This is a genomic window from Leisingera sp. ABD4_442 (genome assembly GCF_056160905.1).
Map to the genome: position 1 here is coordinate 1 of NZ_JBSWYB010000015.1, position 56,223 is coordinate 56,223.

Here is a 56,223-nt window from a genome sequence, read left to right on the forward strand (position 1 = left end):
GCACATCCGCATACCAAGGCGCCTCGGCCGGCCAGGGGTTCAGATTGGCCAGGCTATCGCCCGGATAGGCCTCCGCAAAGTTCTTCTTGTAGACATCGCCGGAGAAGCCGTCGGCGCCCAGAACCGGCGAGTTGTAGCCGTGGCTGTCAATCGCTTTGCCTGCGGGCTCCTGCTCGTAAGCATAAGAAATGAATGCATAAACCTGCTCTTCATTCTGTGCGCCCACTGGCATTGAGATGCCGTCAACCCAGGCCATCGCGCCCTCAACCGGCGCCTGGTAATGCACCGGCTCGCCTGCGGACTTCAGCGCCAGCGGCGGGCCGTCCCAGGTCTGGCCAACCACGACGCCTTCGTTCAGCAGGCCGTTTTTCTGGGTGTCCGCATCGTTCCAGATCAGTTTGATGCGGGACTTTCGCGCCACGCACCAGTCGGTGACCTGCCCCCAGACCTTGCGCATGGTCTCTTCGTCGTCATAGGCAGCCCAGATCGAACCCGGCTCCATCTCGCCCGAGGCTTCCATGTAAAGGCCTGCACCCAGCATCATGGAATGTGCGCGGCCCATGGTCTTGCCTGCGTTCTCTTCCGACCAGACGTCACCGTAGGACGGTGCGTCCCCTGCCGGCAGCCACAGGTCGGTCCGGTAGGCGATGCCCTCGGTGCCCCAGATATGCGGCAGCCAATGAACGCCGCCGCCGCCGAAGTTCCAGGCATCGGTGCCAATCTTGGCCATTGCCGGGTTCACCGCGTCGATGTTGACCTTGCTCATATCGAAGGGTTTCAGCAGTTCCAGCGGGCCCCACTGCAACGAGCGATTGTTAGTCGGCGAGACGATATCGAAGCCCTGGCCCTTGGTGGCCTTCATCTTGTTGATGATTTCCTCGTTGGAGCCGATACCGGTGTAGTTCACCTTGATGCCAGTCTTGGCTTCAAAGCCCGCGATAAATTCCGGTGGCAGGTAGTCCGACCACATCAGGATGTTGATTTCACCCGAAGACGCCAGCGCGCTTTTCGAGTAGAGCGGCGCTGCCAAGGCAGCAGCCCCGGCACCCTTCAGCACTCCGCGCCGCGAAATCGATGTTTTTACAGCCATTTGATTTGTTCTCCCTTTGGACTGTTTTCGTTGTTTTTGTTGTTTCAACTGTCAAACCTTGCGAAGGCTTGAATGTCTCCTACAGTGACAGTTTTAAAAACTGATAAGGCCAGATCACCCGGCAAGCCGCCTGGCATGGTGCCAGTTCACGCTGTGCTCTCAGTCCACCGGCAGCCTATTCTATTGCGCTTAAAAACAATCACCGTGCCTGCAGTGTGCGCCCGCCAGCGCGGGGCGTCAACGATCAAGCGTTTGCAATATGGGAAGAAATCATAGTCCGATTGCGGGAACCGCATGACGCGGTGCTGATTTTGTGGAAGATAGGCGGCATGGCGCACCATTCTTCCCGCAAAGATCTGAGCCTCAGAGCACTGGAACTTTTCCAGGCCGCGGCGCGGAAAAATTCCCTTCAGGAGGTCGCGGCCGAAACCGGTCTGTCCATCAGCACAGTCTCGCACCACTTGCGCAATCTCGAAGAGCATCTCGGCACGGAGCTGTTCGACCACAGCCGCAGGCCCATGGTGCTGACGCCAAGAGGGCAGATTTTTCTGCGCAATATCAACGAGGCGTTGCAAGCCATCCGCAAGGCCAAAGCAGAAGTCTCAGCCGGGAATATTACAGAGGCAGTCCAGCTGCGGCTCGGCTCGATCGAGGATTTCGACAGCGACATCCTGCCCGGACTGGCAGTTTTTCTCGCCCGCCACATGCCGCGCTGCGATTTCCTATACCAGACGGAGTCCAGCCACGCGGTCATTGCTATGCTGCACGACCGCAAGCTTGACCTTGGCATCACAACCACCCCGGCAGAGCCGCTGCGCGACCTGCAGGATACGCCGCTGCTCAGCGATCCATTCACCGTTGTGCTGCCGAAAACCTGCGATGTGCCGGCTCAGGACCTCTTTGAAGGCCGCGGCGAACTGCCGTTTCTGCGCTACTCCGCAGCCCAGATGATGTCCCGTCAGATCGATTCGCACTTGCGGCGCAACGGTTTCGCCCTGCCGTACCGGTTTGAATGCGCCAGCAACCAGACCCTGCTGGCGATGGTGGCCGCCGGTGCCGGCTGGGCGGTCACAACACCGCTGCATTACGCACGCGCCCGCCGGTTCCAACCGCAACTCCGGCTTGAAGCCTTCCCGGGAAAGAGCTTCGCGCGCACCCTGTCGATCCTGTCTACGCCTGACTGCGCGGCCTCTGTTAGGGAATTGGTGCACAGCAGGATGCGCAGCCTGATCAGCAGCCATGCACTTCAGCCGCTGCACGAAGCCTACCCCTGGCTGACCAGCCGTTTCACGCTGCTGCCCTGATCACGGGACCAGGTGTCTGGCCCAGGGATATTGGGAAAACCCTGGACTAAAATTCCGATTTTTTCTGATCAAAGCCGTGCAGGATTGCCCTGCACCACAACTGCGCGCTTACTCCGGGGCAGTGTTCAGCGGAGGCCATTCATGAAATCGCGCACCAAGGTTGTTGTGATCGGCGGCGGCATCGCCGGCTGCTCCACCCTCTACCACCTCACCCAGGAAGGCTGGAGCGATGTCGTTCTGGTCGAACGCAACGAACTGACCAGCGGCACCACCTGGCATTCGGCGGCGCAGGTGACCAACTTCGGCATGAATCAGACCATGGTCGGGCTGAAGACCCACTCGATCAACCTGTACAAGAAACTGGCCGAAGATCCAGAATACCCGATCAACTACCACCACGGCGACGGCGGCATCCGTATGGCCAATACCGAGGCGCAGATGCAGGGCTACCGCCATTTCGCCTCGATGGCGCGCGGCATGGGCGTGCATTTCGAAGTGATCGACGCCGAAGAATGCGCCCGCCGCCACCCGCTGATTTCCACCGACAACCTGATTGGCGGGCTATGGGACCCGCTGGACGGCGACATAGACCCGGCGCAGCTGTGCCAGGCGCTGGCCTATCACGCCCGCAAGGCCGGCGCCGAGGTCTACCGCCACACGCCGGTGACCGCCCTCACTCAGCACAAGGACAACACCTGGACCGTGCATACCGAGCACGGCGACATCGACTGCGATATCGTGGTCAATGCCTGCGGCTACCGGGTGAACGAGGTCGGCGCGATGATGGGCGTGCACCACCCCGTCGCCTCGATGGAGCACCAGTATTTCCTGACCGAGGACATTCCCGGCATCGTCGAGGCGGGCCACCGGATGCCTCTGATCCGCTGCCCGATCTCGGACTACTACTGCCGCCAGGAAAAGAACGGGTTGCTGATCGGTTTCTACGAGCACGACTGCAAGACCTGGGGCATGGACGGCATCGATCCGAACTTCGTCAACGCTCTCTGCCCCGACGACCTGGAGCGGGTGATGGACGTGCTGGAGGGCGCGTTCGAGCGGATGCCTGCATTGCGCGAGACCGGCATCCGCTCCATCGTGAACGGTCCGATCACATATACCATCGACGGTGCGCCGCTGATCGGCCCGATCCCGGGCAAACGCAACGCCTTCTGCGCCATCGGTCTGCGTGCGGGCCTTGGCGAAGGCGGCGGCCACGGCTGGCTGCTGGCGCAGATGATCGTGCACGGCGAAGCCTGCTATGACACCTGGTGTCTGGACCCGCGCCGCTTCTCCGGCCATGCCAACTTTGAACTGACTGCCCTCAAAGCGATCGAAGACTACCAGAACGAATTTCGCTTCCACTTCCCGCATGAGCACCGCCCCGCAGGCCGCCCGGCGAAGACCACACCGCTCACCCCAGTCATGGCCGCCGAGGGCGCCGAATTCACCGTGGTGAACGGCTGGGAGCGGGTGGAGTACATCAAGCCTTCGCCGGACTTCCATCCTTCGCTCAGCTTCAATTTCGACGAAGCCTTCGATGTGGTCGCCGCGGAAGTGAAGAATGTGCAGGAGAACGTCGGCCTCGCCGAGGTCAACGGTTTCAACCGGTTCGAGATCACCGGTGCAGATCGCCACAGCTTCCTCGACCGCATGTTCTGCGGCGCCGTCACCAAACGCGCGGGCCGTGCCGGGCTGGGGTACCTCCTGAACCACCAAGGCATGATCAAGGGCGAGGCCACCGTCGCCAACCTCCCCGCCTCGGACCGCGGGCCCGAACGCGTTTGGTACGGCTCTGCCGCTGCCAGCGAATTCCATGACATGGACTGGCTTACCCAGCACATCCGCGGGGGCGAGGACGTGCAGATCCGCTCCCTCACCAATGACCAGACCATCCTGGTCCTGGCCGGCCCCCGGGCAAGGGACGTACTCTCAGCCTGCGCCCGGGGTGACTGGTCGGTTGAGGCCTTCCCTTGGCTGTCGGTGCGCGAATGCTTCATCGGCTTTGCCCCGGCCACGGTGATGGGCGTCAGTTTCTCGGGCGAGCTGGCCTATGAAGTCCACGTCCCCAACGCCTCGCTTTACGCTGCCTATCTGGCACTGCGGAAAGCGGGTGAGAAACACGAGCTGAAACTCTTCGGCGCCCGCGCGCTGGAATCGATGCGGATGGAGAAAGGCTTTCTGCATTGGAAAGCCGATCTGATCACCGAGTTCGATCCTTTCGAGACCGGGCTGGACCGGTTTGTCAAATTGGACAAATGCGATTTCATCGGCCGTGACGCCCTGGAGAGACGTCAGACCGAAGGCGCCTGCAAAAAGCTGGTCACGTTGCAGATCGGTACCACCCACGCCCCGGCCCACGGCGGCGCCTCGTTGATGCAGGAGGATAGGGTTGTAGGCACCGTGACCTCCGGCGACTGGGGCCACCGGGTGGGGATGAACCTGGCCTATGCCTTTGTCGAGCCAGAGCTGGCGTCAGAGGGCAGCACCATGCAGCTCGACCTCTGCGGCGATCTGGTTGGCGCAACAGTCATCGCACCTTCCCCTTATGACCCGGAATTCACACGGATCCGTGGATAACATTCTGCCCGGCCGAGAGGCCGGGCCGCGCCGACCCGCCCCCATGGGGCGGCGCGATGCGCCACCCCGCGGGTCTTTGCGGCCCTTAGCAGCTAGAACGGACACCGCTTATTAAGAAAACGCCCAGGAAGTTCCGGGCGTTTTCGTTTGCGTGACAGCGGCAGAAATCAGCTGCGGCCTTTCCACGGCACCAGCCAGTTCTCGGCCTTGCGCATAAGGATATCGATGCCATAGCCGATGATGCCGATCAGCACGATGCCCATGATCACGATATCGGTCAGCTGGAACTTCGACGCAGCGATGATCATCATGCCAGCCCCTTTTTGCGCAGCCACCAGTTCGGCGGCCACAACCGTGCCCCAGCAGACACCCATCGCCACCCGCGCGCCAGTAAAGATTTCCGGCAGCGAGTTCGGCACGATCACATGCCGCATGATCTGCCACTTGGAGGCGCCCAGCGAATAGGCCGCGTGGATCTTGGAGATATTTACCCCGGAAACCCCGGCCCGCGCCGCAATTGTCATGATCCAGAGAGCGGCGAGGAACAAGAGAACGATCTTGCCGGTCTCCCAGATGCCGAACCAGATGATCACCAGCGGGATCAGTGCCAAGGGCGGCACCGGCCGCATGAACTCGACAATCGGATCGAACCAGCCGCGGAACCAGCCGCTTAGACCCATGGCATAGCCTAGCGGAATGCCCACGATCGCCCCAGTTACAAACCCCGCGATCACCCGTGTCAGCGACCAGCCCAGATGCTGCCACAGCGAGAAGTTCTGATAGCCGTCCGAGGCGATTTCAAAGAACCGGGAAACTACGGTTTCCGGTGCCGGCAGCCAGATCGGATTCATCTGCATCCCCTGATGCGGGGTAAAGCTGATCGCCCCCTTGCCGGTCAACGTCACGGTGCCGTCGCCGGTATCCACCGCGCCATCCGCACCAATCGCCTCGCCGTTGATGGCAACAATCCTGGCGCCCGCCTTGCGCTTGGCCTCGTCGTTCTTGTCGAACAGCAGCGTGGTCGAGCGCCCGGCCTGCGCCGCCAGCGCGTCATTGCTGGCAAAGCCGCCCCCGGCTTCGACTTCGAACTTCTCGACATCTTCGCCAAAGCCAAAGACCCGCACAGTCACCTCGGCATCGTCCGTCGCGCCTTCGGCGTTTTCCAGCGTGTAGGTAAAGGTGGTTTCACCGGTAAACGGCCCCGGCACATGGATCGGGATCAGTTTTGAGCCGGTGAAGGCTCCCCAGATGATAAAGATCACCAAAACCGAAATAATCGAGGCCGCCCGGTCCGGCGTCACAGCGCTTTCATCGCCGAAAGTCACCGTCTTCAGGCTGGTGAAATCCTGCCGGGACTGCATGCCGCGGCGGATCAGGTGGACCAAAAAGAAGGCGCCGGCAAACAGCGCAACATAGAAAAGAAGGACTGTCATGCAACCTGCTCCGTCCGGCCCATGATCTCCTCTTCCATCTCCCAGATCATTGAGAGGATCTCATCCCGCGTCTCGGCAAAGCCTTCGGATTTCTTCACGTCGCGCAGGTCGGCATTCACGCCGCGCTCGGCAAACGGCAGCTGGTATTCGCGGTGGATACGCCCAGGACGCGGCGCCATCACGATCAGGCGCTCCCCCAGCAGCAGCGCCTCCTCCACCGAGTGGGTGATCAGGATGATGGTCTTGCCGGTCTCTTTCCAGAGCTTCAGCACCAAACCTTGCATCTTCTCCCGCGTCAGCGCGTCCAGCGCGCCCAGCGGTTCATCCATCAGGATCACATCCGGCTCATTGGCCAGGCAGCGGGCCAGCGCCACCCGCTGCTGCATACCGCCCGACAGTTCATAAACCGCTTTTTCCTTGAAGTCCTGCAGGCCGACGATTTCCAATAGGTGGTCCGAGATCTTCTCCCGCTCGGCCCTGGCCATGCCCTTCATCCGGGGGCCGAATTCCACGTTGTCGCGCACGTTCATCCACTCGAACAAGGCGCCTTTCTGGAACACCATGCCGCGTTCGGCATCGGGGCCTGTTACCACATGGCCGTTCAGCTCTACCGCACCTTCGGTGGGGGCCAGAAAGCCCGCCAGAATATTCAGCAGCGTGGTCTTGCCGCAGCCTGACGGACCCAATACCGACAGCAGTTCCCCCGCCTGCAAATTCAATGAAACGTCTTTCAGCGCCTGAACCGAGCTGCCATTGGGCAGATCAAAACGCATGGAGACACTCTTGATATCCAGTCCCGACATCTCTTCCCCTTCCTGTTAGGGTCGGCAAACACCGCCCTTAAACCGCAGACGCGGACGGCCCGGGATCCGGGCCGTCCGACTTGACCGGTGTGCCCCGGTTCAGTTTACCGCGGCCTCCAGCGGCCCGCTGTCGACGGCGCCGTCATAGGATTCCAGCGCAGCCTCAATGCTGCCCGCGTTCACGAACACATCGGCAACGCCCTTCATGAAGCTCTGCGCGCCGCCGCCCAGCCATTTGCCGGACAGCTGATCCTCAGCCGAGGGAAAGCTAAAGGTCGCAATGGTGGCCTCGGCATCCGCCAGGTCCATACCTGCATCCTTGGCGATCACCGGCAGCATCTCATCCTTGCTGCCGCCCGCGTTCCACATCGCATTGGCATCTGCGGTCACCTTCAGGAACTTGCTCAGAAGTGCGCCTTCTTCGGCGATAAAGCCCGCCGGCGCGCTGGTCACGTCAAACACCAGAATGCCCAGCTCTTCCTTCTCGGCACCAGTCAGCAGAACGTTGCCGTGTTCCAGCATCCGCCGCAGCGCACCGCCCCAGCCGCAGACCATGTCCAGGTTGCCTTGGGCAAAGGCCGCCGCGCCGTCCGCGGGCGCCATGTCGACGATTTCCATCGAGCCGATATCCACACCGAAGTGCGCCATTTGCGACAGGAAACCGTAATGCGCGGCAGTGCCGATCGGCACTCCCACCTTCTTGCCGTTCAGCTCGCCCGCGTTGGATTTGTCGATTTCCAGCGCTTCGGCCACCACGCAGTTGTCGTTGTCGGAATAGCTGACGGCCACATCCACGGTCTGGATGTCCTGCCCTGCCGAGGTGGCCACCACAAACGGCGGAACGCCCTGGCTCACGGCAATCTGCACGTCGCCTGATGCCATCGCCGCCGACATTGCGGTGCCGGTGTCAAAGGAGACCCAGTTGATCTTGACGCCCATCTCTTCTTCATAGGTGCCATTGGCCTTGGCGAACTGGAACGGCATCGGCCACTCCAGGAAATAGGCAACTGTGATTTCGTCCAGCGCCGAGGCAGAAGTGGCCGAAACCGCGGCCGCAGCTGCACAGGCTGTTGAAAGCAGATACTTTTTGATCATATTGTTAGTCCTCCCAGTTGACACGCCGGACCCGTTCACTGCAGGTCTTGAGGCTTGGATTTTTGCACGGCAAACCATATCCGGGAAGCAATTTCACTGTAGAACAAAATTACCCTTGCGGCTAAAGTAAAACTTAGTTTCGATTTTTACGGAACATTTTGCGCTAATCAAAGGACAGCATATGCAGACTGCAAGGGAGGACGGCATATGCACAAGACACTGAGCCTGCGCTGGCTGGAGGTGTTCCAGCTGATTTCCAAGTCGGGATCGATCCAAAAGGCGGCTGCGGAAACCGGCCTGTCGATCAGCACCGTATCCAACCACCTGCGCAGCCTGGAAAGCGCGCTTGGGGTGGAACTGGTGGACCACACCCGCCGCCCGATGGGGCTGACCCCAGCAGGCGTGGTTTTTGCGCGCTATGTCTATGATGGGCTAATGACCCTAAAACGCGGCGAGGCGGAAATCCGCTCCGGCAGCTGGCAGCATGCCACCGACCTGCGGATGGCGCTGCTGGATGACTTCGACAATGAAGTCGGCCCCGAGTTGTTCCAGTTCCTGTCCACCGCCCTGCCCCGCTGCAGCTTCCGCCACTACACCCGCCCCAGCCACGAAATCATCGAAAAGCTGCAGGAGCAAAAGCTGGATGCAGGCGTCGCGACCCGCCCGTCCGGATTGCTGCCCGACCTGATAGAATATCCGCTGATGCGCGACCCATTCATCCTGGTGGTCCCGGCAGCCTATGCCGGCAGCGTCGAGGACCTGACCAAAGCTGACGCGCCGCTCCCGTTCCTGCGCTACTCCCGTGACCACACCATCGGCAAGCAAATCGAAACTCAGCTGACCCGTCTCAAGATCGCGCTGCCCAACCGGTTCGAGCTGGAATGCAACCAGTCAATCATCGGCCTGGTCTCGGAGGGCAGCGGCTGGACGGTCACCACCGCCGCCAGCTACCATCGTGCAGCGCGCTTTCATGACAAGGTCAAAGTGGTGCGGTTTCCCGGCAAAAGCTTTGCCCGCACGGTGTCGCTGTTCACCACCAACGTCTACCCGGCCGCCACCTCGCAGCTGATCCACGAGGCGCTGCAAAAGTCCCTGCGCCACCACTTCACAGATCCGATCAGCATCCGTTTTCCCTGGCTGGCCGAAGAGTTCAGAACTTTGCCCGCGCAAGAGGCATAGGATCAGGCTGCAATTCGAAACAAACATTCGTGTTTCTCGAAACCAATGCGCCGCCGCTTGACCGCCCGGCCCGCCGGACGCTGTCTTAGGCGCACTCCGCATCCTGTGTCTTTCTGCGCAACCGGCGGTTTTTCGAGGAACATAAGCCCATGGCAATCACCCATCTAAAGCAAGCCCAAGCACGCCCCAACACCGAAAGCCGCGATATCCGCGACACAGTTGCTGTCATGCTGGCCAACATCCGGCGCGAGGGTGAAGACGCGGTGCGCCACTATGCGGAAAAACTGGATGGCTGGACCGGGCCCATCGTGGTGACTGACGCCCAGCGCCGCGCGGCCTGCAACCGGGTTTCGCAGCAAACCAAGGACGACATCCAATTCGCCCACGCCAATATCCGCCGCTTTGCCGAGGCGCAAAAGGCCACTATGGGCGAATGCGAGGTCGAGGTGATCCCCGGCCTGATCGCAGGCCAGAAACAGATCCCGGTTTCCAGCGCCGGCTGCTATGTGCCAGGCGGGCGCTACAGCCATATCGCCAGTGCGCTGATGACGATCACCACCGCCAAGGTGGCTGGCGTGCCGCACATCACGGCAGTATCCCCCCCGCGCCCGGGCAGCGGCATTCCCGACGCCATCATCTATGCGATGGACCTGTGCGGCGCCGACCTGATCCTGAACCTCGGCGGAGTGCAGGGCATCGCTGCCATGGCCCAGGGCCTGTTCGGCGCCCAGCCCGCCGACATCCTGGTTGGCCCCGGCAATTCCTATGTGGCAGAGGCCAAACGGATGCTGTTCGGCGAAGTCGGCATCGACATGTTTGCCGGACCGACGGACTCGCTGGTGATTGCCGACCACACCGCCGAAGTGGAAACCGTCGCCTGGGACCTGGTCAGCCAGGCGGAACACGGTGCCGACAGCCCGGTCTGGCTGATCACCACCAGCGAGAGCCTGGCCAAGGGCGTGATGGCCCGTGTACAGGGCTTGATCGACAAGCTGCCCGAACCCAACCTCTCCGCCGCCCACCGCGCCTGGCACGAACGGGCCGAGGTGGTCCTATGCGGCAGCCGTGAAGAGGCCGCTCAGGTCGCCGACCGCTACGCGCCCGAGCATCTGCAGGTACAGGCTGAGAACCTTGACTGGTGGCTGGACCGCCTCTCCGCCTATGGCTCGCTGTTCCTGGGCAAGGAGACCACGGTGTCCTTCGGCGACAAGACTTCCGGCCCCAACCACGTGCTGCCGACCAGCGGTGCGGCGCGCTATACCGGCGGGCTATCGGTACACAAGTTCACCAAGACCGTGACCTGGCAGCGCTGCAACACCGCCGCCTCGCATGAACTGGCCCAGCGCACCGCCCGCATCAGCAGGATGGAAGGCATGGAGGGCCACGCCATCGCCGCCGAACTGCGGCTGATGCCCGAGACCGCCTAAGACCTTACCGGAACACTGCCCTCAGGACGGCGTCTCCAGCTGCTGGTCCAGATCAACCGGCCCCAGCACGGCATCGTCAGGTATACCGTCGAACCCGGCGACAGTCCCGCCATAGCGTCGCGCAAACCGCGCTGCCGCCTCTGGCGAGGCAAACGGCACCACCTCAGGCGCGCCCATGCCGCCTGCGACGTTGGAGCCGACCACAAAATGCGCGCCATTGGCATCAATCCAGTTATTGGTGCCGGGATGCTCCCAGTTCGCCGCCGCGCCCATGTCGCTCACATAGATCGCGGTGATCTCCGCATCCCGTTCGGGACTTTTCACATAGGCCGCCAGATCGCGCACCTGGGCAAAGAACAGCGGTGCAGGGAAACCGTCCAGATGGATCTGCCCCTTCGGTCCGCCATGTTCGGCCACATTCATCTGGCAGAAATAGCTCAGCGCAGCCTCGGTCAGCTCCACGGGCGCGGGCGGCGCTTTGGCTTCTTCTTCCCGGCACGCGGCCAGAACCAATGCGGCGGCAAGGAACAGGCGTTTCATGGCTCTACCCTCCGGAACGCAGCGCAAGCCAGAGCAAAGCCCAGCGCGGGCCACAGCGAGAGCGACAGCGGTGCCGCCCAGCCGGGCAAGGCGCTGGCCGCACCCGCCATGCCGCTGGACAGGGCCACGCTTTCCGAGGCCGCCACGTTCCACAGCCGGAACGCGTCCGCCGGGTTGGCGACCATCACCCAGGGGAAGATCTTCTGAGTAAAGACCCCGCCGCTGTCCATCACCACCGCACCCAGCAGACCCAGGTCATAGAGCACCACAAATACCAGCCACACGCCCGCAGACAGGCCCGCCGCGGCTGTTGCACCGCTGCTGAGCGCTGACAAGGCATAGCCCAACACCAGGAAAACGGCCCCCAACAGGATCGAGGTCAGCACCAGCCGCCCCAATGCCACCAGGCTCTCAGCGCCGGCGCCGCCGAACCAGGCAGCAATGGCCCCCGCTGCGCCAAAGCCGATGCACATGGCAACCGCCAGGGCAGCCAGATGGGCCATCAGCTTGCCCAGCAGGATCTCAGCCCGTCCCGCCGGATAGGCCAGTAACAGGGCAAGGCTGCCCCGGTCGCGGTCGCCTGCCACCGCATCGAACCCCATCATCAGCGCCAAGAGCGGCGCCAGGTAGACCGACAGGGTGGTCATTGAGGCCACCGAGACGGTCAGCATGTCCACCCCCAACGTTCCCGTCGGCGCCGATCCAGCAAAGGACAAGGCCAGCGCAAAGGCGAGCATGATCAGCGTGGCCATGAACAGCCAGCGGTTGCGGCGCAGGATCAGCATCTCGGCACGGGCAATGGCAAAGGCACGTCTCATTTGCGGTCCTCCCCGGAGTAATGGCGATACAGGTCTTCCAGCCTCGGCGGCACCATGTCGATATCGGCCACCGCATCGCCCATGGCGGCGATTTTGCGCAGCTCGGCCATCTTGTCCTGCGGTGAACACAGGATCTCGACCGAGGCACCGTTGATCCGCCGCCCGCCAGTCTCCACCGCAATCCGGTCGGCGTGCGCGCCGCTGACCTGCACCCGCAGCTTCACCGGCAGCCCGGCCTGGGCCGACAGGCCCGCCAGAGTGTCATCCGCCACCTTTGCGCCCTTGCGCAGAATGGCGATACGGTCAGTGCGCGCCTCCACCTCGGTCAGCGCGTGGGAGGCGATCAGCACCGCCGCGCCCTGCTCTGCCAGTTCATTGATAATGGCATAGAGGTCCTGGCGCGAGATCGGGTCCAGCCCGCTGGTGGGTTCATCCAGCAGCGCCAGCTTGGGGCGGCCCAGCAGCACCTGCGCCAAGCCCAGCCGCTGCCGCATCCCCTTGGAATAGGCGCCGATGCGGCGATGCATGGCCTCGCCCAGGCCAACCCGTTCCAGCAGGCCCTCGATGTCAGCGCGTTCACCGGCAAGGCGGGCAAACAGCGCCAGCTGTTCATGCCCGGTCAGCGCCGGGTGAAAACTGACCGCCTCTGGCAGAAAGGCCGTGGCCGCCCGCGCCGCAGCACTGCCGGGCGCCGCGCCGCAGATGCGGATACTGCCGCCCTCATGCCGGATCAGGCCCAGCACTGCCTTGATCAATGTCGACTTGCCCGCACCGTTGTGGCCCAAGAGCGCCAGCCGCTCACCCGGCGCGATGTCCAGATCGATGCCATGCAGCACCTGCGCCTTGCCGCGGAACTTGTCCAGCGCGCGGATTTGCAGAGGAACCTTATCCATCCTGTTCAACCTTTCTGGCAGCCTCGGGCCGCTCGGGGACCATCAGCGGGTGGCTGTCGATCACCCCGCCGGGCAGCAGCGCTGGAAACGCCGACTGCGACCAGCGCACCAGCTGCACCGCGGGCGAACCCATCAAGAGTTTCGCCGCCGGCTGGGTCCACAGCACATGGTCCATGCTGTCGTTGGGACGGTACGGCGCATCGGCGATGCCATCCCCGTCCACATCAAAACCTGCGAAGTCGGACCAGTAGTTGCCCCGGCCCTCCTCGCTCCATTCCACCCATTTGGTGGAGACGAATTTCACTTGGTGCCGGTTGCCGACAAAGGCGTTCCCAACCATCCGGTTGCCGTCACTGCCGGCGGTGAAGTGGATGCCGATACCGCAGCCCTCGAACCAGTTGCCGGAGAAGTCATTCTTGTGGGCGTTATAAAGGAAGGTGCATTTGTCCTTGGCCCCCTTCACATAGTTGCCGCGCACCTCGCCCTGGTTGGCGTAGTTCAGCATCACCCCGTGGTCGCGGTCATTCAGCGAGACATTCCCGGTCACCTTGACCCGTTTGGAGAACATCACCGCATAGCCCAAGTGATTGCCGATCGAGACATTGCCCGAGACCTCGGAATTGTCGGCATACATGTAATGCACGGCAAACCGCAGATCGCGAAACACGTTGTTGGTGAAGGCATTCTTCTTGGAACTGTTCACAAAGATCCCGTCGCGGCCAAATCGGATCTCGTTGCCGTCCACCACAGCGCCCGGCGCGTTCCAGACATAGACCCCGTTGCCGCGGGCATTCATGTGCCGGTCGAGACGCCCCTCGATCCGGTTGCCCTGCACCAGGCTGTCCCGGGCGCCGTGAATATCCACGCCGTAAAGGTTGCCTAGCAGCACATTGTTCAGAATCTGCGGCGCCTTAGCGGTCTTGGTAAGTTTGATGCCGCTGTCGATCTCCTGATGCGAGGAGCCGGAGCCGACAACGGTTAGATTCTGAACGGTCACGCCCGGCCCGGTCACGGTGATCACCGATCCCTTGCCCTGCCCGTCCAATGTGGCCTTGCCCTGCCCGTCCAGAATGACAGGCCGGTCCAGCACCAGGGTTTCGGCGTATTCGCCGGGGGCGAGGCGGAGGGTGTCGCCATCCGCCGCCAGCGCCAGTGTTTCAGCGATGGCCCCTGCCCGGTTGGGCACGTCCCAAGTGGCCGCCCAGGCGGGTGCCAGACAGGTCAAAGCCGCAACCAAGGATATAGGCAGGAGCCGTTTCATGGCTTACGCGCTCCGCGGCTCAACCAGCATCCGGCCACGCATCTCCATGTGCAGCGCGTGGCAGAACCACTGGCAGTAGTACCAATGCACGCCGGGACGCTCAGCCACAAAGGTAACCGAGGCAGTGGCCATCGGCCCCACTTCCATTGCGATGCCGAAGTTCGACAGGCAGAAGCCGTGGGTCAGGTCGTCGATATCATCCAGGTTGGTGACATAGACGGTGACCTCATCCCCCTGCTTGACGGTGAACTTCTCCAGGCTGAAGTTTGGCGCCTGGCTGGACATATAGACCCGCACCTTGTTGCCGTCGTGCACGATGGTGTCCTGCCAGTCGTCCAGGTCCACACCGTCGGCCTCGGCCTGGGCGCGCGCCTCCGACCACATCGGGTCGTTGCGGTCCCAGATGCTGGCCGGGTTCACCTTGGAGCGGTGCACGATGATCGAGTCATGCGGCTCAGCAAAGGTCGGCCCGTCGTGCACCACCTTCATCTTGTCGCCGGAGATGTCGATCAGCTGCTCGTTCTCGGGCTTCAGCGGACCGACGTTCAGGAACCGGTCCTTGGAGAACTTGTTCATGGAAATCAGCCATTTGCCGTCCGCCTCGGCGGTCTCGCCCATGGAGGTGGAGTTGTGGCCCGGCTGGTACTGCACATCAACCTTGTCCATAATCGGGTCCACATCGGCGCCCGCATAGGCCTCGATCGCCTTGGCGATATCCCATTTCACCACCTGGCTGTCCAGGAACAGAGTGGTGTAGGCATAGCCGCGGTTGTCAAAGGCAGTGTGAAGCGGGCCAAGGCCCAGCTGCGGTTCCGCCACGATGGCCGAGCGCGGGTCGGCATCGCCGTCAAACAGCGCGTCCAGCTTCTCGACGTCGATCACCGAAACAGTCGGCGACAGCTTGCCGTTGACGCAAACGTGCTTCTTGTCCGGTGCGGTGTTGATGCCGTGCGGTGAGTTCGGGATCGGGATGTAACGCGTCAGTTTGCCCGGCGCGCCTTTGCGCCCGTCAACAACCTTGGCGCCGTTCAGCTCCTGATAGTCGCCCGCCTCGATGGCGGCTTCGATCGCCGCAATGTTGAAGACAACCACGTGGTCCAGCTCGTTCTCGGTCATCTCGGCCAGGGTCATCCCCATTTCCGAGTTGTAGGAGGTCGAGTAGGCGTATTTGCCCTGGTAATCGCAGTCGGTGTTGTCCAGGTTGCCCGAGACGATCACCTGCCAGGCAACTTCCATGGTGTCGCCGTCGATGGCGGAGAAGATGTTCACGTATTGCGACGGGTCATCCAGGATCTGGCCGTCGTTGATCAGCGGCGCCTCGTGCTCGCCGTTGGCAAAGACATAGCCGGTGCGCGGGAACTTCTGCGGGCGCAACCCGTGGATGTCCTTGGCGTTGGGGATCTCGATGATCTTGTCGCATTTCATCACATCGCAGCGCACCCGGGCAACGCGGGTGTTGGCCTTGTCGTTCATGAAGATGTAGCGGCCGTCATAGGTGCCATCAGTGAACGACATATGCGGGTGGTGCAGGTCGCCGTTGTCATAGGTTTCCTTGCCGTTGGCAGCCAGGAATTCCTTGGTCTCAGGCAGCAGGCCCTCGGTCAGGATCTTCTTAGACTCGTTGGTCTGGCCCCAGCCGGTGGCAGAGCAGCGGTTGAAAACCGGGATCCGCATCAGTTCGCGCATGGACGGAACGCCCAGAATGCGCAGCTCGCCGGTCTGGCCCGAGGACCAGAAGCCATAGTATTCATCCAGTTCGCCCGGCTCCAGGTTGACGCCTGCCGCCTGTGCAGGCTTGGCGCCCAGCAGCGCGGAGCCGGCACCGGTGGCCGCCAGAACGGCGCCGGAGGCAGTGGCCCCCAGAAGGCCGCGGCGGGTGACGGGCAGTTTGTTTTTCAGGTCTTCAGACATGATGTCCTCCTTCAGGAAACTTTGATCCTGTTCGCGTTGGGGTGATTGGCCGGCGGCCGGCCGAGAGCAACGTCCGGTCCGGGTGCACCAGTTTTGGCCCGGCGTTTCAGCTGTTTGATCACAACCGGGCATTTGGCTTCGGATTGGTACAGAACCTGGCAATGCAGGCAGTTCACACATTCGTTCGGGTTGATCTCACCGGTCGGGTGAATGGCTTGAACGGGGCACTCGTTTGAACAGGTCTGACAGGGGTGTCCGCATTCGTGGTAGCGCTTCAGCCAATCGAACATGCGCACCCGCGCCGGGATCGCCAGCGCCGCGCCCAGCGGGCACAGGTAGCGGCAGTAGAAACGCTCTATAAACAGACCCAGTCCCAGCAGCACCAGCGCAAAGACTACAAACGGCCAGTCGCGCACGAACTTCAGGATGATCGCGGTCTTGAACGGCTCCACCTCTGCATATGTCTCGGCCAGCGGGATCGACACCATCGAGATGCCGAACAGCCCAAGAAAGATCATGTATTTCGCAGGCCAAAGCCGCTCATGCAGGCCCCACGGCAGGGTGATCTGCGGCACTTTCAGAGCGCGGGCAATCTTGTTGGTCAGCTCCTGCAGCGCACCGAACGGGCACAGCCAGCCGCAATAGGCGCCGCGGCCCCAGAACAGCAGTGCTGCAGCAACCGCAAACCACTGGATAAACACCAGCGGGTCCAGCAGGAAAGCATCCCAGGAAAACCCGCTGCGCAAGGAACCCGCCAGCGCCATCAGGTTCACCACGCTCAGCTGCGCATTGGCGTACCAGCCCAGGAACACCAGCGTGACGGTCAGATAGCCGATGCGGAACCAGTAGAAAGTGCGCGCATTCACGGTCGCCTGGAACTGGAAGAAGAACACCCCCGTCAGCACCAAGAGCATCACGCCCAAGACACCGATCTCGACGGTGCGGTCCTTCCAGATCCGCTGCCACAGCGCCGCCTTGGCGGCGGCTTCATCCGTGGCATCCTCCACCACTTTGGGCGCAGGCGCGGCGGGCAGCAGATACTGCTCTGGCAGTTTGTAGCCGAGGTCAAAGGTCAGGAACGACCGCTCCAGCGCACCCACCGCCCGCTGTACCAGCAGCTGCAGCCGGAACGGCTCAGCAGGGTCGAACTCCGCATCGGCCGGGATCTTGAACAGGTCCAGCTCGGTGAAACTTGGGCTATCGTCCGTGGCCAGCGCGCCCAGCCGCTTGTGCTGCTTATCAAAGAACCGCACTGAGGCATCGCCTTGGATCAGCTGGATCCGGTCGAAGATGCCGCCGCGCACATAGCCAGAGCCCTTGAAGCTGTAGCTGCCGCGCCCCAGCACCAGAATGGCCTGCTCACCCTCTTTCAGCCAGCTCTGCAGGTTCTTGTACTCGGCCTCGCCCAGCAGCGACTTGCCGATTGACGGCACCGAGACCAACGCCACATGCATGTCGATGAAAGTATCCCCGGGCTCGCCCGCCTCGGGCCGCTTGATCGCGCGTTCGTCGCCGGTCGCCTCAAAGGCCGCATTGATCTGGCCCACGTCCAGCGTCATCCGCCGCACAGAACCGTCCCCTGCCAGCGTAGTCCAGTCCGACACCTCCCCACGGGCCATATCGACTTCACGCTTCGGCCCGTCCGGCTGCACCGGCGACAGACCGCCCAAACCCAGCGCGCGGGCCACCTTGATCCCGGCGCGCACCAGGCTGTCGTCGATCACCATGATGGTGACCGTCGCGCCCGAGATGATGTCCAGGTCATGCGCATCGCCGCCCGCCGCCGCCTCGGCCTTCAGATCCAGCCCGGCATAACCTTCGGTCAGCTTGACCATTTTCGAGTTCGGGATGCCGATCAGCACAATCGGCTCAGAGTGCTTCACCAGCTTCACACCGGTCAGCACCGCATCGGTGTCAATCGCCGCCACCACATGGATCGGCTTGCCGCTGTAGCCGGTGGTGCCGACAAAATCGGAGGTCAGGAAAGCATAGGCGACGGTCTCGCCGCCCTTCAGAACAGGTGCCACCGGCACATCGCTGCGCACCGGGCCAAAACCCTCGGCGCCGGGCACCAGGTCGGCAGGTGTCAATTCTGTCAGGAAGGAGTCGAGGCTGTCTGCCTCAGCCGCCGCTGCAAAAAGGGCGGCAATTGTCATCACAAGGGCTGTCAGCCAGCCCCGGAAGGCGCGTGTCAGGACCATGGCGCCTCTCCTTTTTCTTGAGTGGCTGCCACGGACGCGCGCAGGGCGCGTTCGGATTCTATCTCTTTCACTAGCGGAGGCCCGCGGCCCTCATGCCAGTATTGTGCCGGGTTCGGCTGCACCGCGGTGCCCGCAGGCAGCAGCACGGCGCAATCCGCCGCCCGGCTGATCCCTGATGTTTGAAGGAATGCCGTAGCGGCCCCGGTCTCAGCCGCGCAAAGGGCGCAAGTGCTGCATTTGGGGCAATCCTGCCTGTCTTCGCTGTCCTCGGCAGCGACCTGGATCTGCTGCACGCCGAACTCGCCGCAGATCTCAATCCATTCGCCGCTGGCTGCGGCCTGCCCCGCTCCAGGGAAGGCCACCTGCAGCACCAGCATGAAGACCGCACAGATCCCCGCCAGCCGCCGGAACAGCCCGGCGCGGCAAGCAGTGGATATGAAAGGAGTGCGCGGCATCTGTTACAAGATTCTCTTGCTGCATTTGCCGCTGACACTACTGGGAACAGCAGAGCCGCAATTTGATGTATGTCAGATTAACTTGATTTTTTCAGCCGGTCTCAAACCGCGGTCAGAATGGGCTAATTCCCTGTCGCATCAGCCTTTCTCAAACCGCCGGAAAGCCAGTGCAATCACGCCCGCAATTGCCATGTAGACCAGCGCCAGCAGCAGCAGCGGTTCATAGACAATAAACGTATCCGCCCGGACGCGCGAGGAAACCGCATAGATCTCCACCACCGTGATCGTCGCCACCAGCGGCGTCGCCTTCAGCTGCAGGATGGTTTCGCCACCCAAGGTGGGCAGCACGTTGCGCACCGCCTGCGGCAGCCAGATCCGGCGGAACATGGTGAAACGCGGCATGCCAAAGGACTTCGCGGCCTCCAGCTGCCCCTTGGCGACGCCGGAAAACGCGCCCCGCATCACTTCGCCTTCATAGCCCGCATAAGACAGCGTCAGCGCCAGCACAGCATAGGGCCAGGCCTGCCGCAGATACGGCCACAGCTCCGACGAGCGGATCCATGGAAACTGCGGAAACAGCGACCCCAGCCCATAATACAAAAGCCAGATCTGCAGCAGCAGCGGCGTGCCGCGGATGATGGTGCAGAAAGTGCGCGCAGGGATCGACAGATACCAGGGCCCCACCGCCTGCGCCAATCCCAGCGGCACCGCCAGCATGAACCCCAGGAAGGTCGAAACCGCCAGGATCCACACCGTGGCCCACAGCCCCTCCAGCGCCAAGGGTGCATATTTCGGGATCCAGTCCCAGCGCAGCGAAACGGCGCACCAGATCACGATGCCAGCAAAGACCAGCATCATCACGATGCGGTGCGGCTGCATCAGCTCTTTCACGGGGATCATGCCGTGCCCCCCTTCAGCGAAGGCTGGCCGCGGCGTGCCCATTTCTCAACCCGGGCAAAGACCGCGCCGGAACACAGGGTCACCATCAGGTACAGAAACCCCGCAGCCAGGAAGAAGGTGAAGTAAGCCCGCGTGCTGCTTGCCGCCTGCCGGGTTTCCAGCGTCAGCTCATTAAAGCCGACCACCGCCAGCAGTGCCGTGTCCTTGGTGGCGATCAGCCACAGGTTCGCCAGCCCCGGCACCGCAAAGCTCATCATCGCCGGGATCGTCACCCGCCGCATGATCATGAAGGCGGGCATGCCGTATGATTTTGCCGCCTCGATCTGCCCCACAGGCACTGCCTTGATGGCGCCGCGCAGCACTTCGGTGGCATAGGCCCCCTGCACCACGCCCAGAACCCAGATGCCGGCCGCAACGCCGTTGATCTCAACCCGGCCGCCGCCCATCGCGGCAGAGATCTTGTTGATGATATCGCTGCCCACGTAATAGAGGATCAGGATCAGCACCAGCTCAGGCACCGCCCGGATCACCGTAGTGTAGATGGCGAGAAGATCACGCGTGACCTTCCCGCCATACAGTTTGCCATAGGCCCCGAACAGCCCGATCACCAGCCCCAGCCCAAAGGCGCCAAAGGCGATTTGCAGCGAGTTGGCAAGCCCACGCAGCAGGTTGCCTCCCCAGCCCGACAGCGACAGCAGCTCCGCGCTGGCGCCGAGGCCCAGTAATTCAAGCAGTCCGGTCACGGCAGCACCTTAGTAGATGCTGGTGGTGAAGTATTTGGCGGTGATCTTCTCATGGGTGCCATCCGCCAGGATCGCCGCGATACCCTTGTTCAGCGCCTCGCGCAGCGTGTCGTCACCCTTGCGCACGCCGGCACCCACACCACGGCCCAGGATCGCCGGGTCGTCCGCAACTGCACCCTTGATCTCGCAGCAGCTGCCGGTGTCGGAATTCACGAAATCCGCCATCGCGATGCTGTCCGCTTGGGTGGCGTCAATGCGGCCCGCAAACAGATCCTGGTTGGCCTCGTCCTGGGTTTGATAGACCTTCAGTTCAGCGCCGGTGAAATGCGCCTGCGCATAGGCCTGGTGGGTGGTCGAGGCCTGAATGCCAAGGATCTTGCCCGCCAGCGAGTCCGGCGTCGGCTCGATATCCATCGACTTGTCCGCAACGATCACCGCCGGGGTGTTGTAATAGGCATCAGAGAAGTCGATGGTTTTCAGCCGCTCTTCCGTGATCGACATGGAGGCCATGATGGCGTCGATCTGCTGGCCGGTCAGCGACGGAATGATGCCGTCCCAGGCCACCGGCGTGATCACGCAGTCCAGCTCAGCCGCGGCGCAGACCGCATTGATCACTTCGATCTCCCAGCCGGCCCAGTTGCCCGAGCTGTCGAGCGAGGAAAACGGCGGGTAAGGCTCGGCCGCGATGCCGATCTTGACCTGTTCAGCGGCAGCGGCGCCAGCAGTCAGGGCGGCAGCTGCGGTTGCCGCAGCAAGCAATGTTTTCAGTTTCATGAGGTTCTCTCCCTGTTGATTTTATTGGGCTCTTCTTGTGTCAGGCAACTGAGCTCAGGAATTGCTTCAGCCGTTCTGATTGCGGATTGCCAAAGACCTCGGCAGGCGGTCCCTGCTCTTCGATGCGGCCCTGGTAAAGGTAGACAACATGGTTCGCGACCTCGCGCGCGAACTTCATTTCATGGGTGACCAGCAGCATGGTGCGCCCCTCGGCGGCAAGATCGCGGATCACCGTCAGCACCTCGCCCACCAGCTCCGGGTCCAGCGCTGAGGTCGGCTCGTCAAACAGCATCGCCGAGGGATCCACCGCCAAGGCGCGCGCAATCGCTGCCCGCTGCTGCTGCCCGCCCGAGAGATAGGCCGGAAAGGTATCCTCCTTGCCGCCCAGCCCGACCCGCTCCAGCAATTTGCGGGCGCGCTCGACGGCTTCAGCCTTTGGCACCTTCAGCACATGGACCGGCACCTCGATCACGTTTTCCAGCAGCGTCCGGTGGGTCCACAGGTTAAACTGCTGAAACACCATCGCCAGCTTGGTGCGGATACGTTCGATCTGCTTCTGATTGGCCGGGCTGCCGTCGCCCCGCATCGCAACTTCCTCGCCGCCGATCACGATTTTCCCTGAGCTCGGCGTCTCCAGAAAGTTGATGCAGCGCAGCATGGTCGACTTGCCCGACCCCGAGCCGCCGATGATCGCAACCACATCGCCCTGATGTGCAGTCAGGTCCACGCCTTTCAGCACCTCCAGATTGCCAAAGGACTTGTGCAGCCCCTCCACCCGGATCGCCTCCCGGCGCGCTTCCGGCTCCTGAACTGATGCGGCGGCTGCGGCTGTGTCCATTGTTGCGTCACCTCGAATTTTCCGATTGCAGTAAGCCGCGATCCCAGTAATTATGCAAGTGTATAATTTCTCCGCCCGGCAAAAAGGGAGCTAAGGTGAGCGAGGAGCGCAAAAAATTCAAACGCGAGTCGGCCGAATCCCGGCAGGAAGCGCTGATTCTCGCCACGCTCGAACTGGTGGCCGAGAAAGGCGTGCGCGGTGCCACGGTGCGGGGAATCGCCGAACGCGCCGATGTGACCCAGGGTCTGATCCGCCACTATTTCAGCTCCAAGGAAGATCTGATCACCGCCGCCTACGAGCACCACATGAACCAGATGACGGACGACACCTTTGCTCCCGGCGCGGCAGAGGGCACCGCCCGCGCACGGCTCAGGGCCTTTGTCGACGGCTCATTGACGCCGCCGGTGGTCGATCCGCGGTCGCTGGCACTCTGGGCCAGCTTTCTGAACAAGGTGCAGAATGATGCGCAGATGAAGGCGACGCACGAGCGCACCTACGCCTATTTCCGCGACCAGCTTGAGGGCCTGATCAAGGCCGCGCTGGAGGAAGCCGGCCGCCCTGCCCCCCCTGCCCGCCTGCGGCAGCTGGCGATTGCCTGCAACGCGGTGATCGACGGGCTGTGGCTGGAAGGCGGCGCCCTGCCGGACGCTTTTGCGCCCGGCGAACTGGTTGAAATCGGACGGCAATCCGTTGCCGCCATCGTTGAATTGGATCTAACGCAGGAGGCTGAAACCTGATGAGGCTGACAGCAATCACCGAACGCCTGACCGGATTGGGCGGCGGCAAATGGGAAGTGCACTTGAAGGCGCGCGAACTGGCCGAAAGTGGCGCCGACCTGGTCGAGATGACCATCGGCGAGCCCGACGTGCCCGCCCCGCAGGAGCTGCTCGACGCAGCAACGCAGGCCCTGCAATCAGGCCGCACCTGCTATTCCAACGGCCGCGGCGAGGCCGGGCTGTGCGCCGCCCTGGCCGAGTCCTACACCGCCAGCCGCGGCCGCCCGTTCACCCCGGAAAACATCCTCTGCTTCCCGGGCACCCAGACCGCACTCTATGCCGTCATGCAAGGCGTCGCCGAGGCAGGCACCGAGGTGCTGGTGGGCGATCCGATGTATGCCACATACGAGGGCGTGATCCGCGCTGCCGGAGCAAATCCCGCGCCGGTTCCGCTGCGCCCCGAGGCCGGTTTCCGCTTGCAGGCTGCCGATATTGCCGAGCGCATCACCCCGCGCAGCCGTGCCATCCTGCTGACCACTCCGCACAACCCCACCGGCGCCATTCTGACTGCCGAAGACCTGCGCGCAATCGGCGAGCTGGCCATCAAGCACGACCTCTGGATCATCTCAGATGAAGTCTATGAGCATCTGGTGTTCGAAGGCGCCAAGTTTGTCTCGCCGCTGTCCGACCCTGCCTTGGCCGACCGGGTGATTGCGGTCTCCTCAATCTCCAAGTCCCACGCCGCCCCGGGCTTCCGCAGCGGCTGGTGCGTCGGTCCCGCAGAGTTCTGCACCGCACTGCTGCCGGTCTCGGAAACCATGCTGTTCGGCAACCAGCCTTTCATCGCCGACATGACCGAAAAGGCCGTGCGCGAGGGCTCCTCGGTCGCCGCCGGCATGGCCGCCCGCTTCTCCGCCCGCGCGGCCCTGCTGGAACAGCGGCTGCACGGCGAGACCGGGCTGACCGTGCACCGCCCCGATGCCGGCATGTTTGCCCTCGTGAATGTCGCCGCCACCGGCATGGACGGCGACGCTTACGCCTGGGACTTGCTGGAGCATGGCGTCTCCGTCATGCCGGGCTCCGCCTTTGGCGCCAGCCTGCGCGACTGGGTGCGGGTCGCACTCACCATCGACGACAGCAAATTCGCCACTGCACTCGACCGCATTGTGGCCCACGCAAACCGCACGAAACGGAGCGTTGCATGACCAAGCAAACAGTTGGTGAGGCGCTGGTCGCCAGTCTCAAGGAACGCGGTGTCTCCTGCGTCTTCGGCATTCCCGGCGTTCACACGGTAGAGCTTTACCGCGGCCTCGCCGCCTCCGGCATCCGCCATGTCACCCCCCGCCACGAGCAGGGCGCGGGCTTCATGGCCGACGGCTATGCCCGGTCCTCCGGCAAACCCGGCGTTGCCTTCGTGATCACCGGCCCAGGCCTCACCAACACGCTGACCCCGATGGCCCAGGCGCGGGCGGATTCGGTGCCGATGCTGGTGCTCTCCGGTGTCAACGCCAGCGGCACGCTTGGCAAGGGCCACGGACACCTGCATGAGCTGCCGGATCAGCACGCGCTCGCCAAAACCGTAGCGCTGGTCTCAGAGCATGTCTCTCAGCCGGAGGAGCTGAGCACCGCCCTCGACCACGCCTTTGCGCCCTTCTCCGCTGGCCGCCCCGGCCCCACCCACATCCAGATCCCGCTGGACGTGGCAGGCACCGCAGCAAACGGCGGCCTGACCGCAGAAGACACCGCCAAACCGGCGCTGGACCCGGCCCAAATCGCGCAAGCCGCAGACCGGCTCTCCACAGCCAAACACGTGGTGATCCTGGCCGGCGGCGGCGCGAAAACCGCGGGCGCAGACCTGCAAGCCCTGGCCGAACGCCTCGACGCGCCGGTGGTGCAGACCGTCAACGCGCGCGGGTTGATGCACGGCCATGCGCTCACCGTCCCGGCCAGCCCCAGTCTGCAAGCCGTCCGCACCCTGATCGAGGACGCCGATTGCGTTCTGGCACTGGGAACCGAACTCGGCCCCACCGACTACGACATGTATGCCACCGGCAGCATGGCGGCGATGGAAGGTCTGATCCGGGTCGACATCTGCCCCGGGCAGCTGGCCCGCCACAACACCGCGCTCGCCATCCAGGGCCGCGCTGACGAGGCGGTCTCCGGCCTGCTCGCAGCCCTGCCCGGCAAGTCGAACCAAAGCGAGGGTGCTGCCCGCGCCGAGCAAGCCCGCGCTGCGGCCTTTGAGGAAATCGGCCCGGATTACCGCGCCCAGGTCGAGGTGCTGAACGCCATGCGCGCAGCGGTTCCGGAGGCGCTGATGGTGGGCGACTCCACCCAGCCGATCTATGCCGGCAACCTCTATTACGACCACGACCGCCCCGGCGGCTGGTTCAACGCCGCCACCGGCTACGGCGCACTAGGCTATGGCATCCCCGCCGCCATCGGCGCCGCTATCGCTTCACCCGAAACCCCGGTGATCTGCATCGCAGGCGACGGCGGCGCCCAGTTCTCGCTGCCTGAGGTCATGGCCGCCGTCGATGAAAACCTGCCCATCACCTTCGTGCTGTGGAACAACCGCGGCTATGGCGAGATCGCCTCCTCTATGGAGGCCGTCGACGTCGAGGTGGTCGGCTGCGACCCCACCCCGCCGGAATTTGCCGCCACCGCCGCCTCCTTCGGCATCCCCTTCACCCGCGTGCCCCAAGACCCGCAGGCCATCGCCGCTGCACTGATCGAAGCGCAAGCGCGCAATGCGCCGTCCATCGTGGAAATCGAAATCACCGGCCCCGCGCCGGAGCAGGAGTAACCCATGCGCAACCCCACCTTTGAGTTCACCCACGCCATCACCCGCCGCCCGGCCTCGACCATCGCCGCGGGTCTGCGCGCCGAGGACATTGGCAACCCCAGCCTTGACAGCATGCTGGCCGCCCATGCGGCCTATGTGGACGCCCTGCGCAGCACCGGCGCCGAGGTGATCGAGCTGGAGCCGCTTGAGGCATTCCCCGACGCCCAATTTGTCGAGGACACCGCACTGTGCCTGCCCCAGGGCGCCATCCTGATGCGCCCCGGCGCGCCCTCACGCCTCGGCGAGGTAGCGGAAATGGCCCCCACTTTGCGCGCTTGCTATGACACCATCCACGAAATCAAAGGCCCGGGCCATATCGAGGGCGGAGACATTCTGGTGACGGAGAAGGAAATCCTGGTCGGCCGCTCCGACCGCACCGATGCCGCAGGCGTTGCCGAACTGGCGGAGATTGCCGCCGAGTGGGGCCACAGCTTGCGCGAGGTCTTTACTCCCGAAGGCGTGCTGCATTTCAAGACCGACTGCTCGCTGATGGACGGTGAGACCATCCTGTCAACCAAACGCCTGGATGCCTCGGGCTGCTTCGACGGCTACCGGGTGCTGCATGTCCCCGAGGGCGAGGAGGCCGCTGCCAACGCCATCCGCTTCAACAATCTGGTGCTGATGGCCGCAGGCTTCCCGCGCACGGCTGAAATGCTGGACAAGGCGGGCTTTGAGGTCGTCCAGATCGACAATACCGACTGCGCCAAGCTGGACGGCGGCATGTCCTGCCTTTCGCTGCGGTTCTAATCCACCAGCTGGCGCAATCCGGGCTGGCCTTTACCAGGCTCGCCTCTTTTTCCTGCCCGTTCCTGTCTCCCCGGCGGGCTGCCGCAGACCCGGCTGCCCGCCACTGGCACACATCGACGCCAACGCCCGCGCCGCACCTCTGATCTACGGGTTGCAAACCCTGAAACTAGGGCTGGGCTGTACCGGCCTCTTCGACAATCCAATCCCGGAAGGCCTTCAGTTGCGGCTGATCCATGGCATCCGGCGGGTAGACCAGATGATAGGACCGGGACGGCGTGAAATCCTCTCCGAAAGGCCGGACAAGATCCCCGGACTGCAGCTCACTTTCAATGAGCGGCAGCAGGCCAAGCGAAACCCCTTGCCCGGACAGAACCGCCCTGAGAAGAACGCTGGAATCATCAATCACAACGCCGGTCAGGAAACCGCCAGTCTCAACTTTCATGGCATCAAACCACTCCAGCCAGTCGAATTGATCTTTCCAATGCAGCAGCGGCAGCGACAGAAGATCCGCCGGGCTGGTCAGGGGCGGACGGCCCGCCAGCAGCCCAGGACCTGCCACCGGCGAGGTCGTGAAACGCAGCAAGGGCTCAGAGACCAACTCCGGCCAGCGCCCGTCACCCCAAGCCAGCATCATGTCTGTCTGGCCATCCGAGAACTCCACCCCGCCGGGTGAATACTGCAGATGCAGCCCGGTTTCGGGAAAGCGCTGCCAAAAACTGAAAAGCTTCTTTGACAGCCATTGCGAACCGATCAGCGCCCCAACACCCACCGTGATCGAGTCGCGGCTGGCCGATTGGCGCACATCCTGCACCGCCTTACCGAGTCTTGCAAAAACCGTATCACAAGCTTCTGCGAACTGCCGTCCAGCATGGTTCAACGTGACGGATTGGGCGTTACGGTCAAACAGCGTGCAGCCCAGATAGGCCTCGAGCACCTTGATCTGAGAACTGACAGCCGTTGGTGTCACCCCCAGCTCAGCGGCCGCCCGTTTGAAGTTTCCGAACTGGGCTGCCACAGCAAAGACACGGACCGCGCCAAGCGGCAGCTGACTGGAAATGTTCAGCATAGTCAGACCAACTTGAAATTACCCTAGGTGTAATATCTCTCTATCTATTCACAAAGATTACAACAAGGCAGGCTGTGGCTCATCAAAAAGCAAACAGGCTGGCGGATCATTGGGCCGCCTAGCCGGAAGCGGAGGGCAGATGCCACGGGATACACCATTGTCTGCACGGTATTATGTCGAGCCGGACTGCTTTGAGACCGATAAGGAAAAGATCTTTTTCCGCAGCTGGCAATGCGTCTGCCATGTGTCCGAGATCGCGGAGCCTGGTGATTTCAAGACCTTCACCATTGTTGATGAGGATGTCTTTGTCATCCGCGCACCGGATGGCGATATCAAGGCCTACTACAATATCTGCCGCCACCGCGGCCACCCGCTGGTCGAAGGCAGCGGCAAGGGCAAGCGGGTCTTGGTCTGCCCCTACCATGCCTGGACCTATGAAATTAACGGCAGGCTGCGCCGCGCACCGGGGTCGGTGGAGAGCGACGGGCTGACCTGCGATCAGATCAATCTGCGCACCGTCCAGGTGGAGATCTTCTGCGGCTTTGTCTTTGTCAACCTGGACGAGGACGCCGCGCCGATGGCCCCGGCACTGGAGGAGTACAAGGAAAACCTGCTGAGCTTCCACCCTGACCCTGAGCGGCTGCGGTTCGTCTGCGAAACCGAGATCGAGCACAACTCGAACTGGAAGCTGTCGGTTGAAAACTACAACGAATGCTACCACTGCCCGACGGTTCATGCCTCCTCGCTCACCCATGGCGTGCTGGACATGGAAGGCTACACCACTGTGCCCAAGGGCATGACCATCTGGCATGACGGCAAGGCACAGACAAAAAACGAAAAGCAATACGACTACGACCTCGAGGCCAGCCCCCGCGCGGGCGACTACGGCGCCTATTGGATCTGGCCGAATGTCTCGATGTGCTGCTACCCGGGCGGCTATTTCACCATCCGCCAGTGGCTGCCAGTGGCCTGGAACCGCACCATCTACCGATACCGCTGGTTTGCAAGCGGCACGGTGTCCGACGACGAGGTCCGCGCCCTGATGGTCAAGCACCGGGAGACCACCGGCGCCGAGGACGAGGTGGTCGTCTCCAAGATCCAAAAAGGCATGCAAAGCCGCGCGTTCGAGCCCGGCCCGTACGTCATCGGCGACGGCTGCGGCGCTATGAGCGAAGTCGGCTTGCGCCATTTCCACAATCTGTACCGCGATGCCTTGGGAGAACCGGAATGCTGACCTCTTCCTCCGGCACCGCCACCCAGACCCGCCAGGATCTGGCCGCGCTCTACCGGCTGTCCCACCACTATGGCTGGACCGACCTGACCTCGACCCATATCTCGGCCCGCCTGCCGGAAGACCCCGGGCATTACCTGCTGAACTCGCACGACCTGATGTTCGATGAGATTACGGCATCGAACCTCACCCGCATGTCGTTTGAGGGTGAAGCGGTGGATGATCAGCCGGGCAGCGGCAAGGTTATCAATCTGGCGGGGCACATCATCCATTCCGGCATTTTGAACGCGCGCCCCGATGTGAACTATGTGATCCACAGTCACACCCGCGCCGGTGTGGCTGTCTCGGCAATGCCTGAAGGCCTGCTGCCGCTGTCGCAGCACGCGGGCTTTGTGCTTGGCACCCTGTCGAGCCACCCCTACCAAGACTCCACCGCAGTGGAAGACGAAGGCGCGCTGCTGGCCCGCGACCTGGGCGGCAATTTCGCCATGCTGCTGCAGAACCACGGGCTGCTGGTCGCCGGGCGCACCGCGGCGGAGGCCTTCACCTATCACTACTACCTTGAGATGGCCTGCAAGATTCAGGTGGATATTCTGGGGGCCACGGATCAGCCCATCGCCATCACCAAGGACGCCATGGCCGCCCTGCACGACTGGGGTGCACCGGAGAACGGCCCGCATGGCGATGTGCAATGGCCCGCGCTGATCCGGATGCTGGAGCGCACAGTACCGGAGTTCCGGTCATGAGTGCAGACAGCCTGATCCTGACCCGGCGCGAAGGCGTCTGCCTGACTGTCACCATCAACCGGCCGGACAAGGCAAACTCGCTGACAGCCGGGATGCTACGCACCTTGCGGGACATCTTCCGTGCGGCCGCCAGCGACAACGACTTGCGGGCTGTCATCCTCACCGGTGCAGGCGAAAGGGTATTTTGTGCCGGTGCGGATCTGAACACGCTTTATGACGATTTGGACGGCCCTGATCCCTGGGACGAAATGGCCGCGGCGCTGCGTGCTGTTCCGGTGCTGACAGTGGCGGCAATCAACGGCCCCTGCATCGGCGGCGGGCTGACCTTGGCGCTGGGTTGCGACATCCGCGTCTGCGTGCCCGAGGCACGGTTCTCTTATCCCGTCCTCAAAAACAACGTGCTGCCGGGGCAGTATGATGTGGATAAACTGCAGGCGCTGACCGGCCCGGGCCGCTGCGCTGCAATCCTGCTTGGCGGCGACACCGTGAGCGCAGAGGACGCCGCCGCCTGGGGCCTGGCCGACCGTCTGGTGCCGCGGGATGCGCTGGAAGAGACTTGCCGCAGCCTTTGTGCCACCGCGCTGGCAGCAGAGGGGGCGCATCTGAAGACACTCAAATCGATGCTGAAGGGAGGTTCGTCATGAAAGGCATCCGCGTTGTCGACATGACCTCGGTCCTGTCCGGTCCGTTCTGCACCTGGCTGCTGGCCAGCCTTGGCGCCGATGTGATCAAGGTGGAAAACCCGAACGGCGATCTGGCCCGTACCACCCCGCCGTTCGAGGACGGCATCAGCCTCTACTTCGCCTCGCTGAACCGCAACAAACGGTCGGTGAAACTGGACCTGAAAACCGAGGAAGGCAAGGAAGCCCTGCACAAGCTGCTGGCTACCGCCGACGTCTTTGTCGAAAACATGCGCCCCGGTGTGCGCGACCGGCTGGGCTGCGGCGATGCCGACCTCAAGCGGATCAATCCGCGGCTGATCTCCGCCTCGATCAGCGGCTTCGGCCAGACCGGCAGCCTGTCGCACCGCCCCGCCTACGACATCGTGGTGCAGGCGATGAGCGGCATGATGAGCATCAACGGCGAACTGGACGGCGGCCCGACTCGCGTCGGCTTCTCGGTTGGCGATATCGCCGCCGCCCTGTTCACCACCATCGGCATTATGCAGCGGCTGTATGAGCGCGACGCCAAAGGCAAGTCTGAAACCAGCCATCTGGATGTGTCCATGCTCGCGTGTCAGTGGGTCTGCCTGGAGAACGCCTTTGCCCGCTACCTCAACGCAGGCATCGTGCCGGGGCCGATCGGCTCGCGCCACCCGTCGATGACACCGTTCGAGCCCTACCCCACTGCCGACCGCGATATTGTCATCGGCCTCGGCAGCGATAAGGACTGGCCACGCTTTTGCGAGGCCATCGGCTTTACCAGGTTGCTGGACGATCCGCGGTTTCAGGGCGATGAGGCGCGGCTTGCCAACCGGGATGCGCTGGATGAGGTGCTGGGCGCACATCTAAGACAGCACTCGTCGGCCTATTGGACCAAGATCCTGATCGACAAAGCCATCCCCTGTTCAGTGGTGGAAACCATCCAGACCATTGGCGACAGCCCAATTGCCGAGGAATACGCGGCCTTCTCGGATGTTGAGGCCGGAGCACCGGGGCGAACCATGCAGTTCGCCCGCAATCCTATCGCGGAGCGCGGCCTGCAGGAAAGCCCGGCGCCGGAACTGGGCCAGCATACAGGGGAAATCCTGGCTGAACTTGGCTATGACGCCACCGCAATCGCAGCGCTGACGCGCTGACCGCCCCGAAAACCCAGGCAGGACGCACCAAAATGCCCGAATTCCAGACCGCTGACGGCATCTCGATCTACTACGAACAGACCGGAACCGGCATCCCGATTGTCTTTGTCCACGAGTTCGGCGGCGATCACCGCAGCTGGCACCGGCAGATACCGGAACTGTCGAAATCCTTCCGCTGCATCACCTATTGCGCCCGCGGCTTCCTGCCCTCCTCTGTCCCCCGGGACCGCAGCCAATACGGGCAAGAGCAGTCAACCGGCGACCTTCTGGCCCTGATGGACCATCTCGGGCTGGACCAGGCCCACGTGGTTGGGACCTCCATGGGCAGCTTCACCAGCCTGGACTTTGCTCTGAACCATCCCGGCCGGGTTGCTGGCGTAACGCTTGTCGGCAACAGCTCCGGCCCGCGCGACGGCCAGGAACGGACCCGCTACCGCCAGGAATGGGTCAGCCATGAAGCAAAGCTGCGCGAAGAGCGGGGCGGCGATGGTGCAGTTGCCGTTCTTGAGGATGACCCGGCTTACCAGAGTTTTCAGAGGAATGACCCAGAGGCCTGGGCCATCTATGCCGCGAACCTGCGCGGCCAATCGCCTGAGGGCGCCGTTCATGTACTGTCGACCGTGCATTGGAACCGGCGGTCCCTGTTTGATGATCCAGCGAGGCTGAGGGCTTTGGCAAAGCCAGTTCTTCTGGTGACCGGAGACGAGGACTACTACCTGGTCGAGGAAACAAATGCCTTTCTCCAGCAAACGCTGACGGATGCTAAATGGCATCGGTTTCCCGGCACCGGCCACCTCGTCAACATAGAACGGTTCTCAGAATTCAATGCGCTGCTGGCAGAGTTTGCCGCGCAACAGGATCCAGCAGCTCTCCGCTCCTGAGAGTTCGGCATGCCGCTGTTTAAGCCGGCGGCCTCGGCCCTGCGATGCGGGACACAGCGAGCATTGTCAATTTGCGCTGGCACCGGGGAACCTCAAATCAGCGCTGCCTTTCCGCGCAACCCGCCGGCAGTCCGCACCTAAAGGCATTCAAATGACAGGCACTTGACTTAAAATAGAAGCTCGGCTTTTGGCGGGTGGCATGGCGAGCAAGTTCACTCAAGATGAAATCACCCAACAAAATCAAGGTATGATGGCGGAGACGATGGGATTCGAACCCACGAGACGGTTTCCCGCCTACTCCCTTAGCAGGGGAGCGCCTTCGACCACTCGGCCACGTCTCCGCTGACCCGTATATTTGCCAGAGCCTAGAGAAACAAGGCGTTTTTTCAAATTTTTGCTGCGTCAGAAAAAAAGGGGATTTCCCCGGTTTTCCGGGAACTGCACATGATACGCGAGCAAAATCCGTGCAGCCGTGTTCACATGATGTTCACGGCAACCGGCCTGAAATTGATTCCTCCCCTGCTCCGGCTGTAATGAGAGCCGCCAAGGCGAGCACCGCCATGCCGCAATGGAAGAAGCGCTTGCGATCCTAGACACCGCGTTGGCGGCATCGGCGAGCGGTGACCTCATCACGCTTCACCACGGCTCTTCTACCACATGCTAGAGCGGATGCTGTTTTCGCTATGAGCCGACGTGAAAACTTACGCCGTTGCAGCAAATTCGGTTTGGGCTCACTGCCACTATGCGGCAGCACCGCACCGAGAAACCAGTGCCAACCTTTCTCAGGCTAACTGTGATTTGCTCAATCAGCCCGAAGCGGCCGTAGACAAGGGGTGTCGGGCCAAAGATGCTGCCGACGCGAAACTCCTTGGTCACTTTCCCGGAAGCGGACCCTCGGCAGGCCAAGCTGCCTCATTTGATGTTGCGGGTTACACCGGCGGCATCAGAGCGCAGGAAGCAACCATTGCAAACTCTCGTTCACCATTGCGGGTTAGATGGCTCGATCTGTCCGACACCGGCGGGCAACCGGCATGACGCATCACGATGCGGCTTCCCCGAAAGACAAGCCTTCACCGGACTACGTGAACTGAGCACCGTGCCTGGCGCACGACGCGTGCAGCTGTGGAACCAAGGAAAAGATCCTGCATTCCTGGCCGATGGCTGGCCAGGACGATGCAATCCTTCGCGTTCTCCTCGGCGTAATCGAGGATGCTGCGGGCGCTGTGGCCTTCCACCACCACGATCTCCGCATCCGGCAGGTCTCTTGCGAGGGGGGCAAGTTTTCCGGTGACGGTTGAGCGCGCGGTTTCCATGTGGTCCGCCGGCAGCTGGTCGCTGGCATACTGCGGCAGCTGCTCCAGCACGTGCAGCACGGTGATCTGTCCGCCGCTGGCGCGGAGGGCGTTGGCAATTTCCAAGGCCTGGGCGGCATTACGGCCGGCTTCAAAGGAAACCGGGACCAGGATGTTGTTGTATTTCGGCATAGTATCTTTCTCCGGCAAAAGGGCGGCAGGCGCTCCACCGGGCGGAGGCGCCTGCCCAGGGAGAGGAGGGTCAGGACGCGAACATGCTCTTGTAAGCGTCGCGCAGGATGTTTTTCTGAACCTTGCCCATGGTGTTGCGGGGCAGCTCATCCAGCAGGATCAGCTGGCGCGGGTGCTTGAAACGGGCCAGTGCCTGGCGCACCGCCTCCATCATGGCGTCCAGATCGGGGGACTGGCCCGGTTCAGCGATGACAATTCCCAGCACGGTTTCGCCGAAATCCGGGTGCGGCACACCGATCACCGCGCTTTCCAGCACGCCGGGCTGGTCGTCCAGCACCAGCTCAATCTCCTTGGGATAGATGTTGTAGCCGCCCGAGATGATGAGGTCCTTGTTGCGGCCGACGATATGGACATAGCCGTCTTTGTCGATCTTGCCGAGGTCGCCGGTGATGAAGAACCCGTCTTCGCGCAGTTCGGCAGCGGTTTTCTCCGGCATCTGCCAATAGCCTTTGAACACATTGGGGCCGCGCACCTCGATCTGGCCGACTTCGCCCTGCGGCAGGGCTTCGCCGCTGGCCGGGTCGGTGATTTTCAGCTCCACCCCCGGCAGCGGAAAGCCGACAGTGCCGGCGCGGCGGTCGCCTTCAAAGGGGTTGGAGGTGTTCATGTTGGTTTCGGTCATGCCGTAGCGTTCGAGGATGCGGTGGCCGGTGCGTTCTTCGAACTGGACATGGGTTTCCGCCAGCAGCGGCGCCGAGCCGGAGACGAACAGCCGCATATGGCCGGTCAGCTTGCGTGTAAAACGGTCATCGCCCAGGAGGCGGGTGTAGAAGGTCGGTACCCCCATCAGGCTGGTCGCCTGCGGCATGTGCAGCAGCACCGCGTCGAGGTCGAATTTCGGCATGAAGATCAGGCTGCCGCCCGCCGCCAGCGTGACATTGGTGGCGACGAACAGCCCGTGGGTGTGGAAGATCGGCAAGGCGTGCAGCAGCACGTCGTCCGCCGTAAAGCGCCACTCCTGCGCCAGGGTCTCGGCGTTTGACAGCAGATTGTTCTGGGTCAGCATCGCCCCCTTGGAACGGCCGGTGGTGCCGGAGGTGTAGAGAAAGGCGGCGAGGTCATCGCTGTCGCGCTCAACTGTGGCAAAGGAGACCGGCATGGCGGCGGCCTGATCCATCAGGGTGCCAGAGCCGTCGGCGTTCAGCGTCTCGATCCCGGCGCCAAGCTGTTTGGCGATGGGGGCCAGGGTGGCCTCGCTGCGGGCATCGCAGATCACCACCGAGGCGCCGCTGTTTTCGATGAAGTAGGTGAGTTCGTCGGCGGTGTAAGCTGTGTTCAAGGGCAGGAAGATCAGCCCGGCCTGGGCGCAGGCAGCATAAAGCGCCAGAGCTTCCGGGGATTTCTCCACCTGCGCCGCGACCCGGTCACCCGGTTTCAGCCCGGTCTGGGCCAGGACATTGGCGATCTGGGCGGCCATGCCGAGGAAGTCCTGATGGGTGATCACCTCGCCGTTCAGCAGATGCAGGAAGGGCGTGGCCTTGCCGGCGTGGATGCCGAAAAGCCGGTCAAACAATGGATTTGCCATGGGGTTTTGCCTTTCTTAAGCCTGTGGGCTGGCGGATGCCGCAAGGGTTTGCACTTCAGGAGAGGCCACCACCTCCCGGGTGGCGGCGAAGTGCTCGTGGTTCTGGGCGGTTTTCTTGAGGTCGTAGAGATAGTTGACCATGGCGCCGCCGGACTGGGCGCGGCCTTTGTCCGAGGTGTCGGCATCGGCATGGACTGCATGCACAATGGCGCCGTTGCCCAGGTGGAAGCGGGCGACCGGGTCGTAGGGCAGCCCGCCCTTGCCCTTTGCCGTCAGCAGGTAGCGGGCGGCGGTGGCGCGCATGTCTTCCGGGTTTTCCTCGTCCCAGGCGAGGCCCTCCTGTTTCAGCCATTTGGTCAGTCCGGGGATGGGCGAGAGGGTGACGAAAGTATCAAGCCCCGACATTTCCGCAGCCAGATCGCTGGCCACCTGCTTGATCAGCGAGTTGCCGAAAGAGATGCTGGCCAGCCCGGCCTGGCAGTTGGAAATCGAATAGAATACTGCGGTGGTGGAGTCTTCGGCGGGCATCGCCTCGCGGTCCTCGGCCAGCAGCGCTTGGACCGAGCCGGGAATGCCCTTGGTCAGGGCCACTTCGACAAAGATCAGCGGCTCGTCCGGCATTGACGGGTGGAAAAAGGCAAAGCAGCGCCGGTCCGAGGGCTCCAGCCGGCGGCGCAGGTCGTCCCAGCTGCCGATGGCGTGCACCGCCTCGTAGGCGATGATTTTTTCCAGGATATGGGCCGGGCTCTCCCAGCTGATCGGGCGCAGCACCAGGAAGCCGCGGTTGAACCAGCTGGCAAAAAGGTGGCGGAAATCGAGGTCCAGCGCCTCCAGTTCCGGCTCGCCCCGGCCCAGCCGCAGCAGGTCCGCCCGCATCCGCACCAGAGCGCCGGTGGCATTGGGCACCCGGTTCAGGCGGCGGATCAGCTCCTGCCGGCGCGGCTCGGAAGCCTCCATAAAGGCGCGGTATGTGGCCTTGGAAGGGTTCTTCTCGTAGGCCTCCAGCGTTTGGCGGACGGTTTCGGGGGCGATATTCATGCCGGTGGCAAGCTGGCGGAAGAAGGCGGATTTGCCCTCGTCCTCCAGCGCGGCAAAGCGGGTCAGGATTTGCTCTGCCAAAGCCAGCCCCGAGGTTTCCCCGGTGGAGCCGACCAGCGCGCCGGCCAGCTCCTCCAGCGGGCGGCCGTCCGGTTCCGCGGCGGCCTCGCGGCGCTGGCGCCGCTCGAACACCGTGGACAGGAGATCAGCCAAGAGGGTCATAGCGCCGCTCCCATCACCAGATCCGGCAGCCAGGTGGCCAGGCCCGGGAACAGGCAGAGGAGGACAATCGCCACCACCATGCAGGCCACGAAGGGCAGCGAGCCGGTAAGGATGGTCTTCAGCGAGATGTCCGGGGCAATGCCGTTGATCACATAGAGGTTCAGGCCGACAGGCGGCGAGATCAGGCCGATTTCCATGTTGATGGTCAGCACCACGGCAAACCAGATCGGATCAAAGCCCGCGGTGGTGATGATCGGCAAGAGGATCGGCGCCGCCATCAGGATCACCGCAACCGGCGGCAGGAAGAAGCCGGCAATCAGCAGGAACACATTGACCGCCCCCATCAGCACCCAGCGGTTCACATCCAGCGTGCCGATCCATTCGGCAATCGCCTGGGTGATGAACAGCGAGGACAGCATGTAGGAGAACACACCGGCGGCAGCGATGATGAACAGAATCATCACGCTTTCCTTGGTGCTGTCGCGCAGCACCACCCACAGATCGCGCGGATTCCACAGTTTGTAGATGATCATCGCGATCATCAGGCACAGCAGCGCGCCGACCGCAGCAGTCTCGGACGGTGTCGCGATACCGCCGTACATGGCGTAGAGCACACCGAGGATGATCGCCAGGAAGGGCAGCACGCGGGGCAGGATCTCGAACCGCTGGCTCCAGGTGTAGCTGCCCGAGCCAAGGCGGGTGGCATCGCCCGAGCGCCAGGTGGAGTAGAGCGACCAGGCCATGAACAAGCCAACCAGCATCAAGCCCGGGATCACGCCGGCCAGGAACAGGCGGCCGATCGAAGTCTCGGTAGCGATGCCGTAGACGATCATGGTGACCGAGGGCGGGATCAGGATGCCCAGCGTGCCGCCTGCAGCGATGGAGCCGGCCGCAACACCGTCCGGATAGCCGCGCTTGCGCATTTCCGGGATGCCCATCTTGCCGATGGCGGCGCAGGTTGCGGGCGAAGAGCCGGACATGGCGGCAAACAGCGCGCAGGCGCCAAGGTTGGAGACCACCAGCCCGCCGGGAATACGGGTAAGCCAGCGTTCCAGCGCCTCATAAAGGTCGGCGCCGGCCCGGGTCGAGGCAATCGAGGCCCCCATGATGATGAACATCGGGATCGACAGCAGGGCAAAGTTGTCGAGCTTGCCGAACAGGATTTCCGGCATCAGCTCCAGCGAGCGGGGGCCGTCAAAGATGATCAGGAAACCGGCGGAGACAATCAGCAGGCCAATGGCCACGGAGACGCCGGAGAACAGTACGAGAATGGTGGCCAGTGCCACGATTCCGCCAAGAAGAAGCGGGTCCATCGGCTTTACTCCAGTCCAAAGGGTTTGTCGATGCCGGTCAGCACGGCCACCAGATCTGCAACCAGTTGCAGCAGTAGCAGGCCGAAGCCGACGGGGATCGCAAGATAGGGGATCCACAGGCGCACGCCCCAGACGGTGTCCGACCGCCAGCCGCGCTCCCAGGCGAAATGCCAGTACTCAAAGCCGTACCAGAGCATGATTGCGACGATGACGATCGACAGCACCGCAGTCAGCACCGCCAGAGCAAAGCGGCCGCGGGGTGCCAGTGACAGCGGGATCAGGTCGACATTCACATGGCCGCGCAAGCGCTGCACATAAGGCAGCCCCACCAAGGTGGCTGCGATGATCAGATAGATCACGGCCTCGGTCTGCCAGACAGTGGAGCCGTTCAGCACGAAACGCACCACGATCATCTGGCAGGTGATGGCTACCGCGGCGACGATCATGCCGGCCGAGCACCAGCCCGCGAGGGTCGAAAGCGCCGCGACCAGGCGGAGAAAGGGATTGTTGCCGGCATGGGCAATGGCTGCATTGCTATGGCTGGCCATCATCGCCTCCCGTTTTTGTAGAAGTTGAGGGGGAGCGGAGCGGCACGAGGGCCGCTCCGGCGGCAGTCAGGCGAGGGGGTCACTCAACAGCCAGCGCCAGGTCGAGCAGAGCCTGCCCGTCCGGAACCTCATCGACAAACTTCTGATAAGAGGTCTCCATCGCCAGCTTGCGCCAGGCTTCAAAGTCTTCCGCTGTCATCTCGGCGATCTCGACACCGGCATCGGCAAAGATCTTGGCCGAGGCGGCATCCTGCTTCTTGGCCTCTTCCAGATAGAAGGCCTGCGCCTTTTCAGAGGCCGCCAGCAGGGCGTTCTGCTGCTCTTCGCTGAGGCCGTCAAAGGTGCGCTTGTTCATCAAGAGCGGCTGATACATGAACCACAGCGCCACATCGCCTGCGGGGGTGTAGCAGCTGACCTGCTCGTAGATCCGGTAGGAAACGAAGGACGAGGAAGAGGTATTCGCGGCCTGCAGAACGCCGGTCTGCATGGCGTTGTAGATCTCGGAAGACGCCATCGATGCAATTGATGCACTTGCACCGGCCAGCATCTGTTCAAACGACTTGCCGGCCGCGCGGGTTTGCAATCCTTTCACGTCCTCGGGCTTGGTGATGCACTTGTCCTTGCCGGCAAAACCGCCTGCCAGGTAGCCATGCACCAGCACCATCACGTCGTCTTCAGCCATCTTGGCCTCCAACGCTTCCATGAAAGGCGAGTCGCTGAGACGCGCTGCGTGATCGTGGTTCTTCACCAGCCCTGGCATCAGGGTGAGGTTATAGGCAGGCTGCTGGCCGCCGGCATAGGAAAGCGGGAGCACCGTCATGTCCAGCTGGCCGCGGCTCAGCGGCTTATACTGCTCACGCGGCTTGAACAGCGATTTCGAGCCGAAGATCTTGATGTTCAGATCCACATCCGCAGCAGCCACCTCGTCGGCGACGATCTGAGCGACCTGATGGCGGATGTCCTTGTTAGACCATTGATGCGACAGGCGCAGCTCGGTTGCGTTTGCCAGGCTGCCCGCAGCAGCCAGCGCCAGTCCGGCCACGGCGGCCTTCAAAACAGATTTCATTTTTTCCTCCCTAAAAACTCTCCTGGCGGACCAGGGGATGGCAAAAGGGTAAACGCTATATGTTTTTCAAGTCAACGTTTTTGTATACAAGAATGCCAAGGTTGAATTTTCACCACGCCATGAGTAAACCTGAAGGCATGGAACAACGCCGCGCCGACAACATCGCCGAGCAGCTGGAAGAGCTGATTTTCAACGGGACTTTTGCCGATGGCGACCGGCTGGACGAGGTCCGGCTGGCCGAACAGTTCGGCGTCTCGCGCACACCGCTTCGCGAAGCCTTTCAACGGCTTGCCCTGTCCGGCCTGGTTGAGCTGATCCCCCGCCGCGGCGCCTTTGTGCGCCAGCCCGGACCGGTGGAGCTGATGGAGATGTTCGAAGTGATGGCGGAACTGGAGGCGGTTTGCGGCAGGCTTGCTGCGCTGCGGATTTCCGAGGAGGCGCTTGAGGAGCTGCGGGAGGCGAATTCCAAGTGCCAGGCCGCAGTCGATGCCCGTGATTCAGACTCCTACTATGCCGAGAACGAGCGGTTCCACAGAATCATCTATCAGCAGTCAGGCAACGGCTTCTTGGCCCAGGAGGCCGCCAAGCTGCACAAACGGCTAAAGCCGTTCCGCCGCCAGCAACTGCGCTTCCGCGGCCGTATGGCGCAGTCGATGGCTGAACACGAGCATATTGTTCGAGCGCTGGAAATGGGCACATCAGATCTTGCTGCTGATACGCTCCGGGAACACGTGGCTGTCCAAGGTGAGAAATTCCATCAGTTGATGGCCACTTTAAAGAATGCCGCTGAATAGAATGCCGCCAAGCTTCCACCCCTGGTCAACGTCTGCTTGACGCAGTTCACGAAGTGCTGCGCCTGCAGAGAATAGTGCTATTGTCTGGCTTGGGCTGTTAGTAGTCATCAATGGATCGGCCTTCATCGTGTTGCTCTGAATTGCCAATGACGGATTGGCGATGCGGCGGAACGTGGCGGATTGGAAGAGCCGCCACGACTATCGCAAACCTAACAGCCATACGCGCCTGCCGTGACGTGCTCCCCTGAAATGTCCTCGCTTTGAGGTTAGCCTGTTCTCCAACTGAGGAGACAGACGATGAAAAGAAGCCGGTTCAGCGAAGAGCAGATCATAGGCATTCTGAAGGAGCACCAGGCCGGGATGGGCGCGATAGAGTTGTGCCGCAAGCACGGCATCCACCACCCGGCAGGGCATTGTGCAGCAATGTCCCGAGAGGGGGCGATGCGACCTTTTACAAGTGGCGGTCGAAATATGGCGGCATGGAAGTTTCGGATGCCCGGCGGCTGAAGGCGCTGGAGGCCGAGAACGCCAAGCTGAAGAAGATGCTGGCGGAGCAAATGCTTGATGTCGCCACGCTGAAAGAGATGCTTGGAAAAAACTTCTGAAGCCCGGTTCAAGGAGGCGCGCCGTGGACTGGGCCATGAAAGAGAAAAGCTACTCGCAGCGGCGGGCTTGTGCGCTGGCCGGGATCGATCCGCGCTTGTACCGGCGGCGGCCGGTCAGGCCGGAAGACAAGGACCTGCGGCACCGGCTGCGTGAACTGTCTGGTGAGCGCAGGCGGTTCGGCTATCGGCGCCTGCACATTCTTCTGAAGCGGGAAGACTGGGAAGTGAATTGGAAAAAGCTCTATCGCATCTACCGGGAAGAGGGGCTGACGGTGCGCAAACGGGGCGGCCGCAAGCGCGCAATCGGAACCAGGGCGCCTATGGCGATCCCGCAGGGGCCGAACCAGCGGTGGTCGCTGGACTTCGTCTCAGACACGCTCTCGGACGGGCGCCGGTTCCGCATTCTGTGTGTGATCGACGACTTCAGCCGGGAATGCCTGGCTACTGTCGTGGACACATCTCTGTCGGGCCTGCGTGTCGCCAGGGAACTGGACAGGATCGCGGATTTGCGTGGCTATCCCTGCTTGGTGGTGTCCGATCGAGCCATTGGAACGCCATTGGTCCGAGAAACAATGGCGAGGGGCACCGAACTGACCAGCAACGCGATCTTGAAATGGCAGCAGGGCCGGCAGGTCGAATGGCACTACATCGCGCCCGGCAAACCGATGCAGAACGGCTTCGTAGAGCTTCAATGGCCGTCTTCGGGATGAGTGCCTGAACGAGCACTTGTTTGCGAGCCTGCGCCATGCCCGCCACCTGATCCACGCCTGGCGCGACGACTACAATCACCAACGCCCGCATTCGAGCCTCGACGGGCTCACCCCGCGGGAGTATCACCAGCGCTCGAGAGAGGACCAAACCCTGAACAGAGCTAACTGAAATACGCGGACTCTAAGGGGAGCACGTCAGCCGCCCTGCCTTCCACCGGTGCGTGCCGATGCTGCGCGGTGGGGCCTGTCAGAGGAGGTGCATGGTTCAGGATCAGGCGAACTCTCACACCGCGGGACCTTTCAACCATTCGTGCGGTTGCAGTCTGGGCATGCCAGCGTGTCCGATTTGCGCAGGAAGCGGATTATAACCGGGACACCCACACTGATAGCGTTCGTTTCTTGCCCGGCGATGAGGGGCTGTCCAGTCTCTCAAGACCTTGGCACCGGCGGGGCATTGCCTGCCGGTGCAGCTGTTTACTTCCTGCGCATCTCTTTCAGCCTCACGCGTGTGCGCGCGGTGGCTTCTTCGGTGCCGTCATGGAAGGTGCCGAACCACTTGTCGCAGGGAACTTCCGGCTCGCCATAGTTGCACTCAAAGTACCTGTGATGCAGCTGATGGAAAAAATCCCCAACTTTCAGCCCTTTATCGCTGCCTTCCCCGGCCGTAACCGCGTCGTATCCGGCGTGCGAACTGACAGCGAGGAGCACTTTCTGCTGCAGTTGGAAGATGAAATGGATCGGGTGTGAAGCAAGCACGAGATGGATCAGGACCGAGCTCAGATAACCGATATGTTCAACCGGGTGCATCGACATGCCAGACCAAGGGCCGACATTGACGTTGCGGTGATGCAGCGCATGCACTTGGATGTAGAGCGGGCCCCAATGCAGCAGCCGGTGAATCCAGTAGAAATGGAACACACCGTAAACCGGCAGGAAGACAAACCACAGCACAAACCAGACCGGGCTGCTGGCGAACTCCATCACCGGCATGAACCCGTTGGCATAGGCCCAGAGGCCAATGACCTCATAAGCTGTCCAGACCGTCACGCCGCTGGCAATCGACCAGAACACATTGTCGCGGAACTGGCTGTTGAAGGTAAACAGAGCACTCTTTTTGTGGAACGGACGCGTATCATAGCGCAAATAGTTGCCCTGGCGTTTGAACGTATAGAGATAGAGATGCATCCCGCCTGCCAGCAGCACCATCAGTGCGAGGTTGCGAAAGTAGACGGCGGCCACCCAACCCACAGTAAAGGTCTGCGCAGTCTCCAGGGACGGAGACAGATAGAACCAGGTCAAAAACGAGAGCGCTACAACAATCAGACGATCAGAAACAGGCAGCCAGGACCCCCACAGGACTTTCAGCGCGGCAATGGGCCCACGCTTCAAATTGAAGATTGAATGATCCTGAAGGGGCAGCTCCGGATGCCAATTCCAGGTGGATTTGCGGGGCAGTGTGGCGCCGGGCGCGGCGTTTGCGGTTTCCTGTGCCATGCCGGTCATCCTTTGCTCTCGGCCCCTAGGGGGGCAGCTTCTGCCAGCCGGGCGCGGAACGCCTCAAGCTCATCGGGGTTCATCCGAACGGAGACGTCCTCATAAGGGAAGGCGCCGCTTCGCACGGCAGATTGGAAGGTGCTCAGTGCTGCGATGCGTTCCTCCTCAATCTGCCTTTGCAGGCGCAGGACATTGCCATAAGCGCAGGCGTGGCGCGGCGGGTTTTCGGTCTCGCCGCAGATGTCCTCGGAAAACAGAAAGGTGACATCGCCGCCAGAGCCGGACCCGATAGAGAAAGTGATCAGGCTGGTCTGCTTGTTGATCTCCTCCAGAACCTGCTGGGGAACCAATTCAACCTCGACGGCAAAAGCGCCTGCGTCTTCCATCGCGCGGAAGCGTTCCAATAGCTTCATGGCTTCGCCGGCGGTGGTGCCATAAGCACGCAAACCGCCAATCCAAGTGCTGTAGGGCGGAACCAGGCCAACATGCCCCATGACCGGGAAATCAAGATCGGCCAGCATCTTGACCGTGTCGAGGCTACGGGTGGTGTAGAGCGCGTCGGCGCCCTGATCCATAGCCCGCATTGCCCCTTCCAGCACATCTTTTTCTGTCGGATGGTCTATGAGCATCAGCGCAGCAGTAACAAAGGTATTGGGCGCAGCTGCCCGGACTTCGCCCAGAGTTTGAACACGGGTAATCAGCGTATCGACCCCGGCGGCGGCAGCCCGCGCTGCCTGCCCGGCATTCATGGCCGTCACTTCTGTGAGCTGAATCTTTCCCTTGTTGGCGCGCAGGCTTGCAACGGTCCAGTTCCGCTGCGCTGGCTGGTGGCCGAAGGTGAATATGTTGTGCATTCCTTGGGTCTTCCTGGGTGTGGTGAAGGGGCAGGCTAAACAGCCTGCACAAGTGACCCGCACAAAATGCTGGTTGAAGCTTGCGTTCTCAAATGAAAGCTGTTGCCGTTTTGCATTCCTTGAGGGAATGCAACTGCTGCGGTCAGAGCGTGGATGCCGGAGCGGAGTCTACGGGAGAGGAGCTGGTTCTGAGGGCGGGCAGCCACTGAATTGCCGGTTCAGCCAGTCTTTGAACGGGGCCGTGTCGAACGCGGGGTGCTGGTGCGCGGGCCAGGCCAGGTGGTACTGGTCTTCAGTTTCCAGACGCTCAGCCAGCGGAGTGATCAACTGCCCGGCGGCCGTAAGGTCACCCAGCATTCGCAGCCAGCCCAACGCCACACCTTGCCCGGCAAGGCAGGCTTGAATGACGTGGTAATAGTTGTTGAAACCCATCGGCTGGCGGTCCTTGGGCATCTCCTGCGAAAAGTGGCGCAGCCAGCGCCGCCAGCCCACCCATGAGCCATGCTGCGCCTGCATGTGCAAAAGCTCGCAGCCGAGCAAATCCTGGACGCTCTCGATAGGCCCGTTTTGCCGCAGATACTCCGGTGTGCAAACTGGAGTAAGGATGTCATTGAACAACGGTTGCGATTTGAACCCGGGGAAATCGGGTTTTCCGAACACTAGGGCCAAGTCAACCTTTCCGGAGGGCTCAATCCCTTGCGGGTCTGAGGTCACCACAAAGATTTCGCCCCCGGGAAAGCAGTCTCTGACCTCGGCTACGCGCGGCAACAGCAGGAAAGCCGCGTTTGAAGTCGAAGTCGACAACACGATCTGGTGCCTTGATTTATCCTGCAGAATATCTTCAAGCGTGTCGGCCATGTGCGACGCCGCAAAACTATATGCGCGCAACAGTTTCCGGCCTGCTGAAGTCAGGCTGATGCTCTTGTGGCTGCGTGCAAAGAGGCGCTGGCCAAGCCGCTCTTCCAATTCCTTGATCTGCTTGCTGACTGAGCTTTGGGAAAGCCCCACCTCTTCCCCTGCGAGTGTGAAACTCTCCAGCCGGGCTGCCGCCTCAAAGGCTGGCAGCAGCCTTTGAATGTTCCGGTAGAGACGTTTCGTTTGCATGAAATTCCTTGCTTTTGGGTCACGGGAAAGACGACGTGATCATTTCAGTTCACCCGCGAGGCGGCAAGTCAGGATTGGTATTGACGTGCTTCCCGTAGAGTCCGCGGATATTAGTTCGCTCTGTTCAGGGTTTGATGCGCTACCCAACGCGCCCACGGCCGTTGTTAGAATTTCCGCGGTTCCATCAGGTTCGCGGGCTGGTGTCGTGAACTGATTTCATATGGTCGTCCCGGGACCTTGTTCCCGATAGCCCCGTGCGGGCGTTCCTCATTGCAGTCTCAACGCCAAGCCTCCAAATTTTCGGCTGCATCTTCAAGGCTCATGAACCAGTGCGCGTTCAGGCACTCCGCCCGGAACCGGCCATTGAACGCCTCGATGAAGGCGTTGCCGGTAGAATTGCCCGGACAGGAGAAGTCCAATGCCACGTCGTTGGCATAGGCCCAAAGGTCCATATCCTCGGAGATGAACTCGCTGCCCTGGTCAACACGGATGGTGGCTGGGTAGCCGGTGCGTTTGCATACTTGCTCAAGCGTCGCGACCACGTCCTCCCCGCGATATGTGAACCGCGCATCAAGCACCGGGACATAGCGTGAAAAGGTGTTGACGACCGTCAGAACCCGAATTTTCCGGCCTGTCGCCTGCTGATCATGAACGAAGTCCCTTCCGGCAGATTGCGCATGCGCAATCGCCTTTCGGAAAACGCATAGCCCAAACGTCATTGGGGCTGACAGCCTCTTTGCGGTCATCCCGCAGCCCGGCCTTCACCCGGCGCTTGGGCGTCTTGTTCCAAAGTGGCCTGCCCAGGCCGGCGGGATTTGTAGCGATAGATCCTCGGATCGAACCGGATCACCTCGCAGGCCCGGCGGATCGGCACCTTCAAATCCGCCCGCATCCCGTCGACCAGCGTCCTTTTCCGGGCTGGCCTCCAAGCTTTCGCTTAATGACGTCCTGCAGCATTGCCTTGTCGAGGGCGAGATCCGCGACGATCTTTTTCAGGCGCGCGTTCTCCTGCTCGAGTTCCCTGAGCCGTTTCATCTCGGATGGCATCAGGCCAGCATATTTTTCTTCCAGTTGAAGAATGCCGCCGTACTGATCCCAGCCTTGCGGCAGACCTCGGCCACCGTGGTGCCGTCCTCCGCCTGCTTGAATATGAACGCCTTCTGCGCGTCCGTGAACTTCGATGCCTTCATGTGTTTCCGCTCCTCTTCCAGCCAGGGGTTCTCTGCGGAAAACTCTAATCAAAAACGGAGGCGTGTTCGGGGATCACATCAGCTGCCGCCCGGCCTCCTGCCAGGCGGCGCATGTTATCAATGCCTTAGGGAAGCAGCGCCAAACGCTTGAGGAACAGGGATTTCACCGCATCGGCGTCCACCGTCATGCAGACCTTGACCGGCGCCCGGCCGTTGTCCGGATCCGCCAGCGTGGCACCGGAGGTTTCGCCCTCGCAGGACACCCGCAAAGGCACCTCCCGCATCCCGAACAACTCGGGGTTGGTGCAGGCAATCACCGCCGCCGGGTCATGCAGCGAGCAGCCGGTCTTGCCCGCAACCTCCAAATAGAACTTCAGATAGAAATGCGACATTTCCTGCAGCATGCCGCCCAGTTCCGGCGACTTAGCGGCAATCGCCTCAAAATCCTCCGCCAGGCACAGAATGCGGTGGGTGACATCAAGCCCGACAAACACCACCTTTTCGCCGCCCTGGCAGACCACATCCGCCGCATGCGGGTCGTGATAGATATTGGCCTCGGCGTGAGGCATGATATTGCCGCCTTCCTCCAGCGAGCCGCCCATCACCACGATGGATTTCACATTGCTGATGAAATCCGGGTCGCGCTGCATCGCCAGCGCAATATTGGTCAGCGGCCCGATCGGGCAGACCACCAGCTCACCTTTATGTTCGCGCGCCATGCGGCAGAGGAAATCCGCAGCCTCTTCCTCCAGCGCCTTTCCCTTGGGCTCTGCCGCCGGGATGTCTCCAAATCCCTCCTCCCCATGAACATGCGCCGAAGGGGCGAAGGGCGGCAGCACCAGCGGTGCCGCGTCACCGGCCGCCACCGGCACCTCCAGCTCCGCCGCTTCCAGCAGCCGCAGCGCATTGCGGGTGGCGGTTGCGGTGGTCACATTGCCGAAGATCGTGGTCAGGCCCAACAGCTCGATATCCGGCGCTGCGGCGGCATAGAAGATCGCCATCGCATCGTCGATGCCCGGATCGGTGTCGATAATCAGCTTTACCATCTGCCTGAATCCTCTGGCCTATTTGAACTTGTCGAGCAGTTTTTCCATCGCCGAGCGGGTATCCGGCGCCGGTTCTTCCTTGGCGGCTTTTTTGGTCTCTGCCTTGGGCTTGCTGGCCGAGCTCCGCGGCGGCGCCACCCGCAGGGCAACCGCGTTCATGAATTTGCCGCCATCGCCCTTGGCCAGTTCCGCCGCCCCGTCCGAGATGCCGCGCATCAGGTCGTCCAGCCAGCCCTCATCCGCCTTGGGAAAGTCGCGCAGCACGTAACCCGCCACCGCGTCCTTGTGGCCCGGATGGCCGATCCCCAGCCGCACCCGGGCATACTCTGCGCCGATATGCGAATGGATCGAGCGCAAACCGTTGTGGCCGGCATGGCCGCCGCCCTGCTTCATGCGCGCCTTGCCCGGCGCCAGGTCCAGCTCATCATGCAGCACCACCACATCGGCAGGCGTCAGCTTGTAAAACCGCATCGCCTCGCCCACCGACTGGCCGGAGAGGTTCATGAAGGTCTGCGGCTTCAAGAGCAGAACTTTTTCACCACCCAAATTGCCCTCGCAGATCAACGCCTGGAACTTGGACTTCCAGGGGCTGAAGCCGTGATCGCCAGCAATCTGGTCCAGCGCCATGAAGCCGATGTTATGGCGGTTGCGCTCATACTTTCCGCCGGGATTGCCCAGGCCGACAAAGAGTTTCATGGGATCTGCCCGCTTGCGTTTCTACAGACCCCGAGTGATGCCTCATTTACCCGCCGGAATCCAGAGGCAGGCGGGATCAGGCATAGCGCCTGTCCGCAGCAAAAGGCGCCAGATCGAGGTTGGGCTGCCGCCCTTCCGCCAAATCCGCGATCAGCCGCCCGGTGATGCCGCCCAGGGTCAGGCCGATATGCTGGTGGCCAAAGGCATAGAGCAGCCGGTCCGACTGCGGGCTTGGCCCGATCACCGGCAGCGAGTCCGGCATCGTCGGACGGTAGCCCAGCCATTCGCTGGCAGGTTCCGGCAGCGGCCCCAGCATCTCCTCCCCCTTGCGGGCGATGTGATCCAGGCGGCTGCGGTTCATTGGCGCGTCCAGCGCGGCGATCTCCACCGTGCCGGTCAGCCGCAGACCCTTTGCGTGAGGCACCGCATAGAACCCCGCCTCGCCCCAGCCAACAGGCCGCGTCACCCTCTGCGCTTCGCCGTCAAACATCAGGTGATAGCCGCGCTCGGTGCCAAGCGGCAGCTTCTCCGTCCCGGCCCCCGCGATCTGCTTCGAGAATGCGCCGCTGGCAATCACAGCGCGCTCTGCCGTCAGGCTCTGCCCGCCGGCCTGCAGCTCGACGCCTGTGCCCGAGGCCCGCACCGCGCCCACAGGCGCCCGCAACGTCACTCCGCCCAGATCCGTGAAAACCTTGTGCATCCGGGTGATGAACTCCAGCGGGTCGCGCAGGTGCCGGGCAGCGTGGAAATGCACCGCCCGCGCCACCGGCAGCCGCAGTCCCGGCTCCATCTCATAAGCCTCGTCCGGCGCCACCTCGCGCCAGGGCACGCCCAGGCTGCGGCGGCGCTCCAGCCCGGCGGTTGCCGCTTTCGCAGCTTGCGCAGTGGACCAAACCGAAAGCTGGCCGCGCTCCACCACCAGATCCTGGGCGCCTGCGGCCTCGATCAGCGGGTTGATCCCGGCATCCGCATGGACCAGCAGATCCGCCAGATGCCCGGCAATCCGCCGCGACGGGCCGCTGCGGCAGTTGGCCAGAAAAGACAGCATCCAGCGCGGGTTCCGCAGCGCATAGGCATAAGACAGCGACAGCGGGCTGTCCTTGGAAAACATCAGGCTGGGCAGCGACCGCAACACCGAAGGGTCGTTCACCGGCAGGCAGGCATAGGTCGCCAGCGTGCAGGCATTGCCATAGCTGGTGCCCGACCCCGGCGGCTCAGGATCCAGCAGCACCACTTGGTGGCCGCGCATTTGCGCCCAGAGCGCACAACTCATGCCCACCGCACCTGCGCCTGCAATGGCAATGTCGTAATCCGCCATGGCTGCCTCCCCTGTCCTCAGAGGGAAATGGGGCAGCCAAGCAGCGGAAAGTCAAACGAAAAACGGGGCCCCGAAGGACCCCGTTTCCATCCTCGCCCGAAGGGGCTGTGGATTTATGCTTCAGCGGCTTCCGCTGCTTCACCTTCTTCGCCTTCACCGTCTTCGTCATCGGAAGAGGACAGGCCGGCCGGTGCGGCGATGTTCGCAATCACGAAGTCGCGGTCGATGGTCGGCTTGGTGCCTTTCGGCAGCTCGATCGACGAGATGGTGACAACGTCGCCGATGTTCAGGCCGGTGATGTCGACGGTGATCTTCTCCGGGATGTCGCCCGCGGTCACAACCAGTTCCACCTCGGGGCGGACAACGGTCAGCATGCCGCCTTTTTTGATGCCGGGTGCAGCTTCTTCACCGACGAATTCAACCGGGATGAACAGGTTGATTTTCGAGGTGCGGCGCAGGCGCATCAGGTCCAGGTGGGTCGGCAGGTCTTTGACAACGTCACGCTGAACGTCGCGGCAGATCACGCGCACGTCGTCGTGGCCTTCCACTTTCAGGTTCCACAGGGTGGACTTGAACTGGCCGGCTTTCAGCTTTTTCAGCAGTTCGTTGAACGGGATCTGGATCGCGACCGGATCCACGTCGCCGCCATAAACCACACCCGGAACCATGCCTGCGCGGCGCGCAGCGCGAGCGGCGCCCTTGCCCGTCCCCGCACGTTCCTGGGCTACGAGATCAGGAATCTCTTTTGCCATCTTAATTCTCCAATATGACTATCGGGGTGCCTCCAAGGCTGTCACCCCGTGTGAAGCCGTGCCTATAGACCGGAACGCGCAGTATGGGAAGGGGCAAAGCCCCCTGCCCGCCGGTCTGAAGGCACTATTCCTGCCAGCGCCCGCCAAAATCCTCAGGCACCAGCAGATTATGGCGCCCCAGCCCCTCGACAGAGCGTTCACCGCACAGCGCCATGGTGGTGTCCAGCTCCTTGCGAATCACCTCCAGCGCCTCGGTGACGCCCTTCTGACCCCGTGCGCCCAACCCATAGACAAAGGCACGCCCGATCATGGTGCCCCTGGCGCCCAGCGCCAGCGCCTTCAGCACGTCCTGGCCGGAACGGATGCCGCTATCCAGATGCACCTCCACATCGCTGCCCACGGCATCCATGATTTCCGGCAGCACCCGGATCGAACTCAGCGCGCCATCCAGCTGGCGCCCGCCGTGGTTCGACACCACAATGGCATCTGCCCCCAGCTTGGCGGCCATTTTGGCATCCTCGGCGTCCAGAATGCCCTTCAGGATCACCTTGCCGCCCCACATCTCCATCAGCTTTTCGACCTTGCCCCAGTCCAGCGCCGGGTCAAACTGCTCTGCCGTCCAGGCGCCCAGCTGCGAGGTATCGGAAACCCCCTGCACATGGCCCACGATATTGCCAAAGTTGCGCCGCTTGGCGCCCAGCATTTCGATGCCCCAGGCCCATTTGGTCATCAGGTTGGCAATGGTCGCAGGCGTCAGCTTTGGCGGTGCGGACAACCCGTTCTTCAGGTCCTTGTGACGCTGGCCCAGGATCTGCAGGTCCAGCGTGATCACCAGGGCTGAGCATTTGGCATCCTTGGCGCGCTGGATCAGGCGGCGGATGTAGTCCTCGTCCTTCATCGTATAAAGCTGGAACCAGAACGGCTTGTCCGTGGCCTCCGCTACTTCCTCGATCGAATTGATCGACATGGTCGACAGCGTGAAGGGGACGCCAAACTCTTCCGCCGCGCGGGCCGCCTTGATCTCGCCGTCTGCGTGCTGCATCCCCGTCAGCCCCACCGGCGCCAGCGCCACCGGCATCGCCACGTCCTGGCCGATCATTTGGGCCGCGGTCGTGCGCCCGGTCATGTCCACCGCCACCCGCTGGCGCAGGCGGATCTGCTCGAAATCCGAAGTATTCTCACGGAAGGTCTGTTCGGTCCAGCTGCCGCTTTCGGCGTAGTCAAAGAACATCCGCGGCACACGGCGTTCATAGATGCGCTTCAGGTCGTTGATATTGGTGATCACCGGCACTGGATTCTCTCCCGATCTCATTTGGTAAAGTTTCTTTACCAATTCAAACCAGCAAAAGCAACGCCCGGTTTGCCGCACCCCTGAAACGCAAAAACCGCGCCCGAAGGCGCGGTTTTCCAAACCTGTTTGTGCCCGTGCGTCAGCCCTTGTGGGCACCATCGGCGAGAGATTTCACAAACGCCAGCACCTCCGCCGGGGATTTGCCCGCGCCGATCTGGCTTACGATGGCACTGCCCACAACCGCGCCGTCCGAAATAGACGCGATGTTTTGCGCCTTCTCCGGTGTGTTGATGCCAAAGCCCACGATGACCGGCAGATCGGTCGCCGCCTTGATGCGGGCAACCTCAGGGCCGACATCGCCGGCCTCGGCCTCTGCGGCGCCGGTGATGCCGGTGATCGACACGTAATAGACAAAGCCGGAGGTGTTCTGCAGCACTTTGGGCAGGCGCGCGTCGTCGGTGGTGGGGGTCGCCAGGCGGATGAAGTTCAACCCCACCTGCTGCGCCGGGATGCACAGCTCGTCATCTTCCTCGGGAGGCAGGTCCACCACGATCAGCCCGTCGATGCCCGCGGCCTTGGCGTCCTCCAGGAACTTGTCCACGCCGCGGCTGTAGATCGGGTTGTAATAGCCCATCAGCACGATCGGGGTGGTGTCGTCGCCTTTGCGGAAATCTGCGGCCAGCTGCAGCGTCTTTTCCAGCGTCATACCACCGTCCAGCGCACGCTGCCCCGCCAGCTGAATGGTCGGCCCGTCGGCCATCGGATCGGTGAACGGCAGGCCCAGCTCGATGATGTCGACACCAGCACCCGGCAGCCCTTTCACCACCTCCAAGGAGGTCGCATAGTCAGGATCGCCCGCCATCACATAGGTGACAAAGGCTTTCTTGCCGGCGGCGTTCAGTTCGGCGAATTTGGCATCAATACGGGTCATGGGCGGGCCTTTTGAAATCTGTCCGCCCCGGTGTGCCGAATGTTGCGCGGGAAATCAATCCCGCGCAGTTTTGCAGCCCGGCTCAGCCACCCAGCGGAATATGCCAGCGCAGGGTCAGGGAGTTCACACCCGGGTTCTCATCCGCGGTAGAGGCGTTGGATTTATGGCTGAAGGCCAGCGACACCGCGCGGCCGTTCTGAAACCGCTTGCCCACCGCCAGCAGGGTGCGGATTTCAAAGGCAGAGCCCAGATCGTTGCCGGCAGAGCTCTCGTGATAGGCGCCCGGCATCACGCTGTTTTCAATAAACCAGTCGTTCTTCAGGTCAACCACCGCGCTGATCCCAACACCGGCAAACACATCACCGGTCTCTTGCACCTCCAGTGTCGCGCCGAACCGGGTGGAGAACAGCCTCCCCTCGTGAAAGGGGCGGTGCAGGTAATCAATGGCAAATTGCGCGCCATCCTCTGCGGTTTCCCGGTGGTAGTCGGAATATCCCAGACCCAGCGTCACCTCTTGGGCCGCCGCCGGCACGGCCATGGATGCCGAAAGTGCTGCCGCCAGCAAAGCTGTCTGTTTCATATCAAGCCCCTCGCAGTAATATTTTCTTTGCACCAAGATATTTTTTTGCGTTTCTTTTCCAAGCCGCCTCACGAAAAAGCAATATGAGGGCTTACTGTGCAGCCTTGCACATTGGGCTTTGTGGCCCTTTTGCCAGCCTTACATGGCTTGCACGGGCCTGCAATGCTGCCTAGAAGCAGCTCCCAAGTGGTATCAGGAGGCCGGAATGGGCTTTAAAATGGGAATCGTCGGCCTGCCCAACGTGGGTAAATCGACACTGTTCAACGCGCTGACCAAAACCGCCTCGGCGCAGGCGGCCAATTTTCCGTTCTGCACCATCGAACCCAACGTGGGTGAGGTCGGCGTGCCGGACGCGCGGCTGGATAAGCTGGCGGCGATTGCCGGATCCAAGCAGATCATCCCGACCCGGATGACCTTTGTCGATATTGCGGGCCTGGTCAAAGGCGCCTCCAAGGGCGAAGGCCTGGGCAACCAGTTCCTGGCCAACATCCGTGAAACGGATGCGATTGCCCATGTTCTGCGCTGTTTTGAAGACGGCGACGTGACCCATGTGGACGGCCGCGTCGATCCGGTTACGGATGCCGAGGTGATCGAGACCGAGCTGATGCTGGCCGACCTCGAAAGCATCGAGAAGCGCCGCGCCAACCTGGTGCGCAAGCTGAAGGGCAACGACAAGGAGGCCCAGCAGCAGGACCGCCTGCTGGCCGCCGCGCAGGCGATGCTCGAAGACGGCAAGCCTGCCCGTCTGGTCGAGGTCGATGCCGAGGACGCCAAGGCCTGGAAGATGCTGCAGCTTTTGACCACCAAACCGGTGCTTTATGTCTGCAACGTAGGCGAGTCGGAATCGGTCGAGGGCAACGAACACTCCGCCAAAGTGGCCGAAATGGCCGCGGCGCAGGGCAACAGCCATGTGATCATCTCTGCCCAGATCGAGGAAGAGATCAGCCAGCTGGACGCCGAAGAAGCCCAGATGTTCCTGGAGGAAATGGGTCTGGAAGAAGCCGGCCTCGACCGGCTGATCCGCGCGGGCTATGAGCTGCTGCACCTGGAAACCTATTTCACCGTCGGCCCCAAGGAAGCCCGCGCCTGGACTATCCGCACCGGCACCGCGGCGCCGCAGGCGGCCGGCGTGATCCACGGCGATTTCGAAAAAGGTTTCATCCGCGCCGAAACCATCGCCTATGACGATTTCATCGCCTGCAATGGCGAACAGGGCGCCAAGGAAGCGGGCAAGATGCGCGCCGAGGGCAAGAGCTATGTCGTCAAAGACGGCGACGTGCTGCACTTCCTGTTCAACACCTGATCCCTTGTTCCGGTGATTTTTCCTGCCGCCCGTCAGCCCCGCTGGCGGGCGGTTTGCTTTTTGTCTTGGCCTGGGGCAATGCTGCAGGCAGCAAACGCGTTGCCGGAATTCCCGGGACGGGCGGCGCAATCGCGCTACAGTTACAGATGCACGCAGCAAGGGCAGGCCTTCCATGGAAAAAGACGACAGCATCAACGTTCTGGGCGGCCCGCTTGCGCCTTGCTCCGCCGCGCCGCTGACCGGTTTCTTCCGCGACGGCCACTGCAATACCTGCGCCGAGGATCACGGCAGCCATACGGTTTGCGTAGTGACGACGGCGGAATTCCTGGCGTTCTCCAAATACGTCGGCAACGACCTGTCGACGCCGCGGCCGGAGTTCAACTTTGCCGGCCTGCAGCCCGGCGACTGCTGGTGCCTGTGCGCCGCGCGGTTCCTGCAGGCCGCGGATGAAGGCTGCGCCCCCAAGGTGCATCTGGAAGCCACCCATGCCCGGGCGCTGGACATCGTGCCGCTGAGCGTCCTGCAAAGCTATGCTGCCGACCCGGCCTGAACTGCCGCATTGACCCGCCTCCGGGTTTGCCGCTATGGCAGCACCCAGCCAGCCCGCCGGTCCCTCGCCGGCGCTGCCAGCCTCCCTGCACATCATCCCACTACAAGGAGGCTCGCCCATGAGCTATATCGCCATGAACCGCTTTAAGATCCGCCCGGGCCGCGAAGCAGATTTCGAAAACATCTGGAAGGCGCGGGAAAGCCGACTGAAAGAGCTGAAGGGGTTCCGCGAATTCCGCCTGCTGAAGGGGCCGGAAGGCGGGGATCACCGGCTCTATTCCAGCCATGTGATCTGGGACAGCCGCGAAGATTTCGAAGCCTGGACCAAATCCGAACAGTTCCGAGACGCCCACCGCAATGCCGGCAAGCGCGAAGGCGAAAGCCCGATCCTGGGCCATCCGCAGTTCGAGGGTTTCGAGACCGTCCTGCACGAGGCCTGAAGCCGCCGGGGCTGGCCGCGTGCCAGCCTCACCCCGCCAGCTGGCCGGGATCGCCCGTGCTGCCCGCCTGCCAGATATCCTGCGCCATCAGCGCGCCGCTGGGCATGTCATAGACCGCGCCCAGCACCTCATTTCCCTTGCGGGCCGTGACCAGCAGATCCGGCCCTTCCTCGATGAAGGAAATCCTGCCATAGCCCAGGCGCGACAGTTTCTCCTCCAGCGCGCTGCGCAGCCGTTTGGGGCATTGCGGGCCGGGGCCGGGGGTCAGTTTCAGGCAAGGCATCGGCGGGGTCATGGGCATCCTTCCAGGGTCTTCGCTGTCCCTTCATGAAGCCACGCAGGCCGCTCACAGGCCATTGAACTTTGGTTTATCGGCCTGTGTCCGGCGGCAGAGCCGGCGTAGACCAAGGGTTTAATCCGCGCGCAGACCATGCCGGGTGCGCAGGAATCTTCTGCGGCAACGGAAAACGGCACCCCGTGGCGGGATGCCGTTTCAATAGGGTATTCGTGCTCCGCAGGGGCGGGTCACTCTTCGAAGGTGCGCCCCTCTTCGGTGTCGGACATGTCAAAGCCCAGATGCTTGGCAACAGTGAACACGTCCTTGTCGCCGCGGCCGCACATGTTCATCACGATGATGTGGTCCTTGGGCAGGTCCGGCGCGATCTTGGTCACATGGGCCAGCGCATGGCTGGGCTCCAGCGCCGGGATGATGCCCTCGGTGCGGCAGCTGAGCTGAAAGGCCTCCAGCGCTTCCTTGTCGGTGATCGAGACATATTCGGCGCGGCCCGTGTCATGCAGCCAGGAATGCTCCGGCCCGATGCCCGGGTAGTCGAGGCCCGCAGAGATTGAGAAGCCTTCCTGGATCTGGCCGTCCTCGTCCTGCAGAAGGTAGGTGCGGTTGCCGTGCAGCACGCCGGGGCGGCCGCCGGTGAGCGAGGCACAATGCTGCATCCGGTCGTCGACGCCTTTGCCGCCTGCTTCGACGCCGATGATCTTGACCGAGGGGTCATCGAGGAACGGGTAGAACAGGCCGATGGC

General features: G+C 62.4%; 51 protein-coding genes, 1 tRNA gene and 2 pseudogenes (1 of these 54 only partly in view). 18 read left to right on the top strand and 36 right to left on the bottom strand.

Annotated features, from left to right (window positions below; translation table 11 throughout):
- On the bottom strand, window positions 1-1,090 hold a 1,090-nt coding region (locus ACXAHG_RS12935; protein ID WP_475057916.1), incomplete at its 3' end, for an extracellular solute-binding protein.
- A gap of 302 nt (window positions 1,091-1,392) precedes the next feature.
- Here ACXAHG_RS12935 and ACXAHG_RS12940 point away from each other — a divergent pair.
- Window positions 1,393-2,394: a LysR family transcriptional regulator gene (locus tag ACXAHG_RS12940; RefSeq protein ID WP_475057919.1), complete on the top strand. Its 1,002-nt coding sequence runs from the start codon at window positions 1,393-1,395 to the stop codon at window positions 2,392-2,394.
- A 141-nt stretch (window positions 2,395-2,535) separates the two neighbouring features.
- Window positions 2,536-4,971: a GcvT family protein gene (locus ACXAHG_RS12945; protein ID WP_475057921.1), complete on the top strand. Its 2,436-nt coding sequence runs from the start codon at window positions 2,536-2,538 to the stop codon at window positions 4,969-4,971.
- A 167-nt stretch (window positions 4,972-5,138) separates the two neighbouring features.
- Here ACXAHG_RS12945 and ACXAHG_RS12950 read toward each other — a convergent pair whose 3' ends face one another.
- The 3 genes from ACXAHG_RS12950 to ACXAHG_RS12960 form a co-directional block, all read right to left on the bottom strand.
- Window positions 5,139-6,404, bottom strand: a complete 1,266-nt coding sequence (locus tag ACXAHG_RS12950; protein ID WP_475045046.1) for an ABC transporter permease — start codon at window positions 6,402-6,404, stop codon at window positions 5,139-5,141.
- Window positions 6,401-7,207 carry a taurine ABC transporter ATP-binding protein gene (locus ACXAHG_RS12955; protein WP_475045048.1) on the bottom strand — a complete coding sequence of 269 codons (807 nt, stop codon included), beginning with the start codon at window positions 7,205-7,207 and terminating at the stop codon, window positions 6,401-6,403. The genes ACXAHG_RS12950 and ACXAHG_RS12955 overlap by 4 nt, the downstream gene beginning before the upstream one ends.
- A 99-nt stretch (window positions 7,208-7,306) precedes the next feature.
- Entirely contained in the window at window positions 7,307-8,302 is a 996-nt protein-coding gene (locus ACXAHG_RS12960; protein ID WP_475045050.1) for a taurine ABC transporter substrate-binding protein, read from the bottom strand.
- 207 nt (window positions 8,303-8,509) lie between these two features.
- Here ACXAHG_RS12960 and ACXAHG_RS12965 point away from each other — a divergent pair, with 207 nt between their 5' ends.
- Together ACXAHG_RS12965 and hisD are read left to right on the top strand one after the other, a co-directional pair.
- The gene (locus ACXAHG_RS12965; RefSeq protein WP_475045052.1) at window positions 8,510-9,481 is read left to right on the top strand and encodes a LysR family transcriptional regulator; all 972 of its coding nucleotides are present in this window, start codon (window positions 8,510-8,512) and stop codon (window positions 9,479-9,481) included.
- Window positions 9,482-9,630: 149 nt separating this feature from the next.
- Window positions 9,631-10,908: a histidinol dehydrogenase gene (hisD, locus tag ACXAHG_RS12970; protein WP_475057924.1), complete on the top strand. Its 1,278-nt coding sequence runs from the start codon at window positions 9,631-9,633 to the stop codon at window positions 10,906-10,908.
- Between the two features lie 21 nt (window positions 10,909-10,929).
- Here the strand turns inward: hisD and ACXAHG_RS12975 are convergent, their stop codons facing one another.
- The 11 genes from ACXAHG_RS12975 to ACXAHG_RS13025 form a co-directional block, all read right to left on the bottom strand.
- Window positions 10,930-11,448, bottom strand: a complete 519-nt coding sequence (locus ACXAHG_RS12975; RefSeq protein WP_475057926.1) for a nitrous oxide reductase accessory protein NosL — start codon at window positions 11,446-11,448, stop codon at window positions 10,930-10,932.
- Window positions 11,445-12,266 carry an ABC transporter permease gene (locus ACXAHG_RS12980; protein WP_475045056.1) on the bottom strand — a complete coding sequence of 274 codons (822 nt, stop codon included), beginning with the start codon at window positions 12,264-12,266 and terminating at the stop codon, window positions 11,445-11,447. Before ACXAHG_RS12980 ends, ACXAHG_RS12975 begins: the two co-directional genes overlap by 4 nt.
- Complete coding sequence (locus ACXAHG_RS12985) at window positions 12,263-13,159, bottom strand: ABC transporter ATP-binding protein (RefSeq protein WP_475057929.1); 897 nt, start codon at window positions 13,157-13,159, stop codon at window positions 12,263-12,265. Before ACXAHG_RS12985 ends, ACXAHG_RS12980 begins: the two co-directional genes overlap by 4 nt.
- Window positions 13,152-14,420 carry a nitrous oxide reductase family maturation protein NosD gene (locus ACXAHG_RS12990; RefSeq protein ID WP_475057932.1) on the bottom strand — a complete coding sequence of 423 codons (1,269 nt, stop codon included), beginning with the start codon at window positions 14,418-14,420 and terminating at the stop codon, window positions 13,152-13,154. Before ACXAHG_RS12990 ends, ACXAHG_RS12985 begins: the two co-directional genes overlap by 8 nt.
- Before the next feature lie 3 nt (window positions 14,421-14,423).
- Window positions 14,424-16,331, bottom strand: a complete 1,908-nt coding sequence (nosZ, locus tag ACXAHG_RS12995; protein ID WP_475057934.1) for a TAT-dependent nitrous-oxide reductase — start codon at window positions 16,329-16,331, stop codon at window positions 14,424-14,426.
- Window positions 16,332-16,342: 11 nt separating this feature from the next.
- On the bottom strand, window positions 16,343-18,532 hold the full coding sequence (locus ACXAHG_RS13000; RefSeq protein WP_475057936.1) for a 4Fe-4S binding protein: 2,190 nt from the start codon (window positions 18,530-18,532) through the stop codon (window positions 16,343-16,345).
- A complete protein-coding gene (locus ACXAHG_RS13005; RefSeq protein WP_475057938.1) occupies window positions 18,523-18,987 on the bottom strand; it encodes a hypothetical protein in 465 nt (154 codons plus the stop codon). The genes ACXAHG_RS13000 and ACXAHG_RS13005 overlap by 10 nt, the downstream gene beginning before the upstream one ends.
- A gap of 138 nt (window positions 18,988-19,125) precedes the next feature.
- Window positions 19,126-19,887, bottom strand: coding sequence for an ABC transporter permease (locus ACXAHG_RS13010; RefSeq protein WP_475057940.1), 762 nt, complete (start codon window positions 19,885-19,887; stop codon window positions 19,126-19,128).
- The gene (locus tag ACXAHG_RS13015) at window positions 19,884-20,630 is read right to left on the bottom strand and encodes an ABC transporter permease (protein WP_475045064.1); all 747 of its coding nucleotides are present in this window, start codon (window positions 20,628-20,630) and stop codon (window positions 19,884-19,886) included. The genes ACXAHG_RS13010 and ACXAHG_RS13015 overlap by 4 nt, the downstream gene beginning before the upstream one ends.
- Before the next feature lie 9 nt (window positions 20,631-20,639).
- On the bottom strand, window positions 20,640-21,404 hold the full coding sequence (locus ACXAHG_RS13020; RefSeq protein WP_475057943.1) for a transporter substrate-binding domain-containing protein: 765 nt from the start codon (window positions 21,402-21,404) through the stop codon (window positions 20,640-20,642).
- A gap of 40 nt (window positions 21,405-21,444) precedes the next feature.
- Window positions 21,445-22,242 (bottom strand): ABC transporter ATP-binding protein, encoded by a 798-nt coding sequence (locus tag ACXAHG_RS13025; protein WP_475057945.1) that lies wholly within the window; start codon window positions 22,240-22,242, stop codon window positions 21,445-21,447.
- A gap of 95 nt (window positions 22,243-22,337) precedes the next feature.
- On the opposite strand from ACXAHG_RS13025, the gene ACXAHG_RS13030 reads away from it, so the two are divergent.
- Genes ACXAHG_RS13030 through ACXAHG_RS13045 form a run of 4 tightly spaced genes read left to right on the top strand, consistent with a single transcriptional unit; the run spans window position 22,338 to window position 26,550 of the window.
- Window positions 22,338-22,979 (top strand): TetR/AcrR family transcriptional regulator, encoded by a 642-nt coding sequence (locus tag ACXAHG_RS13030; protein WP_475057948.1) that lies wholly within the window; start codon window positions 22,338-22,340, stop codon window positions 22,977-22,979.
- Entirely contained in the window at window positions 22,979-24,163 is a 1,185-nt protein-coding gene (locus ACXAHG_RS13035; RefSeq protein ID WP_475057950.1) for a pyridoxal phosphate-dependent aminotransferase, read from the top strand. The genes ACXAHG_RS13030 and ACXAHG_RS13035 overlap by 1 nt, the downstream gene beginning before the upstream one ends.
- Window positions 24,160-25,764 carry a 5-guanidino-2-oxopentanoate decarboxylase gene (locus ACXAHG_RS13040; protein ID WP_475057953.1) on the top strand — a complete coding sequence of 535 codons (1,605 nt, stop codon included), beginning with the start codon at window positions 24,160-24,162 and terminating at the stop codon, window positions 25,762-25,764. The genes ACXAHG_RS13035 and ACXAHG_RS13040 overlap by 4 nt, the downstream gene beginning before the upstream one ends.
- A gap of 3 nt (window positions 25,765-25,767) precedes the next feature.
- Window positions 25,768-26,550: a dimethylarginine dimethylaminohydrolase family protein gene (locus ACXAHG_RS13045; RefSeq protein WP_475045075.1), complete on the top strand. Its 783-nt coding sequence runs from the start codon at window positions 25,768-25,770 to the stop codon at window positions 26,548-26,550.
- A gap of 166 nt (window positions 26,551-26,716) precedes the next feature.
- On the opposite strand, the gene ACXAHG_RS13050 is transcribed toward ACXAHG_RS13045, so the two are convergent.
- Entirely contained in the window at window positions 26,717-27,616 is a 900-nt protein-coding gene (locus ACXAHG_RS13050; protein WP_475045076.1) for a LysR substrate-binding domain-containing protein, read from the bottom strand.
- A gap of 139 nt (window positions 27,617-27,755) precedes the next feature.
- Here ACXAHG_RS13050 and ACXAHG_RS13055 point away from each other — a divergent pair, with 139 nt between their 5' ends.
- Genes ACXAHG_RS13055 through ACXAHG_RS13075 form a run of 5 tightly spaced genes read left to right on the top strand, consistent with a single transcriptional unit; the run spans window position 27,756 to window position 32,272 of the window.
- Window positions 27,756-28,850, top strand: a complete 1,095-nt coding sequence (locus tag ACXAHG_RS13055; protein WP_475045078.1) for an aromatic ring-hydroxylating oxygenase subunit alpha — start codon at window positions 27,756-27,758, stop codon at window positions 28,848-28,850.
- Complete coding sequence (locus ACXAHG_RS13060) at window positions 28,844-29,593, top strand: class II aldolase/adducin family protein (RefSeq protein ID WP_475045079.1); 750 nt, start codon at window positions 28,844-28,846, stop codon at window positions 29,591-29,593. Before ACXAHG_RS13055 ends, ACXAHG_RS13060 begins: the two co-directional genes overlap by 7 nt.
- Window positions 29,590-30,237 (top strand): enoyl-CoA hydratase/isomerase family protein, encoded by a 648-nt coding sequence (locus ACXAHG_RS13065; protein WP_475057956.1) that lies wholly within the window; start codon window positions 29,590-29,592, stop codon window positions 30,235-30,237. The genes ACXAHG_RS13060 and ACXAHG_RS13065 overlap by 4 nt, the downstream gene beginning before the upstream one ends.
- Window positions 30,234-31,391, top strand: a complete 1,158-nt coding sequence (locus ACXAHG_RS13070; RefSeq protein ID WP_475057958.1) for a CaiB/BaiF CoA transferase family protein — start codon at window positions 30,234-30,236, stop codon at window positions 31,389-31,391. Before ACXAHG_RS13065 ends, ACXAHG_RS13070 begins: the two co-directional genes overlap by 4 nt.
- A gap of 32 nt (window positions 31,392-31,423) precedes the next feature.
- Complete coding sequence (locus ACXAHG_RS13075) at window positions 31,424-32,272, top strand: alpha/beta fold hydrolase (protein ID WP_475045083.1); 849 nt, start codon at window positions 31,424-31,426, stop codon at window positions 32,270-32,272.
- A 251-nt stretch (window positions 32,273-32,523) separates the two neighbouring features.
- On the opposite strand, the gene ACXAHG_RS13080 is transcribed toward ACXAHG_RS13075, so the two are convergent.
- From ACXAHG_RS13080 to dctP, 7 genes are all read right to left on the bottom strand, one after another.
- A tRNA-Ser gene (locus ACXAHG_RS13080) sits at window positions 32,524-32,613 on the bottom strand.
- Window positions 32,614-33,342: 729 nt separating this feature from the next.
- Window positions 33,343-33,756 carry a universal stress protein gene (locus ACXAHG_RS13085; RefSeq protein ID WP_475057960.1) on the bottom strand — a complete coding sequence of 138 codons (414 nt, stop codon included), beginning with the start codon at window positions 33,754-33,756 and terminating at the stop codon, window positions 33,343-33,345.
- Window positions 33,757-33,826: 70 nt separating this feature from the next.
- Complete coding sequence (locus ACXAHG_RS13090) at window positions 33,827-35,341, bottom strand: malonate--CoA ligase (protein ID WP_475057963.1); 1,515 nt, start codon at window positions 35,339-35,341, stop codon at window positions 33,827-33,829.
- A 15-nt stretch (window positions 35,342-35,356) separates the two neighbouring features.
- Window positions 35,357-36,601, bottom strand: coding sequence for a malonyl-CoA decarboxylase (locus tag ACXAHG_RS13095; RefSeq protein WP_475057965.1), 1,245 nt, complete (start codon window positions 36,599-36,601; stop codon window positions 35,357-35,359).
- A complete protein-coding gene (locus ACXAHG_RS13100) occupies window positions 36,598-37,914 on the bottom strand; it encodes a TRAP transporter large permease (RefSeq protein ID WP_475033395.1) in 1,317 nt (438 codons plus the stop codon). The genes ACXAHG_RS13095 and ACXAHG_RS13100 overlap by 4 nt, the downstream gene beginning before the upstream one ends.
- Before the next feature lie 5 nt (window positions 37,915-37,919).
- The gene (locus tag ACXAHG_RS13105) at window positions 37,920-38,462 is read right to left on the bottom strand and encodes a TRAP transporter small permease (RefSeq protein WP_475045092.1); all 543 of its coding nucleotides are present in this window, start codon (window positions 38,460-38,462) and stop codon (window positions 37,920-37,922) included.
- A 79-nt stretch (window positions 38,463-38,541) separates the two neighbouring features.
- On the bottom strand, window positions 38,542-39,528 hold the full coding sequence (gene dctP / locus ACXAHG_RS13110) for a TRAP transporter substrate-binding protein DctP (protein ID WP_475057967.1): 987 nt from the start codon (window positions 39,526-39,528) through the stop codon (window positions 38,542-38,544).
- A 137-nt stretch (window positions 39,529-39,665) separates the two neighbouring features.
- Here dctP and ACXAHG_RS13115 point away from each other — a divergent pair, with 137 nt between their 5' ends.
- Window positions 39,666-40,322 (top strand): GntR family transcriptional regulator, encoded by a 657-nt coding sequence (locus ACXAHG_RS13115; protein ID WP_475058043.1) that lies wholly within the window; start codon window positions 39,666-39,668, stop codon window positions 40,320-40,322.
- A 297-nt stretch (window positions 40,323-40,619) separates the two neighbouring features.
- Window positions 40,620-41,806, top strand: a pseudogene (locus ACXAHG_RS13120) (IS3 family transposase).
- A gap of 305 nt (window positions 41,807-42,111) precedes the next feature.
- Here the strand turns inward: ACXAHG_RS13120 and ACXAHG_RS13125 are convergent.
- The 11 genes and pseudogenes from ACXAHG_RS13125 to ACXAHG_RS13175 all read right to left on the bottom strand — a co-directional run bounded on the left by ACXAHG_RS13125 (window position 42,112) and on the right by ACXAHG_RS13175 (window position 52,893).
- Window positions 42,112-43,131 (bottom strand): sterol desaturase family protein, encoded by a 1,020-nt coding sequence (locus ACXAHG_RS13125; protein WP_475057970.1) that lies wholly within the window; start codon window positions 43,129-43,131, stop codon window positions 42,112-42,114.
- A gap of 5 nt (window positions 43,132-43,136) precedes the next feature.
- Window positions 43,137-43,985: a 3-methyl-2-oxobutanoate hydroxymethyltransferase gene (locus tag ACXAHG_RS13130; protein ID WP_475057973.1), complete on the bottom strand. Its 849-nt coding sequence runs from the start codon at window positions 43,983-43,985 to the stop codon at window positions 43,137-43,139.
- A 168-nt stretch (window positions 43,986-44,153) separates the two neighbouring features.
- Window positions 44,154-45,089, bottom strand: coding sequence for a LysR substrate-binding domain-containing protein (locus tag ACXAHG_RS13135; RefSeq protein ID WP_475057976.1), 936 nt, complete (start codon window positions 45,087-45,089; stop codon window positions 44,154-44,156).
- A 184-nt stretch (window positions 45,090-45,273) separates the two neighbouring features.
- Window positions 45,274-46,279: pseudogene (locus tag ACXAHG_RS13140) on the bottom strand (integrase core domain-containing protein).
- Window positions 46,280-46,404: 125 nt separating this feature from the next.
- Window positions 46,405-47,325, bottom strand: a complete 921-nt coding sequence (locus ACXAHG_RS13145) for a nucleoside hydrolase (RefSeq protein WP_475057978.1) — start codon at window positions 47,323-47,325, stop codon at window positions 46,405-46,407.
- Between the two features lie 18 nt (window positions 47,326-47,343).
- Window positions 47,344-48,021: an aminoacyl-tRNA hydrolase gene (gene pth, locus ACXAHG_RS13150; RefSeq protein ID WP_475045100.1), complete on the bottom strand. Its 678-nt coding sequence runs from the start codon at window positions 48,019-48,021 to the stop codon at window positions 47,344-47,346.
- Window positions 48,022-48,097: 76 nt separating this feature from the next.
- The gene (locus ACXAHG_RS13155) at window positions 48,098-49,339 is read right to left on the bottom strand and encodes an NAD(P)/FAD-dependent oxidoreductase (protein WP_475045101.1); all 1,242 of its coding nucleotides are present in this window, start codon (window positions 49,337-49,339) and stop codon (window positions 48,098-48,100) included.
- A 113-nt stretch (window positions 49,340-49,452) separates the two neighbouring features.
- Window positions 49,453-50,091: a 50S ribosomal protein L25/general stress protein Ctc gene (locus ACXAHG_RS13160; RefSeq protein WP_475045102.1), complete on the bottom strand. Its 639-nt coding sequence runs from the start codon at window positions 50,089-50,091 to the stop codon at window positions 49,453-49,455.
- 124 nt (window positions 50,092-50,215) lie between these two features.
- A complete protein-coding gene (locus ACXAHG_RS13165) occupies window positions 50,216-51,382 on the bottom strand; it encodes an alpha-hydroxy acid oxidase (protein ID WP_475045344.1) in 1,167 nt (388 codons plus the stop codon).
- Window positions 51,383-51,521: 139 nt separating this feature from the next.
- Entirely contained in the window at window positions 51,522-52,313 is a 792-nt protein-coding gene (gene trpA / locus ACXAHG_RS13170) for a tryptophan synthase subunit alpha (RefSeq protein ID WP_475057980.1), read from the bottom strand.
- Between the two features lie 82 nt (window positions 52,314-52,395).
- Window positions 52,396-52,893: an acyloxyacyl hydrolase gene (locus tag ACXAHG_RS13175; protein WP_475057983.1), complete on the bottom strand. Its 498-nt coding sequence runs from the start codon at window positions 52,891-52,893 to the stop codon at window positions 52,396-52,398.
- Window positions 52,894-53,098: 205 nt separating this feature from the next.
- Between ACXAHG_RS13175 and ychF the strand changes: the two genes are divergently transcribed.
- From ychF to hmuQ, 3 genes are all read left to right on the top strand, one after another.
- Window positions 53,099-54,196 carry a redox-regulated ATPase YchF gene (ychF, locus tag ACXAHG_RS13180; protein WP_475057985.1) on the top strand — a complete coding sequence of 366 codons (1,098 nt, stop codon included), beginning with the start codon at window positions 53,099-53,101 and terminating at the stop codon, window positions 54,194-54,196.
- A 172-nt stretch (window positions 54,197-54,368) separates the two neighbouring features.
- On the top strand, window positions 54,369-54,746 hold the full coding sequence (locus ACXAHG_RS13185) for a DUF2237 family protein (protein ID WP_475057987.1): 378 nt from the start codon (window positions 54,369-54,371) through the stop codon (window positions 54,744-54,746).
- Window positions 54,747-54,864: 118 nt separating this feature from the next.
- On the top strand, window positions 54,865-55,185 hold the full coding sequence (hmuQ, locus tag ACXAHG_RS13190) for a heme-degrading protein HmuQ (protein ID WP_475045108.1): 321 nt from the start codon (window positions 54,865-54,867) through the stop codon (window positions 55,183-55,185).
- A 28-nt stretch (window positions 55,186-55,213) separates the two neighbouring features.
- Here the strand turns inward: hmuQ and ACXAHG_RS13195 are convergent, their stop codons facing one another.
- Both ACXAHG_RS13195 and trpB read right to left on the bottom strand, forming a co-directional pair.
- The gene (locus ACXAHG_RS13195) at window positions 55,214-55,480 is read right to left on the bottom strand and encodes a hypothetical protein (protein WP_475057989.1); all 267 of its coding nucleotides are present in this window, start codon (window positions 55,478-55,480) and stop codon (window positions 55,214-55,216) included.
- A 230-nt stretch (window positions 55,481-55,710) separates the two neighbouring features.
- On the bottom strand, window positions 55,711-56,223 hold the 3' end of the coding sequence (trpB, locus tag ACXAHG_RS13200) for a tryptophan synthase subunit beta (RefSeq protein ID WP_475057993.1). 747 nt of this gene lie beyond the right edge of the window; only the last 513 of its 1,260 coding nucleotides appear in the window; its start codon lies beyond the right edge, outside the window — the gene reads right to left on this strand; the stop codon is at window positions 55,711-55,713.

What these genes read in the sequence shown, in the direction of transcription:
- ACXAHG_RS12945 (WP_475057921.1), top strand. Translation starts at nt 2,536, where the DNA reads ATGAAATCGCGCACCAAGGTTGTTGTGATCGGCGGCGGCATCGCCGGC.
- ACXAHG_RS12950 (WP_475045046.1), bottom strand. Translation starts at nt 6,404, where the DNA reads ATGACAGTCCTTCTTTTCTATGTTGCGCTGTTTGCCGGCGCCTTCTTT.
- ACXAHG_RS12955 (WP_475045048.1), bottom strand. Translation starts at nt 7,207, where the DNA reads ATGTCGGGACTGGATATCAAGAGTGTCTCCATGCGTTTTGATCTGCCC.
- ACXAHG_RS12960 (WP_475045050.1), bottom strand. Translation starts at nt 8,302, where the DNA reads ATGATCAAAAAGTATCTGCTTTCAACAGCCTGTGCAGCTGCGGCCGCG.
- ACXAHG_RS12965 (WP_475045052.1), top strand. Translation starts at nt 8,510, where the DNA reads ATGCACAAGACACTGAGCCTGCGCTGGCTGGAGGTGTTCCAGCTGATT.
- hisD (WP_475057924.1), top strand. Translation starts at nt 9,631, where the DNA reads ATGGCAATCACCCATCTAAAGCAAGCCCAAGCACGCCCCAACACCGAA.
- ACXAHG_RS12975 (WP_475057926.1), bottom strand. Translation starts at nt 11,448, where the DNA reads ATGAAACGCCTGTTCCTTGCCGCCGCATTGGTTCTGGCCGCGTGCCGG.
- ACXAHG_RS12980 (WP_475045056.1), bottom strand. Translation starts at nt 12,266, where the DNA reads ATGAGACGTGCCTTTGCCATTGCCCGTGCCGAGATGCTGATCCTGCGC.
- ACXAHG_RS12985 (WP_475057929.1), bottom strand. Translation starts at nt 13,159, where the DNA reads ATGGATAAGGTTCCTCTGCAAATCCGCGCGCTGGACAAGTTCCGCGGC.
- ACXAHG_RS12990 (WP_475057932.1), bottom strand. Translation starts at nt 14,420, where the DNA reads ATGAAACGGCTCCTGCCTATATCCTTGGTTGCGGCTTTGACCTGTCTG.
- nosZ (WP_475057934.1), bottom strand. Translation starts at nt 16,331, where the DNA reads ATGTCTGAAGACCTGAAAAACAAACTGCCCGTCACCCGCCGCGGCCTT.
- ACXAHG_RS13000 (WP_475057936.1), bottom strand. Translation starts at nt 18,532, where the DNA reads ATGGTCCTGACACGCGCCTTCCGGGGCTGGCTGACAGCCCTTGTGATG.
- ACXAHG_RS13005 (WP_475057938.1), bottom strand. Translation starts at nt 18,987, where the DNA reads ATGCCGCGCACTCCTTTCATATCCACTGCTTGCCGCGCCGGGCTGTTC.
- ACXAHG_RS13010 (WP_475057940.1), bottom strand. Translation starts at nt 19,887, where the DNA reads ATGATCCCCGTGAAAGAGCTGATGCAGCCGCACCGCATCGTGATGATG.
- ACXAHG_RS13020 (WP_475057943.1), bottom strand. Translation starts at nt 21,404, where the DNA reads ATGAAACTGAAAACATTGCTTGCTGCGGCAACCGCAGCTGCCGCCCTG.
- ACXAHG_RS13025 (WP_475057945.1), bottom strand. Translation starts at nt 22,242, where the DNA reads ATGGACACAGCCGCAGCCGCCGCATCAGTTCAGGAGCCGGAAGCGCGC.
- ACXAHG_RS13035 (WP_475057950.1), top strand. Translation starts at nt 22,979, where the DNA reads ATGAGGCTGACAGCAATCACCGAACGCCTGACCGGATTGGGCGGCGGC.
- ACXAHG_RS13040 (WP_475057953.1), top strand. Translation starts at nt 24,160, where the DNA reads ATGACCAAGCAAACAGTTGGTGAGGCGCTGGTCGCCAGTCTCAAGGAA.
- ACXAHG_RS13045 (WP_475045075.1), top strand. Translation starts at nt 25,768, where the DNA reads ATGCGCAACCCCACCTTTGAGTTCACCCACGCCATCACCCGCCGCCCG.
- ACXAHG_RS13050 (WP_475045076.1), bottom strand. Translation starts at nt 27,616, where the DNA reads ATGCTGAACATTTCCAGTCAGCTGCCGCTTGGCGCGGTCCGTGTCTTT.
- ACXAHG_RS13055 (WP_475045078.1), top strand. Translation starts at nt 27,756, where the DNA reads ATGCCACGGGATACACCATTGTCTGCACGGTATTATGTCGAGCCGGAC.
- ACXAHG_RS13060 (WP_475045079.1), top strand. Translation starts at nt 28,844, where the DNA reads ATGCTGACCTCTTCCTCCGGCACCGCCACCCAGACCCGCCAGGATCTG.
- ACXAHG_RS13065 (WP_475057956.1), top strand. Translation starts at nt 29,590, where the DNA reads ATGAGTGCAGACAGCCTGATCCTGACCCGGCGCGAAGGCGTCTGCCTG.
- ACXAHG_RS13070 (WP_475057958.1), top strand. Translation starts at nt 30,234, where the DNA reads ATGAAAGGCATCCGCGTTGTCGACATGACCTCGGTCCTGTCCGGTCCG.
- ACXAHG_RS13075 (WP_475045083.1), top strand. Translation starts at nt 31,424, where the DNA reads ATGCCCGAATTCCAGACCGCTGACGGCATCTCGATCTACTACGAACAG.
- ACXAHG_RS13085 (WP_475057960.1), bottom strand. Translation starts at nt 33,756, where the DNA reads ATGCCGAAATACAACAACATCCTGGTCCCGGTTTCCTTTGAAGCCGGC.
- ACXAHG_RS13090 (WP_475057963.1), bottom strand. Translation starts at nt 35,341, where the DNA reads ATGGCAAATCCATTGTTTGACCGGCTTTTCGGCATCCACGCCGGCAAG.
- ACXAHG_RS13095 (WP_475057965.1), bottom strand. Translation starts at nt 36,601, where the DNA reads ATGACCCTCTTGGCTGATCTCCTGTCCACGGTGTTCGAGCGGCGCCAG.
- ACXAHG_RS13100 (WP_475033395.1), bottom strand. Translation starts at nt 37,914, where the DNA reads ATGGACCCGCTTCTTCTTGGCGGAATCGTGGCACTGGCCACCATTCTC.
- ACXAHG_RS13105 (WP_475045092.1), bottom strand. Translation starts at nt 38,462, where the DNA reads ATGGCCAGCCATAGCAATGCAGCCATTGCCCATGCCGGCAACAATCCC.
- dctP (WP_475057967.1), bottom strand. Translation starts at nt 39,528, where the DNA reads ATGAAATCTGTTTTGAAGGCCGCCGTGGCCGGACTGGCGCTGGCTGCT.
- ACXAHG_RS13115 (WP_475058043.1), top strand. Translation starts at nt 39,666, where the DNA reads ATGGAACAACGCCGCGCCGACAACATCGCCGAGCAGCTGGAAGAGCTG.
- ACXAHG_RS13125 (WP_475057970.1), bottom strand. Translation starts at nt 43,131, where the DNA reads ATGGCACAGGAAACCGCAAACGCCGCGCCCGGCGCCACACTGCCCCGC.
- ACXAHG_RS13130 (WP_475057973.1), bottom strand. Translation starts at nt 43,985, where the DNA reads ATGCACAACATATTCACCTTCGGCCACCAGCCAGCGCAGCGGAACTGG.
- ACXAHG_RS13135 (WP_475057976.1), bottom strand. Translation starts at nt 45,089, where the DNA reads ATGCAAACGAAACGTCTCTACCGGAACATTCAAAGGCTGCTGCCAGCC.
- ACXAHG_RS13145 (WP_475057978.1), bottom strand. Translation starts at nt 47,325, where the DNA reads ATGGTAAAGCTGATTATCGACACCGATCCGGGCATCGACGATGCGATG.
- pth (WP_475045100.1), bottom strand. Translation starts at nt 48,021, where the DNA reads ATGAAACTCTTTGTCGGCCTGGGCAATCCCGGCGGAAAGTATGAGCGC.
- ACXAHG_RS13155 (WP_475045101.1), bottom strand. Translation starts at nt 49,339, where the DNA reads ATGGCGGATTACGACATTGCCATTGCAGGCGCAGGTGCGGTGGGCATG.
- ACXAHG_RS13160 (WP_475045102.1), bottom strand. Translation starts at nt 50,091, where the DNA reads ATGGCAAAAGAGATTCCTGATCTCGTAGCCCAGGAACGTGCGGGGACG.
- trpA (WP_475057980.1), bottom strand. Translation starts at nt 52,313, where the DNA reads ATGACCCGTATTGATGCCAAATTCGCCGAACTGAACGCCGCCGGCAAG.
- ACXAHG_RS13175 (WP_475057983.1), bottom strand. Translation starts at nt 52,893, where the DNA reads ATGAAACAGACAGCTTTGCTGGCGGCAGCACTTTCGGCATCCATGGCC.
- ychF (WP_475057985.1), top strand. Translation starts at nt 53,099, where the DNA reads ATGGGCTTTAAAATGGGAATCGTCGGCCTGCCCAACGTGGGTAAATCG.
- ACXAHG_RS13185 (WP_475057987.1), top strand. Translation starts at nt 54,369, where the DNA reads ATGGAAAAAGACGACAGCATCAACGTTCTGGGCGGCCCGCTTGCGCCT.
- hmuQ (WP_475045108.1), top strand. Translation starts at nt 54,865, where the DNA reads ATGAGCTATATCGCCATGAACCGCTTTAAGATCCGCCCGGGCCGCGAA.
- ACXAHG_RS13195 (WP_475057989.1), bottom strand. Translation starts at nt 55,480, where the DNA reads ATGACCCCGCCGATGCCTTGCCTGAAACTGACCCCCGGCCCCGGCCCG.